This window comes from Pseudomonas sp. NS1(2017), assembly GCF_002269425.1.
Lineage (GTDB): Bacteria > Pseudomonadota > Gammaproteobacteria > Pseudomonadales > Pseudomonadaceae > Aquipseudomonas > Aquipseudomonas reactans.
Map to the genome: position 1 here is coordinate 6,377,668 of NZ_CP022960.1, position 56,353 is coordinate 6,434,020.

The window sequence follows — 56,353 nt, forward strand, 5'->3', positions numbered from 1 at the left end:
CGAGCAGGCTTGCCCTGCGTTGGGCTGCGCAGCGGCCCCGGTAAACTCACTGCGGTTCGCCAGGTAAAACGGGGTGCTTGGTTTTAGGGCCGCTTCGCAGCCCAACGCAGGGCAAGCCTGCTCGCCACAACAAGCTCATCAGCCGCAAAGATCAGCGCTGCTTCATGCGGTCGATGATGACGGCCAGCAACAGGATCGAACCCCGGATCACATACTGGTAAAAGGTGTCGATGTTCTTCAGGTTCATCGCATTCTCGATGATCGCCAAAATCAGCACCCCGGCAATCACGTGACGGATCATGCCAATGCCGCCACTCAACGACACCCCGCCCAATACACACGCCGAGATCACGGTCAGCTCAAACCCCTGGCCAATCATCGGCTGGCCCGAGGTCATGCGCGAGGCGAGGATCACCCCGGCCAACGCACCGATCAAGCCGTGCACGGCAAAGATGATGATCTTGGTGCGATCGACGTTCACCCCGGCCAGCAACGCCGCTTCCTGGTTACCGCCGATGGCCATGGTGTTGCGCCCGTAGGTGGTGTAGTTGAGCAGCCAGCCAAAGAACACAAAGCACAGCACGGTGATGATGATCGGCACCGGCACACCCATCAGCTGGCCGTTGCCGAACACGAAGAAACCTTCGTCCATCACGCCGACGGCCTTGCCGTTGGAAAAGATGTACGCCAGTCCACGCACGATCTGCATGGTCGCCAAGGTCGCGATCAATGCGTTGATACGCAGCTTGGCGATGACGATGCCGTTGATCAGCCCCACCACCAGGCCCATGGCCAACGCAGCGGACACGCCGAGCACCACGCTATCGGTGTCGCGGATCACAATGCCCGCGACCACACCGGCACAGGCAATCACCGAGCCCACCGACAAGTCGAAGTGCCCCGACGCCAGGCAGAACAGCATGGTGCACGCCGCAATACCCACGGTAGAAATCGCCAGGCCGAGCCCGCGCATGTTCAGCGGCGAAAGAAAGTTATCGATAAACAACGCACTGAGCACAAAGATGCTCAACGCGGCGAGCAACATCACCCAGTCATCGAGGAACTTGCGCTGGTTGAAACCCGGCCAGAAGCCCTTTGCAGTTTTTACCTCAGACATATTCACCTCGAATTCTTCAAGCCCGCGAACGCGGGAGAGCCAGTTGCAACAGCCGTGCTTCGTCCGCCTGGTCGCGGGTGAGTTCGCCGGTCAGGGCGCCTTCGCTCATCACCAGGATGCGGTCGCTGATGCCCATCACTTCCATCAGGTCGCTGGACACCACGATCACCGCAATACCGCTGGCGGCGAGGTTGTGGATGATCTGGTAGATCTCCGACTTGGCGCCGATGTCGATGCCACGGGTCGGCTCGTCCAACAGCAGCACCTTCATCGGCATCGACAGCCAGCGACCGAGAATGGCCTTCTGCTGGTTGCCGCCGGAGAGGTACATGATTTTCTGTTCGGCGTTGGGCGTCTTGACCTTCATCGCCTTGATCTGCCGGTCGGCGTTGGCCGTTTCCCAGCCGTCGCGCAGTAGCCAGCCGAAGGTGGAATGGGCACCACGCGCGCTGATGTTGATGTTCTCGGCCACACTGGACAGCGGAATGATGCCCTCCTTCTTGCGGTCTTCCGGGCACAGCAGCACGCCGGCAGCAATCGCGTCGCGGGGTGAACGCAATTGCAGTGTTTGCCCGCAGAGTTCAAGGCTACCGGCGGTGCTGCGCGTCAAACCGCTCAGCAGCCGAAACAGCTCCGTGCGCCCTGCCCCGACCAATCCGAACAGGCCAAGAATCTCGCCCTTGTGCACCTGCAGGCTGACCGGCTCACGCAGGCCTGGGCCAAGCAAGCCGTCGACCTTCAGCGCGACGTCGCCCTGTTCCCGTGGCCGGTAATCGTAGATGTCCTGGATATCGCGACCGACCATGCACGTCACCAACTGGTCGTGGGTCAGCGCGTTCATATCGTCGAAAGTGCGCACATAACGGCCGTCCTTGAACACCGTCACCGCGTTGCAGATGCGGAACACCTCTTCCATACGGTGCGACACGTAAAGCACGACTTTGCCCTCATCGCGCAGGCGGGCAATGATCGCCATCAAGCGGTCGATCTCCCGCGCCGACAAGCTGCTGGTGGGTTCGTCGAAGGCAATCACATGGGCGCCACGGGACAACGCCTTGGCGATTTCCACCAGCTGGCGCTGGCCAAGGGACAGGCGTCCGAGCTTTTCGTCCGGATCTATTTCATCGGCCAGGCCTTTGAGACAGGCCAACGCTTGCTTGCGCAATTGACTGCGGTTGACCACCCCAAAGCGCGTCGGCAAATGCCCAAGGAACAGGTTTTCGGCGACGGTCATTTCCGGCACCAGGTGCAGCTCCTGGTGAATCACCGCCACGCCGTTGGCAATGCTGTCGGCGGCGGACTTGAAGTCCATGGTCTGCTCGCCGATCTGCAGTGTTCCGCTGCTCGGCAGGTAGGCGCCGCCGAGAATCTTCAGCAGCGTCGACTTGCCCGCGCCGTTCTCGCCCATCAACGCGTGCACCTCGCGCGGCCGCGCTTCAAAGCTGATCTGCGCCAGGGCTTTCACACCGGGAAACTCTTTGCCGATGCCGTTGAAGCGCAAGGCCGCGCCGGTCATTTCCACAGCCCGATTTTGCTCAGCTCTTCCTTGAAGTTGGCGCGGGTGATCAGGGTCACGTTGTCCAATGCGGTGAACTTGGCCGGCTCCGTGCCCTTGGTGACCCACTCGAACATGGCGCTGGCGGTTTTGTAGCCGGAGGCGTCAGGGCTCAGCAGCATCGAGCCGTAAAAACCGGTGTCGGTTTTCTTCAGCTCTTCAATCGCATCGGTACCGTTGATGCCGACGCCGATCACGTTCGCCGCCTTGAAACCGGCGCTTTCGGTGGCGCGCACGCCGCCCAGTACGGTGCTGTCGTTCATGCCGCCGATGATCAGGTTTTTCGCGCCGCTGGGCAGTTTCACCAAGGCCGAGTTGGTGGAATCCATGCTGCCGGGTACGTCGAGGGTTTTCTGCGCGCTGAACAGGATATGGTCGGCGGGCAGGCCGGCAGCCTTGAGGCCTTCGACCGAACCGTCGGTGCGTTTCTTGCCGGTTTCCAACTCGTCGAATGTGTTGATGACAGCGTAGGTTTCCTTCCAATCCCAGTTGCGATGCTTGGCTTCGGCGGCCATGGCTTCGCCTTGTTTCTGACCGATCTTGTAGGCATCCAGGCCGACGTAAGGCACGTCTTCCATGGGTTTGCCCTTGGCATCGACAAAACGGTCATCCACCGCCAGCACCTTGAGGTTATTGAGCTTGGCCTTGGCCATGATTGCCGGGCCGAGGGACACATCCGGCGGGCAGATCACGAAGCCCTTGGCGCCATTGGCGGCCAGGGTGTCGATGGCCGACAAGGTTTTTTCACCGTCCGGCACGGCAATCTTGATCACGGTGAAACCCTGGTCCTTGCCGGCTTTTTCGGCGAAGGCCCATTCGGTCTGGAACCAGGGTTCTTCGGCCTGCTTGACCAGGAAGCCGATCTTCACTTCTTCGGCGAGCGCCACGCTGCTGAACGCCATTGCCAGCGCCAGGGTGCCTAGAGTCTTCTTGAACATGGACCACCTCCTTCTTGTTATTGGAAAACGCTTTAGTCGTGGTACATCACAGAACGCCCGCCATCGATCATCAGGCAGGTTGCATTGATAAAGGGCGCCTCGTCGGTCGCCAGGAACAGTGCCGACATCGCCACCTCGACCGGCTGGCCGATGCGCTTGGGCGGGTGCAGGTCGAACGCGCGCTGACGCTCGGCGGGAGGGTCGGGGAAACCGTTCCAGTAGTCGACGTTGAGCTGGGTTTCGATGTAACCCGGCGCGATGGCATTCACACGGATGCCTTTGGGCGCATATTCGATGCCGAGGGCGCGGGTCAGGCCGAGCAGGCCGTGCTTGGCCACGGGATAGGGAAAGCAGCCGGGGATGATGTGGCTGGAATGGGTGGACGCAATGTTGATGATGTTGCCAATGCCCTGCTCGATCATGTGCGGCAACACCGCGCGGCAGCCGAACCAGGCACCGTCGAGGTCGATGGCGAAGCAGCGGCGCCAGTCTTCGTCGGTCATTTCCAGCGGGTCGCGGAACACGTTGACGCCGGCGCAGTTGACCAGCACATCCACGCGACCGAAGCGCTCGATGGCCAGGTTGACCAGCGCTTGCCATTGGTCTTTTGAGGTGATGTCGACGGCTTGCGCGTATATCTCGGCGCCGCGTTCGCGCCAGTGGGCGGCGACCTTCTCGACTTTTTCGCCCTGGATATCCGCGATGATCAGGCGCGCCTGCTGCGCCTGAAAACACGCGACGATCGCCTCGCCAATGCCCTGGGCGGCGCCGGTGATGATGACCACTTTGCCTTTGAGCCGTTCGCCATAGGTTGGCTCGGGCACGGCGGGGAGTGACAAGGGTTGTGCCTGCATCGCTTCACCTGTTTTATTTTTGGTAGTGAGTGCTGATGCAGCCGACTATAAACCCATCATTTGAAATATCTCAATATATAAATTTGCATCCCACATAGTGAACATAAAAACAAAAAAACCGGCGAATCGTCGCCGGTATTTGTAGGGCCTTCTCCGTCAGCCGAGGGCGAAGTCACGCAGTGCGTCGCCTTCCATGCGATAGCGCACCCACTCTTCCTGGGGCTGGGCGCCGATGGATTTGTAGAAGGCAATCGCCGGTTCGTTCCAGTCCAGCACGCTCCACTCAAAGCGCCCGCAGCCGTTATCGAAAGCGATCTTCGCCAGGTGGCGCAGCAGCTTCTTGCCCGCCCCGCCGCCGCGCTGTTCCGGGTTGATGTAGAGGTCCTCCAGGTACAGGCAGTTGCTGCCGAGCCAGGTGGAATAGCTGAAAAAGAACACCGCAAAGCCAATCGGCAAGCCGTCGCGCAGGCAGATCAGGCCATGGGCGGTGGCGCCTTCGCTGAACAGGCTACGCTCGATGTCCACCACACTGGCGATCACTTCGTGCCGGGCCTTCTCGTACTCGGCCAGCTCGGTGATAAACGTCAGGATTTGCGCAGCATCGCTGGGCACGGCGGGGCGAATCTCGATGGTCATGGGCGAGCCTTGGCAATTTCAAAGCACACATACTAAGACGCTTTCGTGACGGATTGCAGTGCAATTTCACTGCATACCCTTACTCCGTCCACGGCTAACGCTGGCACCATCAACCACACAACAATCGGCAAAGCGGTGCATGGTAAAAAGTCCGGCATAACTCCAATGACTTCCAGGCCATCTTATGCATTCCAAGTCTGCGGTGAGCACACCGCTGTTCGCCCTGTTTTGCCTTGCCAGTTTTCTGTTGTCGCTGTCTTACGGCTCGACCTTTCTGTTGTCGTTGCTGATTCATACGCGCGGCGGTAACGAGCACGATGCAGGCAGTGTGATCTCCATGGCGATGCTCAGCACCTTCGTGGCGGTGGTGGTCTCCGGGCATTTGGCTGATGTGCTGGGCGCGGCGCGGGCGATTGCGGGATTGGGCCTGTTGTTGGTGGTGGCATGCCTGGGTTTTGCACTGATGCCAGGTTTCGGCCTGGGCTTGATGGGGTTTGGCCTGGCCCTGGGACTCGGTTGGGGGGTGTTCTATACCTTGGGACCGATCATCGTGGCCATGCTGGTGGAACCGCAGCAGCGGGCCAAGTACTTTGCGTTATTGTCCGGCAGCATGATGAGCGGGATCGGGGCCGGCCCCTTGCTCGGGCGTGCGGCGAGCGCATTGGAGCTGCCGCTGACCAGCGCGTTTTACATCGCCGCCTTCGCCAGCCTGATGGGCGTGGTGATGTTCTGGCGACTGGGCGCCCATCTCAAACAAGACGCGGTTGTGGCAAAAATTTCCTGGCGTGCCACCCGCCAGGTGCTGTCATCGCGGGCCGTGTTCGCAATCATCATGGTCGGCCTGGGCGGTTGTGTGTTCGGCGGGTTGTCCTCATTCCAGACCAGCTACGCAGCGGCGCATTCCCTGGACTATTCGCTGTTTTTCGTGGGTTTCCTGAGCGCGGCGATTACCAGCCGCTTGTTGATTGCAGGGCTTGTCGTCAAGCGTGATGCCTATCGCTCGGCGTGCGTACTGTCGGGGTTGATGCTGGTGTCGGTGTTGATGTTCGGCTTCACGGTGTCGGGGACCTTCAGCTACCTGCTCGCCGCCATCACTCTAGGCGTGGGTTATGGGCTGACGTACTCGGTGATCAACGGGCTGGTGGCCAATGAAGCCCCCGCTGGCACCACGTCCCAAGCGTTGCTGCTGTTCAGCCTCGGGTACTTCGTCGGGGTGTTCGGGTTCCCGATGCTGGCGGGGCGGATCATCGTCGAATATGGCCTGCAATCGCTGCTGCTGAGTGTGACGGCTGTGGCGTTGCTCAATTGGTTGATCAGCCTCGCGAGACTGATCTGGCGGCGGGCCTCGGCACACAAAATCTTACAAGTGAGCTAAGACCGTTCGTCGCCATCAAGGCACGAACGCCAAGGCCTGGCTGACCAATAGAGGGTAAGGACATTAATCATATGGAGACACCCTCATGAAAAATTCCAAGTTTGCTGCCCTCGCCCTCACAGGCCTGTTGTCTGCTGCGTCGCTGAGCGCCTTTGCCGCCAGCTCGACCACCGGGCCCACCGATCCAACGCCGAACGCCACCACCGAGTCGCAGAAATCCATGGGTACCGGCATGGACACCAATGGTGGCGCGGTCATTGAGCCCGGTGCTGACCCGCGCACCCAGGGCAACGATACCCAGCGTCAAGCGCCTGCTGCCGTCGGTAACGGCAAAATGGGTCCGGCGATCAACCAGCCCAACATCAACAAGGGCGATGATTCCAACGTGCCAGGTGCGCCGAAACAACCTGCGCCCTGACCCATCGAACGCAAGACGAACACCCGATCATTTCCCAGTGAAGAGGTACGCATGAACGTCGATAGAAACCTTGAAAAAGAAGTCCTCACCCGTCTGCTGCACGCCCATCCGCAAGGCCTGGGCAAGGAGGTGCTGGATAACTACCGCGGCGAAAAAGAGGTGGCCAGTGTCTTGGCGTTCCTGCAGGACCGTGGGTTGATCAAGGATGGGCATGTGACCACTGACGCTGCCGGTGAGTATGCGTTGAATCTGCCGATCAAGCTGACGGCGTCTGGGGTGGATGAGGCGCGTAAGTTGGAATCTGAAACGCTCTAGCAGCCCTCATACAAAACTAAATGTGGGAGCGGGCTTGCTCGCGAATGCGGTGGATCAGTGGCAAATCTTTGCCTGACACTCCGCCTTCGCGAGCAAGCCCGCTCCCACAGTTTTGTCCGCATTCAGCCAGCGAGTAGAGCATCTACCTCGGCAGTGCCGGGTGAGGTTGCTGGCCCCCATCGAGTTACCGCCAACGCCGCTGCCGCATTCGCCCGCCGTGCCGCTTCAGCGGGTTCAAGGCCATTCGCCAACCCCGCGATAAACACACCCGCATGGGCATCCCCCGCCCCATTGCTGTCCACCGCCTTTACCTTGAACCCCGGCACATGCTCCGCCTGGCCATTGCGGCTGACCCAGCAACCATTCGGTCCATCCCGCACCACCAGCAAGGCATCCACGGGCAGGTGACGATTGAGATCGACCAGCGCATCCGCCACCGTACCCGCCCCAGTAAAGGCCAGGGCTTCCGGGCCATTACTGGTCCAGATATCGATACGCGGCAGCAACGCCACCATCAGCTTGGAGTCAGGCGCCTTGACCAACGGGCCCGGATCGAACACCACGGTGATCGCTCGCGGTAGCGTCAGCAGCCAGTCGAGCAATGCCTGCGCCTTGCCTTCCAATAAAAGGCTGTAGCCGCTGACATACACGTAATCGTCCGCTTGCGGGACCATTCGCGCCAAGTCATCGGCACTCAAGTCACCTTCAGCGCCGATATGGGAAATGAAGGTGCGCTCGGTGGTGGCTTCGGTCAGCGAGACACACAAACCGGTGTCTTTATCGGTGCTGGCCGCCTGGGCCATTTCGACCCCTTCGGCCTGCATCGCCGCACGGGCCAGGTCACCAAAGCGCCCATTGCCATGACGGCCGAGGTAAACCACCGGCAACCCATTGCGCCGCGCGGCCGCCATCACATTGAAGCCCCCTCCGGCCTCAAAGCTGGCCGATTGCGCCAGCACATCGCCGCCGGTGGCGGGCAAGGTATCGAGGGCCATGACCAGATCGACGATGACCTGGCCGGTGTGCAGCAATCTAGACATTAGGACGCTCTACCAAAGCCGGGCGACGGTCAGCTGCGCCACCCAGTACTGCATAAATCCCGCCGGCAACCACGAAGGTGACAATCCAGCCCAGACCATTGTGGCCCAGCCAGGAGTCGGACAAAGGCCCGGCGAACCAGATGTTTTCGGCGGTGGTGCCGATGGTGGTGAAGCTGAAGCCCAGCACAATTGCCACCGCCCAGGCGCCGAACGCACGCCATTCCACACCGCCGCGATACCAGTAGGCGCTGCTTGGGCTCACGTCCAGCAGGTCCTTGGGGCTGTAGTAGTGACGGTGGATCAGGTCAACCACGAAGATGCCGACCCACGCCGTGATCGGCACCGCCAGCAACGAGATGAAGGTGATGAACGGCCCGTAGAAGCTGTCGGCGATCAACATGAAGTAGATCGAGCCGGCGAAGATCGCCACGATGTCGACGATCACCGCATGCACGCGCTTGACCTTCAAGCCGAGGGTCAGGGTGGTGAGGCCCGCCGAGTACACCGACAGGTTGTTGGACAGCAGCAGGCCACCAAACGCGGTGATCAGGTACGGCACCGCCATCCAGGTCGGCAGCATGTCGCGGATCGCGACGATCGGGTCAGTGGCCGAGGCCAGGTCGTTGTTGCCCACCGACAGCAAGCCGCCAAGGGTGATCAGCAACACCAGCGGAATGCCCGCGCCAAACGCGGCCGATGCCACCAGGCGCACGGCGGTCACGCTACGATGTTGGTAGCGCGACATGTCGGCGCCGGCATTCGCCCAGCCAATACCGGTACCGGCAGCCATGGTGCCGACGCCGATGATCATCGCGCTCAGCGGCGCCGGGGTGGCGTTGAACACTGCGCTCCAATCGATGGTGGCGCAGAGGAAGCCGCCGACCAGAATGTTCAGGGCGCCGAATACATACGTGGCCCACTTCTGAATCACCAGCAACGTGGCATGGCCCAGGCCGGAAACCGACAAGGTCAGCAACACGAAGATGGCGATAAAGATCAGGGTCAGCACCGGCGCGCTTTTCGCCTCCACCGGCGAACCAAACAGGATCGAGCACAACGACAGCAGCACAAAGGCGGCCGTGGTGGTGTTGACCGTTTCCCAACCCAGGCGCGACATCAGCGACACAAGCGTCGGCCCGATATTGCCGCGCACACCGAAGATGGCGCGGGACAGCGTCAGGCTCGGCGCACGCCCACGACGGCCAGCGATGGAGATGATGCCCACCACCGCGAACGAACCGGCAGCGCCGAGGATCGCGACGATAATCGCCTGCCAGATCGCCAGGCCGCGAAACGCCACCAGCGTGGCGCCGAGCGGCAAGCCGAGGATGCTGATGTTGGCGGCGAACCACACCCAGAACAGTTGCAGCGGGTGCCCGTTGCACTCCCCTTCAGGGACCGGTTCGATGCCACGTGTTTCCAATTGCCCGGCACTTTGGCCGGAAGAGGTGCTGCTCATGAGGGGGTGCTCCTGGTGCCTGTATTGTTGTGGTTGTGGCAGGGGTACAAAGCGAATCGTGTTTCCGGTCGTCCTGACTCAGCGCATTTTCAACAGCTCTTGAACCAGCGGCTGCAAATCCAGGCCATTGACCTGCTTGACCTGTTCGATCATCGCGCCAGGCCAGCACTGCATGCCCAGGCACGCACCCAGCATGGCGCCGAGAATGGCGGCAATCGTGTCTGTGTCACCGCCAAGGCTGGCGGCCAGGCACAAGGCCTCCAACGCACTCATCTCACCCACTGCCACTTGCTGGGCCAGGGCAAACGACACCACCACCGACTCCTGGGATGCGACGGAAGTACCGATCAATTCGTACAGCAGGTCGGCGAACAGGGCCTTGTCGCCACTGCCGACGCTCAAGGTGCGCGCCCAACTGATGCGCGTGGAAATACGCCCGCCGGCAATCCAGTGACCATGGCCTTCAGCCTGCTGGGCAATCTGGGTGCCGATGTTCAGTGCTTCGCCCAGGTCCACGCCGTTGATGCCGGCCGACACCACCGCCGCCACCGCCGCCGCACTGGAAATCCCCAGGGTGGTGTTATGGGTAACCTGGCAGGCCTGGATCACCGCCTGGATAAACCGCGCCGGGTCGCTGACGTCGGCGGCGATCCCTACCGGGGTGATGCGCATCGCAGCGCCGTTGGTGGTGCCATACCGGCCGGACTCTGCCGGCGTGTGACCGGCGAGGATCATGTCGATGGCGCGCTTGGTGGAGGGGCCGAGCAAATCCTGCGAGCCCTTGGCGCGCATCACGGCTTCCCAATCGATCAAACGCTGGGCGAGCACCGTCGGTTCGATGACGCCCTGCCCCTCCACCAGCAACTCACCCACCAGGATCGCCTGCTCGGTGTCATCGGTGATGGAACCGGCAGGCATGTTCGGCGCAATCGGCTGGTCGGCGTCGGCATCTTCCAGGCCAGTGATGGCGCCGAAACGGGCCCGGACCTGCTCGCGGCTCAAAGACTGGGTCGGCATGCCCAGGGCGTCGCCCAATGCCAGGCCGTAAAAAGCGCCGAGGGCGCGAATGTGCGGGGTCATTTCGAGTTTCCAAACTGGAGGTGCAGGCGAAAGTGCAGCGGGTCGAGCAAGCTTTCGACATGCTCCATGAAACGTTCGCGACGGTCGTAGGTGGTCCGTGAGGCCTTGAGAAACACCGTGCCTGCAGGACGGCCGAGCAACTCGGCGTCTTCGTCGCTGAGGGGTTCGGCGCCGATCCATTGGTCACCTTCGGCGCCGACGTAACCGTAGGCGGCCAGGGTGATGGTCAGGGAGTTATCGATCAGGCCGACTTTAGGCAGGCTTTCCAGGGCGCCGGACGCCGGCATCAGCGAGCGCTCCAGGGACACTGCCGTACCGTCGAGGGTACGGCGACAGCGATCAAGGGCGATGAACTGGTCGCTGCCGAACCGGCTGAGCAGGTCCGGGCGGTTCACCGCTTCCAGGCGCAGGATGTCGGTGTTCACCCGCGCGCCGGTGTCGGCCAGGGCCTGGGCCCAACCGCTGCGTTGGTCGAGCACCATACCGTCAAACGTGACGATGGAGCCGACGCCGCTCTGGGTCGCGATGTAATTGCGCCGCTTGAGTTCAGCCAAGGCCTCGCGCAGGGTCCCGCGGCTGACCGCAAACTCTTCGGCCAACTGATGCTCGCCCGGCAACAGGAAGCCATCGACCATCACCCCACCCTCGATACGGCGGATGAGCTCGTCGACGACGCGTTTTTTCTTATCAAATCGAACATGTCTAATCATGTACAAATTGATAACCGAAAGCGCCCGTTTGCAGCAAGCGAATTATTTCAGGGAAATGAAAAAACCAGCGTCAGGGTTCCAGGCCGATACGGAAAAACTCCCCGCCGCTCCAGACGCCCAGCCAGTTCTGACCGTTGATCGGACGGCTCACCGCCAGCTCCACCAATTGGTAGAACGCGTTGCGATGCACCAGGGCTTCGAGGTTGGTGCGCACCCGCAGATAGGGCGCAGGTTCCTGGGTGACCGGGTCGATCACCACCCGCAAGGGGTGTTCAAGGCCCGCTTCGATCTGATCGTCCACGTTGGTGGTAAAGCGCAGCAACTGGCCTTCGCCCTGCCCTTCGACCTCCAGCGTTACCGCCACGAACGGCGCATCATCGACGCTGATGCCGACCTTTTCCACGGGAGTGACCAGGAAGTAATCATCACCATCGCGGCGAATGATGTTGGAGAACAGTTTGACCATCGGCTTACGTCCGATCGGCGTGCCCTGGTAAAACCAGGTACCGTCGCGGGCAATGCGCATGTCGATGTTGCCGCAGAAGTCCGGGTTCCACAGGTGTACCGGCGCCGGTCCCTTGCCCTTGGGCAGTTGGGCCAACAGATCGTTGGCTTTGGCGGAATCGGTCATGGGGTTCTCCTGGTGCTTATTGATCACTCATGCCCAGCAGACTGCGGGCGTACTGGCGCAGCGGACGGGCAATCAGATCTTGTGGCTTGTTGTCGTGGAACGTCAGCAAACCGCCACGACTGCGAATACGTGCAGTATCGATCAAATACTGGGTGCTGGTCTCGATCAACATGATCTGGATGACGCCGCTGTCCAGCCCGACGCGGTCGAGGGCTTCCTGGTCGGCCCACTCATCGGCGTTGCCGATCCGGTCATCCGCCTTGGCGAAACGGCAGTACAGCAGGTAGTGAGCGCCAGCCGCGCGGGCTTCGGACATTGCCTGCTCCAAGCCTTCCGGCTGACGGGCGCGGCGCACCATGGGGAAATATTCGATAAAGCCGTTGAAGGCTTCCTCGGCCACCACGTTTGGACGCGGATAAGCGCTGCCCGGAGGCACAAAGGCGCCCTGGGCGATAAACACGAAAGAATCCGGCTGTATGCGAACCGAGGCAGTGCGACGGGTATCGCTGTGATCCAGCAAGCCGGCATCGCTCATCTGATAGCGGGTGCCTTCGGCCATATCGCTGACGGTCATGCAACCACTCAGCGTCAACGACGCCAGCAACAAAACCAGACTACGCATCCTAATCCTCCAGAAGCCGGTGACGGAAAACCGGCGAATGGGCGTGAGATGCAGGTTCTGCGCCAGCTTGGAACACTAGCCGCCGATGATCTTCATGATGGTCGCACCACCGGAGAAGGCGACTTCCTGCTTGTCGCCCAAGGCCTTCATCAACAAGCCTTGCAACGCTGGCAGTGCTTGATGGCGGGGTTTATCCAGCAGGTCGCCGACATAATGGCGGTTACTCGACGACAGGCAACCATGCAACCAACCCGTGGACGACAACCGCAACCGCGAGCAGGTCCGGCAGAACGGCACGCTTTCGTTGGCAATGACGCCGAAATAGCCCTTGCCGGGTATTTCATAACGCACCGCCGTCGCGTCAATGGGCGCACTGGCTTGCAGGTACTCATGCTGTTCGCCGATCAGGCCGAGCAGTTGTTGCAGGCTGACAAATTGCTGCAGGAACGCGTTGGAGTCCTTGGCCAGATGGCCCATGCGCATCAGCTCGATAAAGCGCAGTTCATACCCACGCTCCAGGCAGTAATCGAGCAGCGGCATCACCTGGTCGAGGTTCTGGCCGCGCAATGGCACCATGTTGACCTTGATCTTGATCCCGGCGGCGCGAGCCTGGTCCATGCCGTCGAGCACAGTGGCCAAGTCGCCGCCACGCGCGATGCTGCGGAAGGCATCCGCATCCAGCGTGTCGAGGGAGACGTTGATGCGCTTGATCCCAGCGTCCACCAGCAGCGGCAGTTTGCGCGCCAGCAGTTGGCCATTGGTGGTCAGGCTGATGTCACTGAGGCCCATCTGCCCGACGGCACCCATGAAGGCTTCCAGCTTGGGGCTGACCAGCGGCTCACCGCCGGTGATGCGCAGGCGGTCGATGCCGGCGGCCTCGATCAGGTAAGCCACGCCACGGGCCATGGCCTCGGCCGAGAGTTCGTCCTGGGCAGCCACCAGCCGCTTGCCGTTGGGCACGCAGTAGGTACACGCGTAATTGCAGGCTGAGGTCAGGCTGATCCGCAAATTGCGAAAACGCCTGCCTTGACGATCAACGATCATGGATCACTCCGGCAGAGGATGATTCGGGCGCGCTAAAAGCTGACTGATAAATCAGCTTTTAGCAAGAGTCCTTGCCTGAGTATATTCCTGGGGTACTACGCGTGGCAGCAAATCATTACGTGGAAGGCGATTCCAGCGGCGGCTGCTCGGTGCTGTGCTTGCGCTTGTTGCCCATGCGCACCCCGATGTCCATCAGGAACTGGAAGAACCCTTCCTGATCTTCCAGCACATTGCTCCAGAACGGCGAGTGATACAGCGCCACGGCGCCATGCACCAAGGCCCAGGCGGCGCAGTAGTGGAAATACGGCGGTACGTCTTCAAGCTTGCCTTCGCTGATGCGGCCCTTGATCAACAGGGTCAGGCGTTCGAAGTTCGATGCACGGATCTTGTGCAGCTCCTCGACCATCTCCGGCACCTGATGGCCCTTGACCACCTTCTCTTCCAGGCGGTCGAACAGGCGATAGCGCTGCGGGTCACGCATGCGGAACTCGAAGTAGGCACGGGACAGGGCTTCCTTGTCCTTGTCCACGTCGGCCGAATGCAGCAGTTCGTTCAGGTCGCGCTCGTAGTCGAGCATCAGGCGCAGATAGATCTCGGCCTTGGACTTGAAGTGCTTGTAGATCGTGCCTTTGCCGATACCCACGGCATCCGCGATCATCTCGACGGTGACGCTGTCTTCACCCTGTTCGAGGAACAGCTTGAGTGCGGTGTCGAGAATTTCCTGCTCACGGCGGCGAAACTCACGGACCTTACGGGGTTCTTTGTGCATGAGGAAGAGGTCTGCAAAGGTCAAAATAGGGAGGGTGACGCAGGGCCACGGATACGCGGCGATACGATTTACCCGGTGCGAGGGATTATCCCGACTGAACGGTCGCTGGGCAATGCCTATGTGAACCACAAACGCACTTTACTTTCAGCGCGCCAACGTTTTCATGAATCTCAGTCAGAAATAATACGCAACAACTGCCGCCGTACGCCTACCCAATGAGAACTCAAGCGAAGCGCGCGTATTCCAAATCTGTTTAAAAAACGACCAGCCGCGACTGGACTGAATCGGATACTGATCAATACTTGAACTGTCGGCGTGACATCTCCCCCAAGTGACGCGCCGACCTGGGTACCAACGGACCGCGTACCCTTGTTTTACTCCTAATGGTCTTAGCCCGGATTCACCCCCCAGAACCCGGGTTTTTTTTGCCTGCGTTTTGGCCGCGTCAGCCAGCGACGTGAGCCAGCGGGAACAGGCGTTTGAAGTTCTCGGTGGTCTGCTCGGCAAAGCGCTCATAGGACTCACCCCGCAGCATCGCCAGGTAATCCGCCACATCACGCACGTACTCGGGCAGGTTCGGCTTGCCGCGATGAGGAATGGGCGCGAGGTACGGCGAGTCGGTTTCCACCAGCAAGCGGTCCACCGGCACCTGGCGTGCAACATCGCGCAGGGCGTCGGCGTTGCGGAAGGTGACGATGCCCGACAAGGAAATGTAGAACCCCAGGTCCAGGGCCGCCTTGGCCATGTCCCAGTCTTCGGTGAAGCAATGCAACACGCCGGCTTGGGGCAGCGCGGCTTCGCGCAGCAGGGTCAGGGTGTCGGCACGGGCGCCACGGGTGTGGACGATCACCGGTTTGCCGGTCTGCTGGGCGGCTTGCAGGTGCAGGCGAAACGACGCCTGCTGCAGCTCGGCGGCTTCGGGCTCGTAGTGGTAATCCAGGCCGGTTTCGCCGATGGCCACCACGCGCGGGTGATTGAGCTCAGTCAGCAGCCAGTCGAGGGCAGGGACTTCGCCAGGCTTCAGGTCCAGCGGGTGAATGCCCACCGAGCAATCCACATCGGCGTAGCGATCAGCCAGGGCTTTGACATCAGCCGCGTTTTCGGCGCTGACGCCGATGCACAGGAAGTGCCCTACTCCGCGCTGGCGTGCGGCTTCAAGGGCAACATCAAGTGAACCGCCGTGCTGGGTCAGGTCAAGGCGATCGAGGTGGCAATGGGAATCTACGAGCATAGGGATCTACAACTTCAGTCACGAAAAGTGTCTGGCCGACGATACACCTGTCGGCCACATAATTTAACGGCGGCCGAGCAAGCCAACCCACTGCACCAGCAGCGCCTCAAGCAACAGCACGCGGTTAAGGTTGGCCTTGCCGAGTACCTTCTGGCGCTGGGCGAGGATCCAGTCCTGGATCGTCAGCACCTTGTCCTGGGCACTTTTCTGCGCCAGGTACTGCACCACTTTGCGCATATCCGGCAGGCCCAGGCCGTTTTCATCCTGGGTCAGCTGGTAGCGCAGGATCAGGCTCGACCAGTCGCAGAACCAATCGAACAGCAGCAGCAGGGGAATGTCCTTCCAGGCACTTTCCGCCAGTTGAGTGGCGGAGACTTCCTGCTTGATGAGTTTCTTGACGCCTTCCACCACCAGCGCGCGTTGCTCACGCACGCCCTGGGCTTGCAGCTTCACTGCCGCCAAGGGTGAGCCGGCCGCCAGGGTCAGCAGTTCGACCCGTTCGTCCTGGCTGCACTCCGGCAACGCCTGCGCCAGCCATTCGAGGCTCATGGCCTCGCTCGGCAGCGGGCACGCTTGCTGTACACAACGGCTGCGGATGGTCGGCAACAAACGGCTGGACTGGTGGCTGACCAGCAGCAACACGGTATCGCCGGACGGCTCTTCGAGGCTCTTGAGCAAGGCGTTGGCGGCGTTGATGTTCATCGCCTCCACCGGCTCGATCAGCACAACCTTGCGCCCGCCCATCTGCGCGGTCTGCACCACGAAGCTGACGAGGTCGCGCACCTGGTCGACCTTGATCGCCTTGTCGGCTTCCTCGGGTTCCAACAGGTAGTTATCCGGATGACTGCCGGCCTTGAGCAGCAGGCAGGACTTGCACTCGCCGCAAGCTTCCAGGCTGACCGGGCGCTGGCACAGCAGGCTGGCCATGAGGCGCTCGGCCAGGTCACGCTTGCCGATCCCGACCGGCCCATGCAACAGGTAGGCGTGGGCGTGCTGCGCGCGGCCGGCCAGTTGTTGCCACAGGCTGTCCTGCCACGGGTAGGCTTCAGCCACGGGCGCGCTCCAGCAGTGTCGGCAACAAGGCGTCGATGGCGTGTTGCACCTGGGCCAGCGGTTGGGCGGCGTCCAGCAGGTAGTAGCGCGCAGGCTCGGCGGCGGCGCGCTTGAGGAAGGCGGTGCGTACCGCATCGAAGAAGGCCTGGCCTTCCAGCTCGAAACGGTCCAGGCGACCTCGGGCGCTGGCCCGGGCCAGGCCGACTTCCACCGGCAGGTCGAAGACCAGGGTCAGGTCAGGGCGCAGGTCGCCTTGAACGAAGGTCTCCAGGGTGGCGATGCGTTCCAGGGACAGGCCCCGACCACCACCCTGGTAGGCATAGGTAGAGTCGGTGAACCGGTCACAGATCACCACGGCACCGCGCGCCAGGGCTGGGCGAATCACTTCGGCCAGGTGCTGGGCACGGGCGGCGAACACCAACAGCAACTCGGTGTCCGGGTTCATCTGCTCTTCACCCGGCGCCAGCAGCACTTCGCGGATACGCTCGGCCAGTGGCGTGCCGCCGGGCTCGCGCGTCAGCACCACTTCGATACCTTCGGCGCGCAAGCGCTCAGCCAGGTAATCGCGGTTGGTGCTTTTGCCAGCGCCTTCGGGGCCTTCCAGGGTAATAAACAAGCCAGTCACAGGCAGTCCTTAGTCAGAATTATTGCGGGCTTTGCGGTGCGGTGGTGTCCGGCGCAACTTCGGCCGGTTTATCAGCAGACGCATCGGGCGATGGCGCGACGTCTTCCGCAGGTTTCACCGCTGGCGCCGGGCTGGAGCGGTAATCGGCGCGGCGCTTGAGCTGGAACTCCCGCACGGCGGCATTATGCGCATCCAGGTTATCGGAGAAAATATGGCTGCCATCGCCTCGGGCAACGAAATACAGGCTGCTGCCCGGCACCGGGTTCAGCGCGGCATGGATCGCCTCGCGGCCGACTATGGCAATAGGCGTCGGCGGCAGGCCGGCAATCATATAGGTGTTGTAAGGGTTGGCTTCCTTGAGGTGCGCACGGGTCAACTTGCCGTTGTAGCGCTCGCCCAGGCCGTAGATCACCGTCGGGTCGGTCTGCAACAGCATGCCGACCTTCAGGCGGCGCACAAAGACGCCGGCGATCTGCCCACGTTCTTCAGGCACGCCAGTCTCTTTCTCCACCAGGGAGGCCATGATCAACGCTTGATAAGGGTCGGTGTACGGCGCATCGGGAGCGCGCTTGCTCCACTCCTGGGCGAGGACATCATCCAGGCGGTTGTAGGCTTTTTTCAGGAAGTCGACGTCGGTCATGCCACGTACGAAGCGGTAGGTATCAGGAAAGAACCGCCCTTCGGGAAACACGCCAGGGTGGCCAAGCTTGTCCATCACTTCCGTGTCGCTCAGACCTGCGAGGCTCTGCACGATTTTTTCATGCTTGGCCAACGCTGAGCGCACCTGGCGGAAGTTCCAGCCTTCCACCAGCGTCAGGCTGTATTGCACCACTTCGCCACGCTGCCACAGGCCGATCAGGCCTTGCGCCGTCATGCCAGGGGTCATGCGGTATTCGCCGCTGTGCAGCGGCTGGCCGTCGAGGTTGAAGCGCCAGTACAGGCGCAACCAGAAGGCGTCATCCAGCACGCCGTCGGCTTCCAGGCGATTGAACGTGCCAGTCGGGGTCGCCCCAGCCGGTACGTCGAGCAATTGCTCCTGGGTCAGGTTCAAGGGCTGCTTCAGGGCGGCGTCGTATTTCCACGCGCCATAACCCAACAGCAACCCCGCGGAGAACAGACCGATCAGCAGCAGTACAACCAGTTTTCGTATCAACTCAAATTTCCAATAGCGCGCGAACAATGGCCTGCAGTTTACGGGTGAGCGGCCCAACCGGCCAGCTCATCCCAGCGCAACCACGCACCGGCCAAATGCCATAAACGCTGTTGCACACGAAGACTTCGTCGGCCTGCTGCAACTGCTCTAGATCGATGTCGGCCACGGCCACCGGGATTCCCAGGGTATGTGCCTGTGCCAGAATCTCGGCACGCATCACGCCGGCAACGCCGCAACGGGTCAGATCAGCGGTTAGTAACAAGCCGTTGCGCACCAGGAACAGGTTGCTGAATACGCCCTCGATGACACGCCCGGACATATCCAGCATCAAGCCTTCAGCGTGCTCGGCGTCTTGCCATTCGGCGCGGGCGATCACCTGCTCCAGGCGATTGAGGTGCTTGAGACCGGCCAGCAACGGCTGTTCGGCCAAGCGGGTCGCACATGCAAACAGACGGATACCGTCGACTGCATGGGCGTGGGGATAGGTAGCGGGCGGGTTGCCCTGCAAGATACGGCGCACCGGCGCGCCAGGGTTGATGCCATAACCGCGCAGGCTGTCGCCACGGGTGAGGATCAACTTGAGGACACCGTCGCCGAGGGCGGCGGCATAGGCCAGCACTTCGCTGCGAATCAACCCATGATCCGCAACCAAGGCGAGGCGCCTGCAACCCTCAGCGAGGCGTTGCAGGTGACGGTCGAGCAGCACCGGCTGCCCAGCCCTGACGGCGATGGTCTCGAACAACCCATCACCATACGCCAGGCCGCGATCTTTCAGGGGCACGCTGTCCGCTGGCTGACCGTCGACCCAGCTATGCATCACTCGGCGAACCGGCGAAACACCAGGGAGCCGTTGGTGCCGCCAAAACCGAACGAGTTGGAGATCACCACGTCGATCGGCATCGGCTGCGCTTCGTGAGGCACGAAGTTCAGGTCGCAGCCTTCGTCCGGCTCATCCAGGTTGATGGTCGGCGGAGCGACCTGATCCTTGATGGCCATGACACTGAAGATCGCTTCGACCGCACCCGCCGCACCCAACAAGTGGCCGGTCATGGACTTGGTGGAACTGACCGCCAGGTTGTAGGCGTGCGCGCCGAACACCGACTTGATGGCTTCGGCTTCCGCCAAGTCGCCAGTCGGAGTCGACGTGCCGTGGGCGTTGATGTACTGCACCTGGTCCGCATTGACCTTCGCATCGCGCAGGGCATTGGTGATGCAACGCGCAGCACCGGCACCGTCGGACGGTGGCGAAGTCATGTGGTAAGCATCGCCGCTCATGCCGAAGCCGATCAGCTCGGCGTAGATGGTGGCGCCACGCGCCTTGGCGTGTTCCAACTCTTCCAGCACCAGGGCACCGGCTCCGTCGGACAGTACAAAACCGTCACGGCCTTTGTCCCATGGACGGCTGGCGCGGGTCGGCTCGTCGTTGCGCGTCGACAGCGCACGGGAAGCGCCGAAGCCGCCCATGCCGAGACCGCAGGCCGCCATCTCGGCGCCACCAGCGATCATCACGTCGGCTTCGTCATAAGCGATGTTGCGCGCTGCCATGCCGATGCAGTGCGTGCCGGTGGTGCACGCCGTGGCGATGGCGTAGTTAGGCCCCTGTGCGCCCAAGTGGATCGACAGGAAGCCGGAAATCATGTTGATGATCGAGCCCGGAACGAAGAACGGTGAAATTCGACGGGGGCCGGAATCGTGCAACGTGCGGCTGGTTTCTTCGATATTGGTCAAACCGCCAATACCCGAACCCATGGCCACGCCGATGCGATCACGGTTGGCGTCGGTGACTTCCAGGCCGGCATTACGCACTGCCTGAAAACCGGCTGCCAGGCCGTATTGAATGAACAGGTCGAGTTTGCGGGATTCTTTGACCGAGAGATATTCCTCGACATTGAAACCCTTTACCGAGCCGCCAAAACGGGTGGAATAGGCAGAAAGGTCCGTGTGTTCGATCAGACCAATACCACTGTGGCCAGCCAGAATGCCCTGCCAACTGCTCGGCACATCCGTGCCCAGTGGCGACAACATACCCATACCGGTGACTACGACGCGTCTACGCGACACAGCACTCTCCTTTTTCTAATGACGACACTTTTGCTTCAGCGCTTGTTTTTCATCAGGGCTAAAGAAAAAACCGCACGCCGTTACAGCAGTGCGGTTTTTCCCTGAAAGCAAGCGACGACTACAAACTATTACGCCTGGTGGCTAGTAACGTAGTCGATAGCAGCTTGAACAGTAGTGATTTTTTCAGCTTCTTCGTCCGGGATTTCGGTCTCGAATTCCTCTTCCAGAGCCATCACCAGCTCAACGGTGTCAAGGGAATCGGCACCCAGGTCTTCTACGAAGGAAGCAGTGTTGACCACTTCTTCTTCTTTAACGCCCAGTTGCTCGGCGACGATTTTCTTGACGCGCTCTTCGATGGTGCTCATACCTTGTTTAACTCCTAATGGACAAATTCAGGCAGCTGGCCGGTGGGTAAGTGTATAGAAAGCCATTTCAGCTTTTCAACTGAAAGCTTCACCCTGTACCCGGTCGGCCACCTGCCTATAAATTAAGTTGCAGCTTTATAACGGATTTTAGACAGCTCGTATGACATTTTTTTGAAGCGATCCGTCACAATTTAACTCATGTACATCCCGCCGTTCACCGGGATTGTAGCCCCAGTCACGTATGCCGCACCGTCGGATGCCAGGAAAGTGACCACATTCGCGATCTCTTGAGCCTGGCCCAGACGGCCCAGCGGAATCTGCGTCAGCAAGGCTTCACGCTGTGCTTCCGGCAGTTCGCGGGTCATATCGGTGTCGATGAACCCTGGGGCCACCGAGTTGACCGTAATCGACCGCGAGCCGACTTCACGTGCCAATGCACGGCTGAAACCTTCCAGACCGGCCTTGGCGGAGGCGTAGTTTACTTGGCCTGCGTTGCCCATGGCACCCACTACGGAGCCAATATTGATAATTCGACCCCAACGCGCCTTGGTCATACCGCGCAAAACGCCCTTGGACAGGCGAAACAGACTGTTCAAGTTGGTGTCGACCACGTCGTACCACTCGTCGTCTTTCATGCGCATCATCAGGTTGTCGCGGGTGATACCGGCGTTGTTCACCAGAATCGCCGGTGCACCGAACTGTGCAGTGATCTCGGCCAGTACCGCAGCCACGGACTCATCACTGGTCACGTTCAGCTCAAGGCCGGTGCCTTGTACGCCATTTTCCTTCAGGGTCGCAGCGATACGCTCGGCACCCGAAGCGGACGTGGCGGTGCCGATCACAACGGCGCCCTGACGGCCCAGTTCCAGGGCGATCGCCTGGCCAATGCCACGGCTTGCGCCGGTAACCAGTGCAACTTTACCTTGCAGACTCATGCAGGCTTCTCCTTAGTTCGGGGATTAGGCCAGTGCCGCGCGAGCGGCAGCGAAGGCATCCGGGGTATTGAGGTTGGCAGTCGACACGCCGTCGGCGCAACGCTTGTTCAGGCCGGCCAGGACTTTGCCCGGACCGCACTCGACCAGCTCGGTGGCGCCATTGGCGGCCAGGGTCTGGACCGATTCAACCCAGCGTACGGGCTTGTAGAGTTGCTCCAGCAGGTCGCGCTTGAGGGTGTCGAGGTCGGCAGCCACGGCTGCGCTGACGTTTTGCACCAACGGGATCTGCGGCGCCTGCCAGTTGATGGCGGCGATGGACTCGGCAAAACGCTCGGCCGCCGGACGCATCAGCTCGCAGTGCGACGGCACGCTCACCGGCAATGGCAGCGCACGCTTGGCGCCACGGGCCTTGCAGCCTTCAATGGCACGCTCGACCGCAGCCTTGGCACCGGCGATCACCACTTGGCCAGGGGAATTGAAGTTCACCGCGCTGACCACTTCGCCCTGGGCCGCTTCGGCGCAGGATTCGATCACCACGGCGTCGTCCAGGCCCAGGATAGCGGCCATGCCGCCCTGCCCGGCCGGAACGGCTTCTTGCATCAGTTGACCACGGCGCTCGACCAGCTTGACCGCCTCACCGAGGGTCAGGCTGCCCGCAGCCACCAGCGCGCTGTATTCGCCCAGGCTGTGACCGGCCACGAATGCAGGACGCGCGCCGCCTTCCGCCAGCCACAAGCGCCACAGGGCGATCGAAGCGGTCAGGATGGCCGGCTGGGTTTTATCGGTTTGATTGAGTTGCTCTTCCGGCCCTTGCTGGGTGAGTGCCCACAGGTCGTAACCGAGGGCGTCGGAAGCTTCTTTAAAGGTGTCCAGGATCAGCGGGTACTGCGCGCCCAGCTCGGCCAACATGCCGAGGGACTGCGAACCCTGCCCTGGAAAGACGAATGCGAGGGATGTAGACATGTAACAAGCCCCTAATGATCTGGTCGTCAAAAATGCGCACTCCTACGGTGGGAGCGCACGAAACTGACAGATTGGATGGTCAATTGAACTGGCCGGTCACATTTAAGCACTCTCGGGCCGATTCGCCTAAGGCAACAGGTCCTCAAGACGGCCGTGCAAGCGTTGCGGCAGGTTTTCCTGAATCTCGATCAGGGCCCGCGCAATCGCGCTTTGAAAGCCTTCTACACCTGCAGAACCATGGCTTTTCACCACAATGCCCTGCAAACCCAGGAAACTCGCACCATTGTGCCGCGCCGGCGCCAGGTCGGCCTGCAGCCGGCGCATCAACGGCAGCGCCAGGGCGCCAACCAGGCGCGACGCCAGGTTCTGCTTGAATAAGGCCTCGATGCGCGTGGCAATCATGGTCGCCAGGCCTTCGCTGGACTTGAGCAGGATATTGCCGACGAACCCGTCGCACACCACTACATCCGCCTCACCGCGATACAAGCCGTCACCCTCGACAAAACCGATGTAGTTCAAGCCACGCGCACCTTGCAGCAAGGTGGCGGCCAGCTTGACCTGCTGGTTACCCTTGATGTCTTCGGTACCGATATTCAGCAACGCCACACGAGGCCGGGCCACGCCCAGTGCCTCGGCGGCCACCGAGCCCATCACGGCAAACTGGAACAAGTGCTCGGCACTGCAATCAACGTTCGCGCCCAGGTCCAGCAGTTGGCAATAGCCTTTCTGCGTCGGAATCGCCGCCACCATCGCCGGCCGGTCAATGCCAGGCAACGTCTTGAGCACAAACCGCGACAAGGCCATCAGGGCCCCGGTATTACCGGCGCTGACACAGGCTTGCACCTTGCCATCACGCAGCAACTCCAGCGCCACCCGCATCGAAGAGTCGGGCTTGCCACGCAGGGCCGCCGCTGGCTTTTCATCCATGGTGATGGTTTCGCTGGCTGGCGTAATCGTCAGGCGCGCGCGATCCACCGCCGGATGGCTGGCAATCAGTTCTTCAAGTAGGGAGGGTTGACCGACGAGGGTCAGGTGCAGCGAGGGTGTTGCAGTCAGGCTGGCAACGCAGGCCTGAACAATGCTGCGGGGACCGAAGTCCCCGCCCATTGCGTCTATCGCGATGACTAGAGCAGACAAGTGATTACTCGTCAGCGCCCTTGTCGATCACTTTACGACCACGGTATACGCCTTCTGGCGATACGTGGTGACGCAGGTGAATTTCACCGGTGGTTTTTTCTACAGACAGAGTGCTCGCCGTCAGGGCGTCGTGCGAACGACGCATGTCACGGGCAGAGCGGGATTTTTTGTTCTGCTGAACAGCCATAATTGATTAACTCCTAAACGTTTGGGTCACGCTTTAACTGCGCCAATACACTGAACGGGTTGGACCGCGTTACCTCGTCCTCGCTCGGTTCGGGCTCGTCATCGAGACCCGCCGGCTGCTGGCATTCTTCCGGATGATGAGCAGGCACAATGGGCAAGGCGAGCAGAAGCTCCTCCTCGATCAGTGCATGCAGATCCAAAGGATCTTCGCCCAGTTCCAGCACGTCATAACCTTTCGGCAACGACTGGGTATTCGCACCCTCCTTCACCACAGCATAACTGCACTCGCTGTGGATCGGCAGGGTGACCAGCTCAAGACAACGCTGGCAAACCATTTTGACCTCGGTGTCGATAAAGCTGTGGATTACCACAGACTTACGTTCATCTCGTTCAAAAACGAATTTGGCCTGCACCGTACCGACAGTGTCGGAAAGCGGGTCGCAGAGTCTCTCCAAATCGGCCAGCAGCAACTCACCTTGAAGGGAAGTGCCACGATCAGCCAATTTGCGCGGGTCAACGTGAGGTGGAATCGGGTCATTCAACATAGGCGCAGCATTATAGGGATGCACCCAGCCATGTCAAAGGAAATTCAGCCCTGTGCGTCAGCCGGTCGCCCCGCTAGAATCCCCGGCTGCCCTGAGGAGACGCCCATGCTGCCTTTATTACTCGCATCCAGCTCGGTTTATCGCCGGGAATTGCTGAGCCGCCTGCACCTGCCGTTCATCTGCAGCTCGCCGGATATCGACGAAAGCCACCATGAAAATGAGCCCGCCGTAGAACTGGTCAAGCGCCTGGCCGAACAGAAAGCCCGCGCCCTCGCCGCCAGCCATCCTGGGCACCTGATTATAGGCTCGGACCAGGTCGCGGCGCTCGATGGCCGGATCATCGGCAAACCGCACACCTTCGAGAACGCTCGCGAGCAATTGCTGGCGGCCAGCGGCAAGCACGTCAGCTTCCTCACCGGGCTGGCACTGCTGAACAGCGAGACGGGGCACTGCCAGGTCGACTGCGTACCCTTTACCGTGCACATGCGCGAACTGGACGCTGAACGCATCGAGCGTTATCTGCGGATTGAGCAGCCGTATGACTGCGCAGGTAGCTTCAAGGCAGAAGGATTGGGTGTGAGCCTGTTCCAGAGCACCGAAGGGCCGGACGCGACCAGCTTAGTGGGCCTGCCACTGATACGACTGGTCGACATGCTGCTCGCCGAAGGCGTGCAAATTCCCTGAGAACACCACAAAACCACTGTAGGAGCTGGCTTGCCAGCGATAACAGTGGATCAGCCACCGCCAATGCCGGCTGACCCATCGCTATCGCCGGCAAGCCGGCTCCTACAGGGTATTTCAGCGCAGGGATGGGCCTTGGAAGCCCATGTAAAAGGCCAGCTTCTCCGCCACGCTGGCACCGAGCCGCTTAGAGAAACGATCAAACGGCGATTCTTCAACCGTGAAGTCCACAAGCTCCTTCTCGCCAATCACATCCCGCGCCACCGAACTGGCACTGCCCAGGCCGTCGATCAGGCCCAGCGGCAACGCTTGTTCGCCCGACCACACCAGGCCGGAGAACAACTCCGGATGATCTTTGTCCTTCAGACGATCGCCACGCCCCTGCTTCACGCTGGCGATGAACTGACGATGGGTGGTGTCGAGCACGCCCTGCCAGAACTGAGTCTCGTCAGCCTTCTGCGGCTGGAACGGATCCAGGAACGACTTGTGCTCACCCGACGTATAGGTGCGGCGCTCCACACCGAGCTTCTCCATGGTGCCGACAAACCCATAACCGGCCGCCGTCACACCGATGGAACCCACCAGACTGGCCTTGTCAGCGTAGATCTGGTCAGCAGCACTGGCGATGTAATAGGCACCCGAAGCCCCCAGGTCGGAAATCACCGCATACAGCTTGGTATCCGGGTGCAGGCCACGCAGGCGGCGAATCTCGTCGTACACATAGCCGGACTGCACTGGGCTGCCGCCTGGGCTGTTGATGCGCAGGATCACACCCTTGACCTTGGGGTCTTCAAATGCGGCACGCAGGCTGCTGACGATGTTGTCGGCGCTGGCGGACTCCTTGTCGGCAATCACGCCGCGCACTTCGATCAGGGCGGTGTAGTTGGCACCACGGGTTGCGCTTTTTTCCATGTCCATCAGCGGGCTGAACAATGCGAGCATGGCGATAAGCCAGACGAACGTCAGCAGCTTGAAGAAAATCCCCCAACGCCGCGCACGGCGCTGCTCCTGAACGCTGGCCAGGAGGGTTTTTTCCAGCAGCTTCCAGCTTTTGTCATCACTGCTTTCAGCCTTTTCGGGCGCTTTCCACTCGTCACTCATGCCATCCACCCCAGCAAAGACTTATCGGGCCCGGCTGAGCCAGGCCTGCAATTCGGAAAAATGATCGATCGTCAGACGCGGCTCGTATTGCTGCAAGGCCTCGGCAGCCTGGGCGCCGTAGCTGACCGCCACGCTATCCATGCCCGCATTGCGCGCCATCATCAGGTCGAAGGAAGCATCCCCCACCATCAAGGCCTGGCGTGGCGACACGCCGCAATGGGCCAGGATCTGCTCCAGCATCAGAGGGTGAGGCTTGCTGGCAGTTTCATCGGCGGCGCGAGTGATATCGAAATAATCTTCCCAGCCATGAGCCTTGAGCACCCGATCCAGCCCGCGACGCGCCTTACCGGTGGCGACCGCCAGCTGATAACCCTCGGCGCGAAACGCCTCCAGAGACTGCACCACACCGTCGAACAACGGCGAAGGCGTGGCCTCCAGGGCGATGTAGTGATCGGCGTAGTGGTCACGGAAGGTGACCAGCTCGGCGTCACTGATCTCGGGGTACAAGGTACGAATCGCCTCAGGCAGGCCCAGGCCGATAATGCCCTTGACCGCATGGTCGGTGCACAGCGCGTAGCCCGAGCGGGTCGACGCCGCGTGCATCGACTCGACAATCCGGCCAATGGAGTTGGCCAGGGTGCCGTCCCAATCGAAAATCAGCAGTTTGTAATCAAGGTGCGACACTCAAGCGCTCCACGGTCTTGGCCCACATTTCATCGACCGGCGCCTGCAGCTTCAGCTCGCCACCATCGGGCAGCGGCACGGTGAGCATGTAAGCGTGCAGGAACAGGCGCTTGCCGCCCAGGTCGCGGATCTCCTTGGAGAAATCCTCGTCACCGTATTTGGTATCGCCAGCGATGCAGTGGCCCGCATGCAGGGTATGCACGCGAATCTGGTGGGTGCGGCCGGTCACCGGCTTGGCCTCAACCATAGTGGCGAAGTCACCGAAGCGGCGCAGCACCTTGAACAGGGTCAGGGCCTCTTTGCCCTCCTCGTCCACTTCCACCATGCGCTCGCCGGAACGCAGGTTGCTCTTCTGCAACGGCGCACGGACGCTCTTGATGGAACTGGCCCAGTTGCCGCGCACCAGCGCCATGTAGCGCTTGTCCACACCATCGCCACGCAGGGCGGTGTGCAGGTGGCGCAACATGCTGCGCTTCTTGGCGATCATCAGCAGGCCAGAGGTGTCGCGGTCGAGGCGATGGACCAGCTCCAGCTCCTTGGCGTCCGGGCGCAACTGACGAAAGGCTTCGATCACACCGAAATTCAGCCCACTGCCGCCGTGAACCGCAATACCGCAAGGCTTGTTGATCACGATCAGCTTGTTGTCTTCGAAGACAATCGAGGCTTCCAGGCGTTGCAACAACCCTTGCGCCAAGGGCACAGGCTCGTCACGCTCCGGCACGCGAACCGGCGGCACACGGACGATATCGCCCGCCTGCAACTTGTACTCGGGCTTGATCCGACCCTTGTTCACCCGCACTTCACCTTTACGCAAGATGCGGTAAATCAAGGTCTTGGGCACGCCTTTGAGCCTGGCCAGGAGAAAATTGTCGATGCGTTGGCCGGCATATTCCGGCGAGACCTCGAGCAGCTGGACGCTGGGGGTCTGGGGGGCGGTAGTCGTCATGGCGGCGATGATAACAATTTTTTATGGAATTGAAGCACTTAATCATTGCTGCTATAGTCGCGAACGCCGCCAAAAGCGGCCTGGACAGAGGACTTGCGGCAAACTGCCGGCCCTGACCATCGCAATTCATCAGGACGCGAGGCCGTCCTACGGGGCTTTTGCCACCCTGGAAGGCTCAAGATTGTAACAAGCGCAGGTGACATGAGGCCTGAAGCGAGTGCAGAAAGCAGAGTGAATACTCGCGTTCTGCGCCGATATTTACGGCCAGTTCACAAAGTGCAGTCAGTCTTGGACCAGACCACGGCGAATGCTTCGGAAACAACGCCTGTTAAGAGCTGAGTGAGAGCGCAACCGCCCACACCTAGTCTTGTTTAGCCATGAGCGTGGACTCCCCATTGGAGAACACGGTAAATGCCAACCCGCTGCGGATTCTGCGCGCGGCAGCACCCGAATTATCAGGGATACGTGTAGGGTGGAGATGCACAACCGTCGGACTGTGTAGCACTAGGCTTATATTTAGACGCTTCATCTCGTCCACAGTCGCCGGTTGATTCCTCCTCCTGACCTTAGCTTTTGTTGAAGTGGTGCCTTTGTCACCACCGCTAACAAGCAGGACGCGTCCGTCGCGATACCGGCCCAATTGGCTGGTTTTTGCTGGACACTGGAGTGGCCAACCACTCTTGACGCACCTGACACCGACCGTGAGAAGTCGTGTGTGCCGAACGCCGTTTCCGGCAGCCCGGAAACCGACGGTACAACATGAAAAGAATGCTGATTAACGCAACTCAACCCGAAGAGTTGCGTGTTGCACTGGTAGATGGCCAACGCCTCTACGACCTGGACATCGAATCCGGTGCACGCGAGCAAAAGAAGGCCAACATCTATAAAGGCCGTATTACTCGCATCGAACCAAGCCTTGAGGCTGCCTTTGTCGATTTCGGCTCCGAGCGCCACGGCTTCCTGCCACTCAAAGAAATCTCCCGCGAATACTTCAAGAAAGCTCCTGAAGGCCGCGTGAACATCAAGGACGTCCTGAGCGAAGGCCAGGAAGTCATCGTCCAGGTAGAAAAAGAAGAACGTGGCAACAAGGGCGCAGCCCTGACCACCTTCATCAGCCTGGCCGGCCGTTACCTGGTCCTGATGCCAAACAACCCACGTGCCGGCGGCATTTCCCGTCGTATCGAAGGCGAAGAGCGCAACGAACTGCGTGAAGCGCTGAACGGCCTGATCGCACCAGCCGACATGGGCCTGATCGTTCGCACTGCAGGCCTGGGCCGCAGCAGCGAAGAAATGCAGTGGGACCTCGACTACCTGCTGCAACTGTGGACCGCGATTAAAGAAGCGTCCCTGGATCGTTCCGCGCCGTTCCTGATCTATCAGGAAAGCAACGTGATCATCCGCGCCATCCGCGATTACCTGCGCCAGGACATCGGCGAAGTGCTGATCGACAGCGTTGAAGCCCAGGACGAAGCCCTGACCTTCATCCGTCAGGTGATGCCGCAGTACGCCAGCAAGATCAAGCTGTACGAAGACAGCGTTCCGCTGTTCAACCGTTTCCAGATCGAAAGCCAGATCGAGACCGCCTTCCAGCGCGTGGTCGAACTGCCTTCCGGTGGCTCCATCGTGATCGACCCGACCGAAGCCCTGGTGTCTATCGACATCAACTCGGCGCGTGCGACCAAAGGCAGCGACATCGAAGAAACCGCCCTGCAGACCAACCTGGAAGCGGCTGAAGAAATCGCCCGCCAGTTGCGCCTGCGTGACATCGGCGGCCTGATCGTGATCGACTTCATCGACATGACCCCGGCCAAGAACCAGCGCGCCGTGGAAGAGAAAGTCCGCGAATGCCTGGAAGCTGACCGTGCCCGTGTACAGGTCGGCCGCATTTCGCGCTTCGGCCTGCTGGAAATGTCCCGTCAGCGCCTGCGTCCGTCCCTGGGCGAGAGCAGCGGCATCGTCTGCCCGCGTTGCAACGGCACCGGCATCATCCGTGACGTTGAATCGCTGTCCCTGGCGATCCTGCGCCTGATCGAAGAAGAAGCCCTGAAAGACCGCACCGCCGAAGTCCGCGCACAAGTGCCGATCCCCGTTGCAGCGTTCCTGCTCAACGAAAAACGCAACTCGATCACCAAGATCGAACTGCGCACCCGTGCCCGTATCGTCATCCTGCCGAACGATCACCTCGAAACCCCGCACTTCGAAGTGCAACGCCTGCGTGACGACAGCCCGGAAGCCCACAGCGGCCAGTCCAGCTACGAAATCGCCGCTGCCGCTGCCGAAGTGGAAGAAGTCCAGCCTGCCGCCGCGACCCGCACCCTGGTTCGCCAGGAAGCCGCAGTCAAGACCGCGCCGGCCCGCGCCAACGCACCGGTTCCGACCGAAGTCGCCGCGCCAGTTGCCGCACCGGCCGCCCTGCCTGAGCCAAGCCTGTTCAAAGGCCTGGTGAAGTCGCTGGTCAGCCTGTTCGCCACCAAGGAAGAGCCAGCTGCTCCGGTTGTGGTTGAGAAACCTGCTGCCGAGCGCCCTGCGCGCAACGAAGAACGTCGCAACGGTCGCCAGCAAAGCCGTAACCGCAATGGTCGTCGTGACGAAGAGCGCAAGCCGCGCGAAGAACGTGCACCGCGTGAAGAACGCGCTCCACGTGAAGAACGTGCCCCTCGCGAAGCCCGTGAAGAAACCCCGACCGTAGAACGCGCACCACGCGAAGAGCGCGCACCGCGCACTCCACGTGCCCCACGTGAAGACCGCAAGCCACGTGGCGAGCGTGAAGAACGTGTGCGCGAACTGCGTGAGCCGCTGGACGCAGCCCCTGCTGTAGCCGGTGCCGCCGCTGCTGCTACCGAAGAGCGTCCAGCTCGCCAGCCGCGTGAAGAGCGTGTGCCACGTGAAGAACGCCAACCTCGCGCCCCGCGTGAAGAGCGTCAACCGCGTGCCGAGCAAGCCGCTGCCGCCAGCGAAGAAGAAGTGCTGACCGGCGAAGAGCAACTGCAGGAAGACGGTCAGGAAGGCGCCGAAGGCGATCGTCCACGCCGCCGCTCCCGTGGCCAGCGTCGTCGCAGCAACCGTCGCGAGCGTCAACGTGATGCCAACGGCAACGTGATCGAAGGCTCGGAAGAGACCGGCGAGAACGCAGAAGCCGCTACCGGCGAACCGACTGGCGCCGAACTGGCTGCCGGCCTGGCCGTTACCGCTGCGGTTGCCAGCTCGGTCATTAGCGCACCGGCTGAAGCCCAGGCTCACGAACAGGCTGAACGTGCCACTGCTGCTGTTGAAGAAACCGTAGCGGTTGAAGCACCTGCTGCCGAGACCCCAGTGGTTGAAGCGCCGGTTGTTGAAGCGCCTGCAGTTGAAGCGCCAGTTGTAGAGGCACCGGTTGTCGAAGCCACTACCCCAATCGAAGCGCCGGTTGTTCCGGAAGTGGAAGTTGCCCAGGCACCTGAAACCCAACCAGAAGTTGAAGTGACGGTTGTTGAGCCGGCACCTGTGGTTGAGCCTGAGGCCGTTGTTGAAGCACCGGTTGTCGAAGCCGTTCCAGAAGTGCGTGATGCTCGCGAAGAAAAGCGCGAAGAACAAACCGCCTTCCAATGGACCGCCGAACCAGCCGCTCCGGTTGAAGCGCCAGAACCTGCCCCAGCGGTAGAAGAAGCGCCAGCACCGGTTGCCGAAGTCGTGGTTGCCGAGCCAGCCCCAGTGGTTGAGCCTGCTCCGGTCGCAGAACCTGCACCCGCAGTTGAAGCGCCGGTAGCTGCCGAAGTGGCAGCGCCAGTGGTTGAAGCCGCCCCGGCCAGCGCCCTGACCGAGAACGGCCGTGCGCCGAACGACCCACGTGAAGTGCGTCGTCGTCGCAAGGAAGCTGAAGCCGCAGCAGCTGCTGCCGCGGCACAGGAAGCAGAACACGAGAGCAAACCTCTCGCCTGATTCCAGCAGCCACTAAAAAGCCCCGCCTGAGTGATCAGGCGGGGCTTTTTTATTGATTACTGGTTTCTGGCTTGGAACCCATTCAACTGTAGGAGCCGGCTTGCCGGCGATAGCGGTATACCCGCCAACTCACCTTTAACTGACACACCGCAATCGCTGGCAAGCCAGCGCCTACAATTAGCGTGCAGAGAAATTCAAAGATTGCGGCAGGTCGACGTCCCAGAGTACGCCGGGGTCATCTACTGGCACCTCCCGCACCGTCGCCAGAGCAAACAACGGCTTGGCGCCACGATCACCCGTCAAGGCCATCAGCTCAGGCCCCAATGCCTGGCCAAACGCCACAGGATGCCCATAGCACCCATCCTGCACCGGCACGCTGATACCGCCCTCCTCCAGCCCATCGATCACCCGCTCAATACTCGACGACTGGATAAACGGCATATCCCCCAGCACCACCAGCCAGCCCTCCGCCACACCACTGGCCGCAACCGCCGCCGCAATACTGTCGCCCATACCGGCCGAACGCAGCAGCAGCACTTCGCAGCCATAGGTTTCAGCCAACCGAATGACATCCGTACGATCAGGTGCCGTCACCACCCAACGCTTCACGACGCACTCCGGCAGGTTCAGCAGCACCTGCTCGATCACCGGCCGCACCACGCCGTCCAGGCCAACGCAATCCGCCAACAACTTGTCCTGGTTCGCCCCGGCTTCGGCGCGGAAACGACTGCCCTGCCCCGCCGCCAGCACAATCGCCGTAACTGTCACTCTGCGACCACCGGTAACGGCTTCTTCTGCATCGGCGCCACGCCGTTCTTGATGGCGACAATTTCCGCCATCAACGACAACGCGATTTCAGCGGGCGTATGGCTGCCGATATGCAAGCCGATCGGCCCGTGCAGGCGCGCAATCGCCTCGGTCGACAACCCCAGCGCCGCGAGGTTTTCCCGACGTTTCTGCGTGTTGACCCGCGAACCCAGCGCGCCAATGTAGAACGCCGAGGAATTCAGCGCCGTGAGCAACGCCATATCATCCAGGCGCGGATCATGGGTGAGGCAGACGATGGCCGTGCGCTCATCGGTCTGTATGTTCAGCACCGCTTCATCGGGCATGCCCGGTACAAAGCGGCCGTGCTGCTCTTCCCAGCCGTAGACGAATTCGTCGCGCGGGTCGCAGATCAGCACTTCGAAATCCAGCAAGCGCGCCATTTCCGCCACATAACGCGACAACTGGCCGGCGCCGATCAGCAGCAGGCGCCAGCGCGGGCCATAGATGGCGCGCAAGCGTTCGCCATCGAAGGTCACGACATCCGTCTTGCTCGCACCGCTCAAGGTGACCTTGCCGGTGCCCAGGTCAAGCTCGCGTGCGACGATCTGGTGATCTTCACACCGCGCCAGCAGCTCAGACACCCACTCCCACTCGTCCACGCGCTCCTCGGTCAGGCGCAAGGTGCCACCGCATGGCAGACCAAAGCGCGCGGCTTCATCGCGGGTAACGCCATAGGTCACCAACTGCACCGGCGGCCCGTCTTCAGGCAAGCGACCATCCTGCAGGCGTGCAATCAAGTCATCCTCGATGCAACCGCCCGACACCGAGCCGATCACCACGCCATCGCCGCGCAGCGCCAGCATTGCCCCTGGCGGACGCGGTGCGCTGCCCCAGGTCTGGACCACGCTGTACAACACTACTCGCAGCCCGGCGCGGCGCCATTCGAGCACGCTGCGCAGGACATTCAAATCAACACTGTCCACAAAACCTCCTGCAAGCGTCACAACCGATTCACTTACTGTAAAACAAAAGCAGCCAGAGTAATGCGCCAGAAACGCAAACGCCCCGAACCAGTCGGGGCGTTTGTGGGTTGCTGTGGCGTCAGGTCACGCCGGCAGCGGCTTACTTGACGGCAGGTGCAGGGCCTTCGGCCACGCCCAGGTCGTCCAGCTCGCGGGTTTCCGAGATACCGGTACCGCCAGACGCCAGCTCGCTTTGCAGCTTGTCGGTGTCCAGTTCCTTGACCCACTTGGCCACAACGATGGTGGCAACGGCGTTACCCACCAGATTGGTCAGCGCGCGGGCTTCGGACATGAAGCGGTCGATACCCAGGATCAGCGCCAGGCCGGCAACCGGCAGGTGGCCTACGGCCGACAGGGTGGCAGCCAGTACGATGAAGCCCGAACCGGTCACGCCAGCAGCGCCTTTGGAGGACAGCAGCAGCACCAGCAGCAGGGTGATCTGGTGGGTGATGTCCATGTGGGTGTCAGTCGCCTGGGCGATGAACACGGCAGCCATGGTCAGGTAGATCGAAGTACCGTCGAGGTTGAAGGAGTAGCCGGTTGGAATCACCAGGCCTACTACGGATTTCTTCGCGCCCAGACGCTCCATCTTGATCAGCATGCGTGGCAGTGCGGATTCCGAGGAGGAAGTACCCAGTACGATCAACAGCTCTTCACGGATGTAGCGGATCAGTTTGATCACGCTGAAACCGTGAGCGCGGCAGATACCGCCCAGCACTATCAGTACGAACAGGATGCAAGTGATGTAGAAGCAGATCATCAACTGGCCCAGCTGCACCAGCGAACCTACGCCGTAGGCACCGATGGTGAACGCCATGGCGCCCAGGGCACCGATTGGCGCGAGCTTCATGATCATGTTGATGATGTTGAACATCACGTGGGCGAAGCGATCGATGAAGTCCAGGACCGGCTTGCCGTAGGCACCCAGGCGATGCAAGGCGAAACCGAAGATCACCGAGAACATCAGCACTTGCAGGATGTCGCCGTTGGCGAAGGCGCCGACGATGGTGTTAGGGATCACGTTGAGGATAAAGCCGACGATGCTCTGGTCTTTACCGGCAGTGACGTAGGCCGCTACTTTGGAGGCGTCCAGGGTCGCTACGTCGATGTGCATGCCGGCGCCCGGTTGCACAACGTTGACCACAATCAGGCCGATCAGCAGCGCGATGGTAGAAACGATTTCGAAGTACAGCAGCGCGTAGCCGCCGGTTTTGCCGACCGATTTCATGCTCTGCATGCCAGCGATGCCGCTGACAACGGTGCAGAAGATGATCGGGGCGATGACCATTTTGATCAGTTTGATGAACCCGTCACCCAGCGGCTTGAGGGCCACACCGGTCTGCGGGTAGAAGTGACCGAGCAAAATACCGATAACGATTGCAACGATCACCTGGAAGTACAGGGATTTGTAGATTGGCTGACGAGTCGTCATTGCAAAGTTCCTCAATCGTCCCGTGTGGCAAAGATCCGCCATTGCCCACGACACTTGAATTGCGAACCCTCCTGCACTGGAGGGATTTGTTGTTTGCGAGCCCTGTAGGAACAAGCCTGCGCTGTAATCCTTATCGCAAACGCCGTGCCACTTTGCTTAAAAACCCTGAAGGCCTTTAGACATCAGGCCTTCGGGTTTCAACGCGCCCCTCCACGCGGCAAAACAGGTGGCGGATTTCCGCCCACTCGTCCGATCCCGTCCTACAATTTGGCGGATATCCGCCTTGTGACTGCATTCGGGGCTGACTACCATCAGCCCCTCCATGGACGAGGCCTTCGCATGCGTGAACGTACCATCGCCAGTCACTACGCCAGGGCGGCCCTCGGCGGGGCGCGTCGAGCCGGATATGACTATTCGGGCTTGCTGCAGCAGGTGGGCATCACCCCGGAACTGCTGACCGAACCCCGCGCCCGCATCGCGCCGGAGCAGTTTACCCGCCTGCTGCAAATGCTGTGGCTGGCACTGGACGACGAATACCTGGGGTTCGCCGACGGCCCGAGTAAACGCGGCACCTTCGCCATGATGTGCCATGCATTGATCCACTGCCGCACCCTGGAGAAGGCCCTGGAACGCGGTTTATTATTTTATAGCCTATTCCCACAAGGCCCGCGCTGGCAGCTGACACGCGAAGGCGAAATGGCCCGCTTGAGCCTGGACGACTCGCAATTGTGGGACCCGGATCATTTCTTGAGTGAATGCCTGCTGGTGATCTGGCATCGCTTGGGCAGTTGGCTGATCGGCCAACGTATCCGGCTGCATCAAGCCTCCTTCAGCTACCCAATGCCGGCGCACGCCGGTGAATATGACCTGCTGTTTCCCTGTGCCCAGGTATTCGGTGCACCGAACAGCAGTCTGGTGTTTCCCGCGCGCTATTTGAACCTGCCGTTGTTGCAGGATGAACGCACGCTCAAGCACTTCCTCGAGCGCTCACCCGCCGACTTGCTCTCTCGGCCGGATGAAGGCGACAGCTTGAGCAGCCAGCTACGCCGCTTGCTCAGCCGCGATCGCACGCCCTGGCCGGACCTGGAAGCCGTCGCCCAGCACTTGCATATCAGTCCGCAGACCTTGCGCAGGCATTTGCGTGAAGAAGGCACCAGCTTTCAGGCGCTCAAGGATGAGTTGCGGCGGGACATCGCCATCTATCATTTGGGCCGAGCGGATTTGTCGTTGCAGGAGATTGCCGAACAGCTCGGGTTTTCGGAACCGTCGGCGTTTCATCGGGCGTTCAAGAAGTGGACGGGGCTGACGCCGGGGGCGTATCGCGCGCAGGAGAGTTAGAGGTGTGTTGTCTGGGCTTGCCTGCGAAGAGGCCGGCATAGCAGATAGATATCACAAGGCCGGGAAGTGAATCTTGAAGGCCGCGCCACCCAACGGTGAATCGCCCAAGGTCAGCCGAGCACCGTAGCTTTCAATGATGTCCTTGACCACCGCCAAGCCGATCCCCTGCCCCGGATGCTGGCGGTCCAGCCGCTCGCCCCGCTGCAGAATCCTTGCACGCTGATCCGGCGGTACGCCTGGGCCATCATCCTCAATACACAGCTCACTGCCTTCCAGATTCTCCACGAAGCTGATGCGCACTTCGCTCAAACACAGGCGGTAGGCGTTTTCCAGCAGGTTGCCGAGCAACTCCAACAAGGCGCCCTTCTCGATCGGCACGTCGCACTCTTCCGGCAGTTCAAAGGACACGGTGACACGCTTGTCGCGGTAGACCTTGTCCAGCGTATCGCACAGGCTTTGCAGCACCGGCTCCAGCCGCACCTGATGGCGCACCAGGCCGCTTTTGCGCAGGCTGGCGCGCTGCAACTGGTAGCTGATCTGCTGGCTCATGCGCTCGATCTGCGATTGCAGCACCCAGGCCTGGTCGCGGTCTTCCGGGCGCTGGGCCATGTCTTCGCTCACACCTTGCAGTACGGCGAGCGGGGTTTTCAGGCTGTGGGCCAGGTCGTCGAGGGAATCACGGTAACGCGCTCGTTGCTCACGCTCGCTGTGCAGCAAACGGTTGAGGGAGCCGGTGAGGCGCAACAGTTCGCGGGGGTGTTGTTCGGACAGGCTCTCGCGGGTGCCGCCTTCGATCTGGTCAAGTTCCTGGCTCAGCCGTCGCAGCGCCTGCAAACCCCAAGTCAGGCCCAACCAGAGCAAAGTCAGCAGCACCAGCAACGCAGCGCCAAAGCCCAGGTAGAGGTTTTCGCGCAGGCCTTCGAGGGTCAGTTGGTATTCGCGCACCGGTTGCAGGGCAACGATACTGAACGCCGCGCTCTTGCCGCCCAGCAGCCTGACCTCGACGTCGTAGACGAAGAATTCCTGGCCGTTGGCCTCACGGATCCGCGCAAATTCATTACCGCGCCCGTCGTAGCGCGGCTTGTAGTTGATGTTTTCTTCCTTGGTCGCCCGCGAACGCCACACCAAGTGGCCTTCACGGTCGTAGATATAGCCGAGCAAGCGGCTGTCGGTGAGGTTGAAGCGTTCATCCGGCAACTGCGCCGGCATCAACAGGCGGTTGTTTTCCACCCGCGCGGCCGAGATCAACGTCGTGACGTCCGACGCCAGGCGCTGCTCGATGGAATCCTGCAACGCCAGGCTGAACGCCCCCTGCATCGCCGGCAACAAGCCCAGCATGAACAGCACGGCCAAGGTGGCGGCCGCCAACATCAAGCGTACGCGAAGCGAGCGAATCAACGGCAGCGCTCATTGAACAGGTAACCCAGGCCACGCACGGTGTCGATCGGCTTGAACCCGGCCGGGCCTTCCAGCTTGCGGCGCAGGCGACCGACCAGCACTTCAATCACGTTCGGATCACGCTCGTCATCATCGGGGTAGAGTTGTTCCATCAAGCGGTCCTTGGCCACCACTTGCTGGTGATGGCGCATCAGGTACTCAAGGATTCGGTATTCGTAGGCCGTCAGCGCCAAGGGCTGTTCGTCGAGGGACGCCTGCTTGCGGTTGAGGTCCAGCAACAGCGGACCCGCAACAATCGTCGACTGGGTGAAGCCACTGGAGCGGCGCAGCAAGGCGTTCATCCGCGCCTCGAGCTCTTCGAACTGGAACGGCTTGACCACATAGTCGTCAGCGCCGGCCGCCAGGCCTTCGACCTTGTCCTGCCAGTTGCCACGGGCGGTGAGGATCAGGATCGGGAAGGTCTTGGCCTGGGTGCGTAGTTGGCGGATCAGATCCAGGCCGCCCATGCCGGGCAGGCCCAGGTCGATGATCGCCAGGTCATGGTTGAACTGGCCGGTCTGGTACAGGGCCTCTTCGGCATTGGCCACGGCCTCGACCACGTGCCCGCTGTCGGTCAGGCGGGTCAACAGGTGATGACGCAGCAGCGCCTCATCTTCCACCACCAGCAATTTCATAAGGCTCTCCAAAGCAAATCAACTGTCCGACAGAGGGATATCATAGCGGCCCTGCAAGTCTTGCGGGCGCAGTTTAATGCCATTGAACTGGCCGGTCAGGTGTTCATAGCCAGCGCGATAGGCTGGCTGCGGGGTTGCCAGGCCCAGGGATTGGCCCCAGGGCGTGGGTTGGCTGGCAGATTCTTCGAAACTGACACGCTGGATCAAGGTGCTGGATTTCTTGGTTTTCTCACTGCCAAATGCGGCAAATGCCCCGTCAGACGCTTGGGCCCCAGCGGTGGCACTGAGCATGGTTAACGCCAACATCAACTTCTTGATCGCAGTCATGGTGTGTACCTCTACGCGTTTGGCTGTTGAAACCAGACTACGCAGGCGCCCCTGAACTCCCCCTGAACAGCGGGCTATCCTCTGACGCAGCAACTCGGCAAAATACCGCCCATGAATCCCCTACCCGCTTGCTGCACCCCACTCGACGCCCATTGGCCGCTGCCCGAATCCTTGCCCGGCACGGTGTTTCTCAGCACGCGCTTTGACCCGGCCTTGTTAACGGCCGGCGATTTCCAACGCAGCGCCGTGCCACCACCGGCCAGCATCCAGCGCTCAGTGGCCAAGCGTCAGGCCGAATTCCTGGCCGGCCGGCTGTGCGCCCGCGCCGCGCTGCAACAACTCGATCATCTCAATTACATTCCAGCGATCGGTGAAGACCGCGCGCCGGTGTGGCCTGCGCATATCTGTGGTTCCATCACCCACAGCACCGGGCATGCGGCCGCGATTGTCGCGCACAAGGCGCAATGGCGTGGGCTGGGGATGGACCTGGAGAATGTGCTGAGCCTGGAGCGCGCGGAGCGCCTGGCCGGGGAGATCCTGACGGCGGATGAACTGCAGCGTATGGCCACCCTGCCGAGGGAGCAGATTGCACAATTAGTGACATTGACGTTTTCGGCCAAGGAGAGCCTGTTCAAGGCGCTCTATCCGATTGTGCAGAAGCGTTTCTATTTTGAGCATGCCGAAATGCTGGAATGGTCTGACTCGGGCCAGTTGCGGCTGCGGTTGCTGACGGATCTGTCCAGCGAGTGGTGCGATGGCAAAGAGCTGATGGCGCAGTTTTCGGTGAATGATGGGCAGTTATTGAGCCTGGTAGCCATCCAGGCTTAGGACTTTTCCTGATCCCTGGGCCAACTGAGACTGAAGCACGCGCCACCCAGGTTGTTGCTCTTGCTGATCAACGCCCGCCCGCCGTGCCAGTAGATAATCCGCCGCACGATCGACAAGCCCAACCCATGCCCGCCAGACGCACGGGTGCGGCTGTCGTCCAGGCGCAGGAACGGAGTGAAGATGCGCTCCCAGGCACTCTCGGGCACACCGGGGCCATCATCTTCGACATCGATGCGGCAGCGCACTTGGCCCACCTGATAACTGATCAACACCTGGCCCTGGGCATGACGCATCGCATTGCTCACCAGATTCTGCAGCGCACGGTGCAGGTAACGCGGCTCGGCGTCGACCCAGGCATCGTCCCAGTGCGCCGACGACAGGCAAATACCCCTGCTCACGTTGACTTGCGGACGCAGTGGCGATAATTCGCCTATCACCTGATCGAGCAGCGCATCGAGGTCGACCCGCTGGAAATTCAGCTCCGGCGAGCCTTGTTCCAGGCGCGCATACGTGAGCATTTCATCGACCAGGCCATCGAGGTCCTGGATATCGCTGTCCATGCCCTCCAGGTATTTACGCCGCGCCTCGGCCGTGGTGGCATCGCCGACCATTTCCAGGCCGAAACGCAAGCGCGCCACCGGCGTGCGCAGTTCGTGGGACACCGCGCGCACCAGCTCACGCTGGATCGCCAGCAACTGCTGCAAGTGCTCAGCCATGCCATTGAAGGCTGCGGCCAGGCGCCCCACCGAGTCAGCGCCGCGGGCCGGCACACGCACTTCCAGGTTGCCCTTGGCGATGCGGGTGGCGGCGGCTTCCAGGCCGCGCAGCCGCCGTTCAAGCTGACGCACCAATAGATAGACGATCAAACCGATCAGGGTCAGGCCAATCAAAGCGATCAGGATCAGCCATTGCGGCGGGTAAGGGTTCATCTGATACAGCGGCCCGAGTTCCAGCACCCATGGTGTACCGACCATGCCGGCAAACACGCGGATCGAGTCGCCACCCTTGCCCAAGGCCATCACCGTGTCGCCTTCCGAGACGCGGCGGCGCTGGTCTTCGTCCATATCCGCCTGGTCAAGGGTCATCAGGTGCATGTCAAAGCCAAACCCCTTGGCTTCCTTTAAATCCGCCAGGCGTTGCGGCTGCTCGGCCACCGGGAAGCGCACCAGTTCGTCGGCGAGCAGGTAGATAGTTGCGCGCGCCAGCTGTTCGCTGATCTGCTGCACTTCGCCCGTGAGTACCAATTGCGACTGATCACTGACCAGGCGCAGCACCCGCGCGGCGTGAGGCCCGGTCTGCTCCACCAGCACCTGGCCGCGCTGCAGGCGATTGCGCTGGCTCAAGTCCAGTTGCGCATCGGCCAGGGGGCGCAGTTCCAAGGGAATGCCGAGCAAGCGCTCCCACACGGCCAGGGCGCGCTGGCGTTCGATGGGGCTCATGGGTTGCAGGTTGTCGCCCATCAAGGCGAAGGTGCCGTGGGCCAGGCGTTCGCGGTATTGGCCGCTGCGCACCTCATTGAGCAGGTGCAAGGCCAGCACGCCGAGCAGTGCGACCAGGATCAGCGCTGCGCACATGCCGCCGTAGATGCGCAGAAAGATCGAGTTCACAGCGGCATGTCGGCGGCGGCTTCGGGGACGAACAGGTAGCCCTTGCTGCGGATCGTCTTGATCAGGCGCGGATGAATCGGATCGTCACCTATCTTGGGGCGGATGCGTGAGATACGCACGTCGATGGAGCGGTCCTGGCCGTCGTAGCCGATGCCGCGCAGGGCGATGAAGATCTCTTCGCGGGACAAGATGCGCCCAGCATTGGCCACCAGCAGCCACAACAGGTCGAACTCGGCGCTGGTCAGCTCGATACCGGCATTATTCAGCCAGGCTTCGCGCAGGGCGTTGTCCACCACCAAGGGGCCGAATTGCAGGCGACGCTGGTTCTCCACGACAGTCGGTTCCGCCGGTTCGCTGCGCCGCAGCAAGGCCTGGATGCGTGCCAGCAACAGGCGCGGGCGCACAGGCTTGCACACGTAGTCGTCGGCGCCCATGTCCAGGCCCAGCACCTGGTCCATGTCATCGGTCCGCGCGGTGAGCATCAGGATCACGCCGTCATAGCGCTCGCGCACCTTGCGGCAGATGCTCAAGCCGTCTTCGCCGGGCAGCATCAGGTCGAGGATCACCAGATCCGGCTGCTCGTCGATGATGCGCCCCGCTGCCAGGGCGCCATCGCCTTCCACGGACACCTGCAGGCCATTGCTCTCCAGATACTCACGGGTCAATTCGGCCAATCGCTGGTCGTCTTCGACTATCAATACCTGCCACGCTTCTTGCTCCACGGGTGACCTCAATGTCTGTCATAAAAGGCGGGCATTATCTGGTAACGGCGTTGCCCGATACGGCCGATTGTAGCCATGGGCCAACCCTCAAACACAAGCCGGGAAATCCATTCGGTGATCACGTTTTTTGTGATAGGGTTCGCGCCCTTCGAAAATGGGCAGGTTGTTTTAAGCCCGAAACATTTAATGACAAACGGCGTAATCCAGCAGCAGTGCGGCCTACACACCCATTCAACCTTTCTTACACATTTTACCCACAGCGTTATCCACAGGTTACTGCGTTGCTAACCCCTCGAAAACGCATTATCTTGTACCTCGGCACTGGAGAAGACCCTACATGTGGGGTTTTTGAAGAAAGCGCCCAACCACACAAGTGGCAAGAAATTCAAGCGTTTTATTGCTAGCGCAGCATGGAACCAACCGATTTTCAGTAGACCAAACCGCTCACGCGGATGGCAGCTGTTTCCCATCCCCGATATGGAAAACGGTACGGGTGTTGCAGGAAGAGCCTGGCACTCGCAATCAAATATAGAACGTGGAGACAACCCCCCATGCAAACCGACACAACTCGCGAGAACCCGCAAGGCTCCGTGCCGCAGGCCGCTGATTCGAACCTGGATCTGTCCGCCACTGCACCCGGCCAACTGCGTGTGATCAAGCGTAACGGCACTGTCGTTCCTTACACCGATGACAAAATCACCGTCGCCATCACCAAAGCGTTTCTTGCAGTTGAAGGCGGCACCGCTGCTGCCTCGTCGCGCATCCACGACACCGTTGCCCGCCTGACCGAACAAGTCACCGCGACCTTCAAGCGTCGCATGCCTTCGGGCGGCACCATCCACATCGAAGAAATCCAGGACCAGGTCGAACTGGCCCTGATGCGTGCCGGCGAGCAGAAAGTGGCTCGCGACTACGTGATCTACCGTGATGCCCGCTCCAAGGAGCGCGCTGTGCGCTCCCCGGCGGAAGAAGCCACCGTACAGGCTCACCCATCGATCCGCATCACCCTGGCCGACGGTACGTTTGCACCGCTGGACCTGGGCCGCCTGAACACCATCATCACCGAGGCCTGCGAAGGCCTGGAAGAAGTCGATGGTGACCTGATCCAGCGCGAAACCCTGAAGAACCTGTACGACGGCGTGGCCCTGACCGACGTCAACACCGCCCTGGTGATGACCGCCCGTACCCTGGTTGAACGTGAGCCGAACTACTCGTTCGTGACCGCGCGCCTGCTGATGGACACCCTGCGTGCCGAAGGCCTGGGCTTCCTGAAAGTCGCCGACAGCGCCACTCACCATGAAATGGCCGACCTGTACGCCAAGGCCCTGCCTGCCTACATCGCCAAGGGTATCGAATTCGAATTGCTGAACCCGGTCCTGGCCACCTTCGACCTGGAAAAACTCGGCAAGGCGATCAACCACGAGCGTGACCAGCAGTTCACCTACCTGGGCCTGCAAACCCTGTACGACCGTTACTTCATCCACAAGGACGGTATCCGCTTCGAACTGCCGCAAGTGTTCTTCATGCGCGTGGCCATGGGCCTGGCAATCGAAGAGAAGCAGAAAGAAGACCGTGCCATCGAGTTCTACAACCTGCTGTCGTCCTTCGACTACATGTCGTCGACCCCGACCCTGTTCAACGCCGGCACCCTGCGTCCACAGCTGTCCAGCTGCTACCTGACCACCGTGCCGGACGACCTGTCGGGCATCTACCACGCGATCCACGACAATGCCATGTTGTCCAAATTCGCTGGCGGCCTGGGTAACGACTGGACCCCGGTGCGCGCACTGGGTTCGTACATCAAGGGCACCAACGGCAAGTCCCAGGGCGTTGTTCCGTTCCTGAAAGTGGTGAACGACACCGCTGTAGCCGTAAACCAGGGTGGCAAGCGCAAAGGCGCTGTGTGTGCCTACCTGGAAACCTGGCACATGGACATCGAAGAGTTCATCGAGCTGCGCAAGAACACCGGTGATGACCGCCGTCGTACCCACGACATGAACACCGCCAACTGGATCCCTGACCTGTTCATGAAGCGTGTCTTCGATGACGGCAAGTGGACCCTGTTCTCGCCCTCCGAAGTGCCGGACCTGCACGACCTGACCGGTAAAGCCTTCGAAGAGCGCTACGAGTACTACGAAGCCCTCACCGAATACCCAGGCAAGGTCAAGCTGTTCAAGACCATCCAGGCCAAAGACCTGTGGCGTAAAATGCTGTCCATGCTGTTTGAAACCGGCCACCCATGGCTGACCTTCAAAGACCCGTGCAACCTGCGCAGCCCGCAGCAGCACGTGGGCGTGGTCCACAGCTCGAACCTGTGCACCGAGATCACCTTGAACACCAACAAGGACGAGATCGCCGTTTGCAACCTGGGCTCGATCAACCTGCCGAACCACATCGTCAACGGCAAGCTGGACACCGCCAAGCTGGAGCGTACCGTCAACACCGCCGTGCGCATGCTCGATAACGTGATCGACATCAACTACTACTCGGTGCCACAGGCGCAGAACTCCAACTTCAAGCACCGTCCGGTTGGCCTGGGCATCATGGGCTTCCAGGACGCGCTGTACCTGCAGCACATTCCTTACGGTTCGGACGCTGCGGTCGAGTTCGCCGACAAGTCCATGGAAGCGGTCAGCTACTATGCGATCCAGGCTTCCTGCGACCTGGCCGACGAACGCGGCGCCTACGAGACGTTCCAGGGTTCGCTGTGGTCCAAAGGCATCCTGCCGCTGGATTCGCAACAGATCCTGATCGAAGCCCGTGGTCAGAAGTACATCGACGTTGACCTGAACGAAACCCTGGACTGGGCGCCGGTACGTGCCCGTGTGCAGAAAGGTATTCGTAACTCCAACATCATGGCCATCGCACCGACCGCGACCATCGCCAACATCACTGGCGTATCGCAGTCGATCGAACCGACCTACCAGAACCTGTATGTGAAATCGAACCTGTCGGGCGAATTCACCGTGATCAACCCGTACCTGGTTCGCGACCTGAAAGCCCGCGGCCTGTGGGACTCGGTCATGATCAACGACCTGAAGTACTACGACGGTTCGGTGCAGCAGATCGAGCGCATCCCGCAAGAACTCAAAGAGCTCTATGCGACAGCTTTCGAAGTGGATACCAAGTGGATCGTTGACGCCGCCAGCCGTCGTCAGAAATGGATCGACCAAGCCCAGTCGCTGAACCTGTACATCGCTGGCGCTTCGGGCAAGAAGCTCGACGTGACCTACCGCATGGCGTGGTACCGTGGCCTGAAAACCACTTACTACCTCCGTGCCCTGGCCGCGACCAGCACCGAGAAGTCGACCATCAACACCGGCAAGCTGAACGCGGTTTCCAGCGGCGGCAACCACGGTGATGATTCGGTGCTTGCAGCGCCAGCCGGCCCGGCGCCAGTGCCAAAAGCCTGCGCGATCGATGAACCGGATTGCGAAGCTTGCCAATAAGCTGAGCCGGTAAGCGCCCAACAGCGCTTATCTGAAACCCCCGCCAAGCCCCCTGGGTTTGGCGGGGGTTTTCTTTTGCCCACGAATTGACACTGTAGTGAGCGGGCTTGCCCCGCTCACTACAAAGACCGTCAATCAATGCCCACAAAAAAGCCCCTCGTGTGAGGGGCTTCTTGTAGACCGCTACCGCATCACGTCATCTGAATGATGGTCTGCATGATGGTGCTCTGGGTGGAGATGGTCTTGGCGTTCGCCTGGTAGTTGCTCTGTGCCTTGATCAGGTCCACCAGCTCGTTGGTCAGGTTGACGTTGGAGTTCTCCAACGAGTTGGCCACGATCGAACCCAGGGTACCGGCTTGCGGGGTGTCATAACCTGGCTGACCCGAGGCGAAGGTCTCTTTCCAGGTGGTACCGCCGGCAGGCTGCAGGCCCTGTTCGTTGTTGAAGCTGGCCAAGGAGATCTGGCCGATGGCCTTGCTCTGCTGGTTGCTGAACGTGGCGAACAGGACGCCGCTGCCGTCGATTTTCAGGCCGGTGATCTGGCCGGTGGCGTAGCCATCGGTGACCGGTGGGTTGCGGTAAGTGGCCGAGTTGTACTGGGTGATGTTGGCCATGTTGACCGCGATCCCGGTTGGGTTCGCCGTCGCACCGTTTGCCTTCCACACGCCATTGGTCACAGTGCCAGGGACCCAACCGCTGATGGTCAAGGTCTTGTTGGACACGGCGCCCGTCACGACGCTGGTGAGTTTGCCGGCACCGTCAAAGGTCAAGGTGGATGGCACAGGCGCCTTCACGTCCGCACCGGTACCGAAAGGTGGCGAACCGTCAGGGTTGCGCCCGTCAATCAGGGTATAGGCGTTCCACTTGTTGCCGTCGGTTTTCACCAGGTACTGCACCATCGGGTGCGCGTTGCCCTGAGAGTCATACAGGGTGGTGCTGTACTGAGTGGTGAAGGTGCTGGTGTCGTTCGGGTTGAATGGCTTCGCGACCTGGTCGATCACCGGCTCCGAGGAGTTCAGGTTACTGGTCGAATCCACTTTGGTGGACGCCTTGGGCGGGAGGTTCGACAGGTTCAGTTGCAGGTCGGTCAGGCCACCCTTGATGATCTTGCCGTCTGCGTCCGCCGCATAACCTTGCAGGCGCGAGGTACCGGTGTTGTTGGTGATGTAGCCGTCTTTGTCGGCACGGAAGGCACCGCTACGGGTGTATTCCAACGAACCATCACTGCCCTTCTGCACGAAGAAACCGCCGCCCTGAATCGCCATGTCCAGGATACCGCCACTGCCGTTCACGTCACCCTGGGTGAACTGCTGGGACACAGCCGCCAGGTTCACACCGTTGCCGATGCTGTTCTGGCCGGTGCCCAGCTTGGAGGCCGCGTAGATATCCGCGAATTCCGCACGGGACGACTTGAAGCCAGTGGTCGCGACGTTGGCGATGTTGTTGCCGGTCACGTCCAGTTGTTTGTTGGCCGCATAGAGGCCGCTAAGGCCGATGTTAAAAGACATGTTTCTCTCCCTCTGCCGTATTAAGCCGGCTCTATGTACCGATAGTCTGAATTTGCGACAGCTTGACGCTGCCCATGCCGCCAGCCAGGTTCAGCAGCATCTCGCCGCCGGTCTTGCTCAGGGTTACGCTCGTTACCGTTGCGGGCAGCGAAGTATTCAGGGCAACGGCGTCGCCCTTGTCATTCTTGGTGGTGGCGTTGAAGGTGTAGGTGCCCGCAGGAGCAACCTCGCCCTTGTCGTTCTTGCCATCCCAGATAAAGTTCTGGCTACCGACAGCCTGGGCACCCATTTCGATGGTGCGCACCAGGTTGCCGTCTTTGTCGGTGATCTTGACCGTGACGTTGCCGGTCGCCGTCTTGACGTCCACCGAGCCGGTCATGCTCTTGCTGGTATCCACCATGGCCTTGTCGGTCTGGATGATGATCGAGCGACCGACCAGCGACGACGCCTGCAGCGCTTGCGACGAGCTGAAATTACTGGAAATCGCATTCACCGAGTCGTTCAGCGTGTTGATGCCTTCCAGGCTGCTGAACTGCGCCAACTGAGCTACGAACGCGCCGTTGTCTTGCGGCGACAGCGGGTTCTGGTTTTTCAGCTGGGTGACCAGCAACTGCAGGAACGCATCCTTGCCCAGCGACTGCTTGCCTGTCGCCTTATTGGCAGCGTCATTGATGCTGCTGTTGTCCTGGGCATTCTTGACCTTGGAATTGAAAAGGTCCTGGACTGGCGTGTTCTTTGACGTATCAACGATGGCCATTATTTGGCGCCCCTTATCACTGACCCAGGGTCAGAACCTTTTGCATCATGGTTTTGGCGGTATTCATCATTTCCGCGTTGGTCTGGAACGAACGACTGGCAGAGATCATGTCGGCCATTTCTTCGACCACGTTGACGTTCGGGTAGTAGACATAGCCCTTTTCGTTCGCGGCGGGATGATTGGGTTCGTAGCGGGCTTCAAGGTTGCTCTGATCTTCGACCACGCCGAGCACCTGCACGCCGGAGCCTGCGGCCCCCTGGTCCTGGAACAACGAATCGCTGCCGCCTGCCTGGCCGCCCTGGAACATGGTGGCGAACACCGGGTGACGAGCGCGGTAGGTCTGATCAATGCTCGAAGACACGGTCTCGGCGTTGGCGATGTTACTGGCGACGGTGTTCAAACGCGTGGTCTGCGCGCTCATGCCACTGCCGGCAATATTGAAAACACTGGACAGGGACATGGCTTACTCTCCACGCAGGGCTGACATCAGCCCTTTGAATTTGCTGTTAAGCAGGGTGAAGCTGGCTTGAAAGTTCACCGAGTTCTCGGCGTAAGCCGATTGCTCCAGCTGCGCGTCGACAGTGTTCTGGTCGATCGACGGCTGCATCGGCGTGCGATACAGCAACGACTCGTCACCATTGCTCAGGCCTTGCGCTTCGATATGACGACTGTTGGTCATGTTCAAGGCGAAGGTGCCGTTCTTGGTCTTGTCCTGCTGTGCGGCGAGCACGGCGGAAAAGTCCAGGTCCCGAGCCTTGTAGTTCGGGGTGTCGGCGTTGGCAATGTTGTTGGCCAGGACTTCGGCACGCTGGGCGCGGAAGCCCAGGGCTTGTTCGTGGATACCGAGCGCTTTATCGAAGCTGATGCTCATGGTGGAAACCTTTAAGGGCTGACCTGCTTTTCGTTAACTGGGTTATAGCAAGGTGCATGCCAATCTTGCACAGGCCCGTATATCAAGGGTTTCGGAGGTGCTTGCCAGCAGCAATGCCAGAAAAGCGGCAAGCGGTTTCCGCGTGGCGCCAGTAAAGCGGCAATGGTGTTTGCCGCTTTGCGGCCAAAAAAAATGGAAGGCCTTTGTGGGGCCTCCCATTGTGTGTTCACGCGTGCATTACTTGGCCTGGTAGATGATCCCCGGGCTGCACTGCACCATCTGATAGTGATCCGGCAGGCCGTTCAGCGCTTCCGAAGCACCGAGGAACAGGTAGCCGCCACGCTTGAGCGTGCCATGGATGCGCAGCAGGATGTCTTTCTTCACTTCGGCCGAGAAGTAGATCAGCACGTTGCGGCAGAACACCATGTCGAACTTGCCCAGGCTGGCGTAGCTGTCGAGCAGGTTGAACGAGCGGAATTCCACGCGGCTCTTGATCGGCGCCTTGACCGCCCAACGCCCCGCCCCTTTCGGGTCGAAGTAACGTTGCAGGCGCTCCTGGGACAAACCACGACCCAAGGCCAGGCTGTCGTACTCGCCAGTCTTGCAGTTGGTGAGCATGGTGCCGGACAGGTCGGTGGCGACGATTTGCGCACCGGCCTTCAACTGGCCCATGTTGGTCCGCTCGAACTCATCGATGGACATCGAAATCGAGTACGGTTCCTGCCCCGAAGAGCAAGCGGCCGACCAGATGCGCAGGCGCTGGCCAGGGCTGGCCTTGATGGCCTCCGGCAACACTTTGCTCTTGAGCACTTCAAACGGGTAGGTGTCGCGAAACCACAGGGTTTCGTTGGTGGTCATGGCATCGACCACCATCTCCTTGAGCCCGCTGCGCGGCTGCCCCTGGATGCGCTGGACCAGCTCGCCCAACGACTTGATGCCCTGCTGCTCCATCAGTTTGTTGAGACGGCTGGATACCAGGTACTGCTTGTTTTCACCGAGCAATATGCCACAGGCCTTTTCCAGGAAGACCCGGAACTGTTCGAAATCCAAATTACCCGTAGACAATGATACCGCCTCTTAAATCGTGTGACCGCCAGGGGAAATCCCCTAGCTGTTATCTGCTGCCTTGATCCGGTCGACTACCCGGGATGCCAGGTCATCAGGACGGAATTTGGCCAGGAAGTCATCGGCACCGACCTTCTTGACCATCGCCTGATTGAATACACCCGACAACGAAGTATGCAGGATGATATGCAATTTTTGCATGCGTGGATCGTTGCGTATCTCGGCCGTGAGGGTGTAGCCGTCCATTTCCGGCATCTCGATGTCGGAGATCATCATCAAGAATTCTTCTTCCGGCTTCTTGCCGTCGTCCACCAGCTTGCGCAGGTAATCCAGCGCCTGGCGACCATCGTTGAGGGCCACCACTTCCACGCCGACCGTCTGCAGGCAACGGGTCACCTGTTTGCGCGCTACCGAGGAATCGTCCACGGTCAGCACACGCAGGGAAACGGCCTTGTGCGCAGTTTCGGCGTCCACCACACCCACGGAAATCGATTCAGAGGTGGGGGCCACTTCAGCGAGGATCTTCTCCACGTCGATGATTTCCACCAACTGATTATCTACCCGCGTCACCGCCGTGAGGTAGTGATCACGACCAGTGCCCTTGGGCGGCGGATGGATCTCTTCCCAGTTCATGTTGACGATGCGCTCCACCGAGCGCACCAGGAAACCCTGGGTCTTGGTGTTGTACTCGGTAATGATGACGAACGGGTTCTCGCGGTCCTGTAAACCCGCCGAACCGGTGGCCAGGGCCAGGTCAAGAATCGGGATCGTCGCGCCACGGATGTTGGCGACGCCACACACCACCGGGCTGGACTTGGGCATGATCGTCAGCTTGGGGCATTGCAGCACTTCCCGCACTTTGAACACGTTGATGCCATACAACTGCTTGCCATCCAGGCGAAAAAGCAACAACTCCAGGCGATTCTGCCCTACCAGCTGTGTGCGCTGGTTTACTGAATCCATTACTCCTGCCATGCCTTGACTCCCACGCTAAAACCTTTGGCCATACCTATAAGGGCAGTGACGCGCACCCGACGCTAAACGGCACGGCCTTTGCTATTTATTGGTCATGGATATTAAAACGACAGTTTCCCGACGCCCCGTCCTGACACGGTTTCGCAGATCGCTCTGCGCACCGCTGGTGTTGCTTGCCCTGGGCCTGGGCGCCACGGCCCGCGCAGACAACGTCACCTTGCCTGATCTACTTATCGGCGTCACCCAAGGCTTTCTTGAGTTCACTGTAGAAGATTATCTGGCGACCACCCAGACGCCGGGGCGCTATGAAATCCAGGTCAACCAATTGGACCCGCGCTTGCGCATGCCCATGTGCGACAAGGAATTGACAGCCACCCTGGAAAGCCCCGCCCAGCCTATCGGCCGAGTGACGGTCAAGGTCCGCTGCGATGGCGCCTCGCCCTGGACCGTGTTCGTGCCGGCCCAGGTCAAGCTCTTCCGTGATGTGGTGGTGGTTGCCCGCCCGCTCAAACGTACCGGGATCATCGGTTTCGAGGACGTGGTACTTCGCGAACGCGACATCAGCATGATCAGCCAGGGCTACCTGACCTCTCTCGACCAGGCGGTCGGACAGAAGTTGACCCGACCAGTGGTCACCGACCAAGTCATCACCCTGGTGCATCTGGAGCAAGCCGAGGTGATTCGCAAGGGCGACCAAGTGGTGATTTCCGCCAGCAGCGGTGCGCTGCAGGTGAAAATGCCGGGGGAAGCGCTGTCCAACGGCGGCATGAGCGAACAGATACGCGTGAAGAACCTTAATTCCAACCGGGTGATCAAGGCGCGAGTCACCGCACCGGGTCAGGTAGAGGTAGCTCTATAGATTACTGGTATCAGGCGCCTGCTTTTCCTACACTGTCGGCTGGATGCCGGCCTGTAGGTTTTATTGTCAATCGAGCCTAAAGTTTGTCCGGGTATGGCCGAAAACATGGCAAGCGTCCAAATACCCAGAGGTTTTTTGATCATGGTCATCGATTTCAGTCGTTTAAATAACACCCCGACCCCGTCGGCCCCTACGCGAGCCACTGGCACCAAAGACAGCGTAGAAGCCAAGGCCCAGCCACTGCCCGCCAAGGCAGAACAGGCCAGCGCCAGCCAGAGCGGGGAATCCGTACACCTGAGCAACGAGGCTCAACAGTTGCAGAAGGTCACTGACTCGCTGCGCGATCAACCGGTGGTCAATAAAGCCCGTGTGGCCGAATTGAAACAGGCAATCGCCGATGGCAGCTATAAAGTCGACAGCAACCGTGTAGCCAGCAAGCTGCTTAATTTCGAAGCCGAGCGCTAGGCTAAGGCCTGCGCAGGGCTTTTGGACGCTTAAACCCCAAGGCCAGCCATGCATCACGACGAAAATCTGCTTCAACTGATCATTGATGATCTAGCCCCGACCCAACAGCTGCTTGAGCTGCTTCGGGAAGAAACCCTGGCCCTCTTCGGTCGGGACATGCCCCTGCTCGAAGAAATTCTGGCGCGCAAGCAGTCGCTGATTATCCTGCTGGAACAGCACGGCAAAAAACGCAGCGAGATCCTCATCAGCCTGGGCCTGCCGGCGGACCATGATGGCTTGGCACAATTGGCCAGCCACTCCACGGTCGGCGATCAGTTACTGGCGCAGAGCAAGGAGCTCAATCAATTGCTCAGCCAGTGTCAGGAAACCAACCTGCTCAACGGTCAGTCGATCCAGCTTCAGCAAGCCACGACCGCCAACCAGTTGCGTATACTTCACGGCGGAGAGCCTCCGGCGCTTTACAACGCCCAGGGTTCCACCTCGCGCCTGGTCAAGCCAAGCACCCGCAGCCAAGCCTGACGCCGGTTTACAGCGCGGCCTATCCAAGGCGCGCCACATACTGGCAGAATGCCTGCTCTTGCGTGTAGTCGTATTTTGTCTGGAGATGGAAGAACCGTGTTCAACGCCCTTAATGCGGAAGATGCCCCGCAGCCCCCCAAGGTCCTCACCACGCCTCTGGAAATCGCCAGTACCTTGCGGATGCTGCAAGACAGCCATGACCCGCTGATCATCACCTTCCATGAGCGCAGCCAGCGCTTCCAGAGCTACCTGGTGGACGTCAATCGCGACAGCGGCAGCCTGGCCCTGGATGAAATGATCCCCCGCGACGGCGAACGCTACCTGGAAAACGGCGAGCCCTTCCGCATCGAAGGCTTCCACGAAGGCGTGCGCGTTGCCTGGGAAAGCAACGGCAGCCTTAGCATCAGCGAAAAAGACGGTCACCGCATCTACACCGGCAGCCTCCCCGACGAAGTGGTCTACCATCAGCGCCGCAATGCCTTCCGCGCCGCCTTGAAGCTGGCCCAACTGGTCAACATCGAGCTGGGTGGCGAGAAGCTCAAGGCGCCTATCAGCGGCAAGCTGCTGGATATTTCCGCCACCGGCTGCAAACTGCGTTTTGAAGGGGATATCTCCGAGCGCTTGCAACTGGGCCAGGTCTACGACCGCTTTATCGCTGCCCTGCCCTTTGGCAGCATGACCACCTCGGTCGAACTGCGCTACTTGCACTTCGAAGAGAAGATCAACACCACCTTCGCCGGCGTGCGCTTCCACAACATGAGTGGCTTGGTGCAGCGCCAGGTCGAGCGCTTTGTGTACCAGTTGCAACGCGAAGCACGACGCTTCGACAAAGACGACGATTTTTAAAGCTTAAAGATCGCGGCAAAAAAACGGGCAGATCCTGATGGAATCTGCCCGTTTTGCATTCAGGGGCGCGCCCTGCTCAAGTCGTGAGGGTGCTCGTCCGGCCCAGCGGGCGCAGGCGGCCCTACAAAGGGCGGTTCGTCCGCTTCGGGGCTCAACGCCGCTTCCGGTTCAGGCTCAGGGGCGGCGGTTTGCATTTGTTCCTGCACCACGGCCTCGTCTACCCGCGGATCGAGACAAGCCACCAGCGGCGAACTGGACATGCTGTCGGGCATTGCCACGTGGTGCAACGGTGCATCATCCACCTGATGCAGGTTGGTCACCGCTTTCGGTCGGATGCGCCACACCAGGATCAACGCACACAGGCTGAAAAACGCATACAGCATGTGGCTGCCGAACAGCTTCATCACCACACCGGCGAGCAACGGCCCGACACTGGCGCCGACGCCGTAGGTCACCAACAGCATGGCCGTCAGCGACACGCGTCGATCGCCTTCCACATGGTCGTTGGAGAACGCCACCGCCAGCGGATACAGACAGAACTGCACCAGGGAGCAGACAAAGCCTGCCACGAACAGCACTTCCAGCGGCACCTTGGTCAGTATCGCCAGCGGCAACGCCGCCACGGCCAGGCACAGGGCAAAGCAGCGGATCAGCAGCGCGCGATCATAGCGGTCCGACAGCCAGCCCAATGGCCACTGCACCACCAGCCCGGCAAAAATGCAGCTACCCATGAACAGGCCCACTTGCTCGGTGGTCAAGCCCTGCTGAGAGGCATACAACGGCGCCAGACCGTAGAACGAGCCGACGATCAGCCCCGCGCCAAGCACGGTACTCAGGGACTGTGGCACGCGTTTTATAAAGAAGCGCGGCTCCATCGGGGCAGGATGCAGGGGCGCCGGGTGAATGCGCCGCGTCATGGCCACCGGCACCAGGCACAGCGCAAAACACAGCGCGACCAGCATCAGCAACTCAAGACCCAATTGAGGGTGCATGACCAGAATCAGTTGGCCGAGCACCAGGCCCAGGTAAGACGCAATCATATAGCCGCTGAACACCACGCCACGCTGCTTGGCATCGGCCTGCTCATTGAGCCAGCTCTCGATGACCATGTACTGGCACATCATGCCCAGACCCACGATCATCCGCAGCACGATCCAGGCCGGCAGCCAATCGATCAGGCCGTGGCCCAGTACCGCCGCGCCGACGATCCCAGCGCAGGTCGCATAGGCGCGAATATGCCCGACCCGGGCAATCAGGCGATGCCCGATCTTGCCACCCAGCACCAGGCCAAAATAGTTGGCCGCCATCAACGCGCCGACCCACAGGCTGTCGACATGATCGGCCGCCAGGCGCAGGGCCAGGTAAGTACTGAGCAGGCCGGAGCCGATCAGCATCATCAAGGAGGCGAAATAAAGGGCTCGAAAAGATTTCCAGATCTGGCGCATCGGCGTTCCGAGCGGCTCCTTGCGGTGAGAGACAGGGCTATCGGCATGATAGTCCGGGGTGGCCGGGTCCGGACAGGCGGTATGCGCTGTTTCCGGGGATTATTTTGCTTAAAGGTTCAGACGCTGTCCGGCTGCTCGCGGGATACACGAATCGCTATAAATACACGATGCCAGGGCTGTGAACCCATAACCCCGGCAAGGTTCGACCCATCTTCGGAAAACGCCCACAAAAAAGCCCCGCCAGACGGATCTGTGCGGGGCTTTGGATCTGGTGTCCCAGGGCCGGTTCGAACGGCCAACCTTCCCCTTAGGAGGGGGATGCTCTATCCAATTGAGCTACTGGGACAAATGACAGCCGCTGCGCTAAAGGCGCGGCGACGGACGGCGTGCATGTTAACGGCCGAGGTGGGTTTTGTCATGTCGTCCGTGGGCTTTTTGAGTGTAGGCCGGTACTGACCTTATTTATCCTGCCTTGCCCCCACAAACACAGCCCCCTGAGCCCATCGTGCAAAATGCACTCTCCCAAAACGCCATCATTGCAAATTGCAACCTTCCAGCCATTTAAAATAGACTCAACACGTTGATTTAATTGAATTAATAGGTTGGCACGACACCTGCAATACTTCTCCTACAAACCCAATAAGCCACGGCGTTAAGCGGAGAACATAACCATGAACAGTGCCCTTCTGTTAGCCCTCAACACCGTAGCCTTGGCTGCACTGGTGATGTTTCATTTTCAATCGACCGGCAGCAACGACCCCGCCCAAATCAGCCAGGCCGTGCCACATCACTTGCAACAACGCCCACAACTGGCGGTGATGACCCCCAACGCGCAATCGCCGGTACGCGTGGCCCAAGAGGCTCAGTCCACACCTGCTTCTGAACATTGGGTTTTCTGAGGACATTCTGATGAACAAATTTGCCTGGCTGTTTTTGTGCCTGACCGCATTGGCTGCTGTCCTGGGCATGAGCACCGAATCCTATGACGGCCAGACCACCGCATTTGTTAGCAGCGGCGTGTTCGCATGCCTATTGCTGCTCACGTTGATCGTAGGTCGACGCATCAAATTCGACCCCATCCTGCGCTAATCTCCTCCCCCTACCTTATGTCGCCTCCCCCTCGCTAATCGGCAAATTGCCACTAGTCTTAAACTTAAGGGCAAAAGGCCACTTTGCTATAGGATGTGCGGCCTCAAACCTTGTGGTGGCCTGGACTGACGGGAAGTTCCATCGCGGATTTACGCGTTGAAAAGTTTTCCAACCAGTCCGCAAAAATGCAAATGAGTGCTGGCATAAAGCCTTTAGGCAGTTCAATATTTGTCACAGAATTG

The 56,353-nt window shown here is 60.5% G+C and carries 57 protein-coding genes and 1 tRNA gene; 14 read left to right on the forward strand and 44 right to left on the reverse strand.

All coding sequences use genetic code 11. The annotated features are described in order from the left end of the window. Window positions 1–151: 151 nt before the first annotated feature. From araH to CI807_RS29640, 5 genes are all read right to left on the reverse strand, one after another. Window positions 152–1,117 carry an L-arabinose ABC transporter permease AraH gene (araH, locus tag CI807_RS29620; RefSeq protein WP_028617559.1) on the reverse strand — a complete coding sequence of 322 codons (966 nt, stop codon included), beginning with the start codon at window positions 1,115–1,117 and terminating at the stop codon, window positions 152–154. A gap of 16 nt (window positions 1,118–1,133) precedes the next feature. Continuing rightward, a complete protein-coding gene (gene araG / locus CI807_RS29625; protein ID WP_095017283.1) occupies window positions 1,134–2,633 on the reverse strand; it encodes an L-arabinose ABC transporter ATP-binding protein AraG in 1,500 nt (499 codons plus the stop codon). Then, window positions 2,630–3,610 (reverse strand): substrate-binding domain-containing protein, encoded by a 981-nt coding sequence (locus CI807_RS29630; protein ID WP_095017284.1) that lies wholly within the window; start codon window positions 3,608–3,610, stop codon window positions 2,630–2,632. The genes araG and CI807_RS29630 overlap by 4 nt, the downstream gene beginning before the upstream one ends. A gap of 32 nt (window positions 3,611–3,642) precedes the next feature. Beyond that, complete coding sequence (locus CI807_RS29635) at window positions 3,643–4,464, reverse strand: SDR family oxidoreductase (protein WP_095017285.1); 822 nt, start codon at window positions 4,462–4,464, stop codon at window positions 3,643–3,645. 156 nt (window positions 4,465–4,620) lie between these two features. After that, entirely contained in the window at window positions 4,621–5,100 is a 480-nt protein-coding gene (locus CI807_RS29640) for a GNAT family N-acetyltransferase (RefSeq protein ID WP_010208407.1), read from the reverse strand. Between the two features lie 184 nt (window positions 5,101–5,284). On the opposite strand from CI807_RS29640, the gene CI807_RS29645 reads away from it, so the two are divergent. The 3 genes from CI807_RS29645 (at window position 5,285) to CI807_RS29655 (ending at window position 7,208) form a co-directional block, all read left to right on the forward strand. Next, window positions 5,285–6,475 carry an MFS transporter gene (locus CI807_RS29645; RefSeq protein WP_095017286.1) on the forward strand — a complete coding sequence of 397 codons (1,191 nt, stop codon included), beginning with the start codon at window positions 5,285–5,287 and terminating at the stop codon, window positions 6,473–6,475. 85 nt (window positions 6,476–6,560) lie between these two features. Next, window positions 6,561–6,893 (forward strand): hypothetical protein, encoded by a 333-nt coding sequence (locus CI807_RS29650; RefSeq protein WP_095017287.1) that lies wholly within the window; start codon window positions 6,561–6,563, stop codon window positions 6,891–6,893. A gap of 51 nt (window positions 6,894–6,944) precedes the next feature. Then, on the forward strand, window positions 6,945–7,208 hold the full coding sequence (locus CI807_RS29655; protein WP_033901254.1) for a hypothetical protein: 264 nt from the start codon (window positions 6,945–6,947) through the stop codon (window positions 7,206–7,208). Window positions 7,209–7,330: 122 nt separating this feature from the next. On the opposite strand, the gene CI807_RS29660 is transcribed toward CI807_RS29655, so the two are convergent. The 20 genes from CI807_RS29660 to CI807_RS29755 form a co-directional block, all read right to left on the reverse strand. Continuing rightward, window positions 7,331–8,248 (reverse strand): PfkB family carbohydrate kinase, encoded by a 918-nt coding sequence (locus CI807_RS29660; protein WP_095017288.1) that lies wholly within the window; start codon window positions 8,246–8,248, stop codon window positions 7,331–7,333. Next, window positions 8,241–9,707 (reverse strand): cytosine permease, encoded by a 1,467-nt coding sequence (locus tag CI807_RS29665; RefSeq protein ID WP_033901256.1) that lies wholly within the window; start codon window positions 9,705–9,707, stop codon window positions 8,241–8,243. Before CI807_RS29665 ends, CI807_RS29660 begins: the two co-directional genes overlap by 8 nt. 78 nt (window positions 9,708–9,785) lie before the next feature. Continuing rightward, the gene (locus CI807_RS29670; protein ID WP_095017289.1) at window positions 9,786–10,787 is read right to left on the reverse strand and encodes an ADP-ribosylglycohydrolase family protein; all 1,002 of its coding nucleotides are present in this window, start codon (window positions 10,785–10,787) and stop codon (window positions 9,786–9,788) included. Continuing rightward, window positions 10,784–11,497: a GntR family transcriptional regulator gene (locus tag CI807_RS29675; RefSeq protein ID WP_095017290.1), complete on the reverse strand. Its 714-nt coding sequence runs from the start codon at window positions 11,495–11,497 to the stop codon at window positions 10,784–10,786. The genes CI807_RS29670 and CI807_RS29675 overlap by 4 nt, the downstream gene beginning before the upstream one ends. 70 nt (window positions 11,498–11,567) lie before the next feature. After that, entirely contained in the window at window positions 11,568–12,128 is a 561-nt protein-coding gene (locus tag CI807_RS29680) for a DUF1285 domain-containing protein (protein ID WP_095017291.1), read from the reverse strand. Between the two features lie 16 nt (window positions 12,129–12,144). Next, window positions 12,145–12,750: a DUF4823 domain-containing protein gene (locus CI807_RS29685; protein WP_016979738.1), complete on the reverse strand. Its 606-nt coding sequence runs from the start codon at window positions 12,748–12,750 to the stop codon at window positions 12,145–12,147. Window positions 12,751–12,825: 75 nt separating this feature from the next. Then, a complete protein-coding gene (locus CI807_RS29690; RefSeq protein WP_016979739.1) occupies window positions 12,826–13,794 on the reverse strand; it encodes a GTP 3',8-cyclase MoaA in 969 nt (322 codons plus the stop codon). Between the two features lie 115 nt (window positions 13,795–13,909). Next, the gene (locus CI807_RS29695) at window positions 13,910–14,563 is read right to left on the reverse strand and encodes a TetR/AcrR family transcriptional regulator (protein WP_016979740.1); all 654 of its coding nucleotides are present in this window, start codon (window positions 14,561–14,563) and stop codon (window positions 13,910–13,912) included. Between the two features lie 445 nt (window positions 14,564–15,008). Beyond that, complete coding sequence (locus CI807_RS29700) at window positions 15,009–15,794, reverse strand: TatD family hydrolase (RefSeq protein ID WP_095017292.1); 786 nt, start codon at window positions 15,792–15,794, stop codon at window positions 15,009–15,011. 63 nt (window positions 15,795–15,857) lie between these two features. Continuing rightward, window positions 15,858–16,847 carry a DNA polymerase III subunit delta' gene (locus CI807_RS29705; RefSeq protein WP_016979744.1) on the reverse strand — a complete coding sequence of 330 codons (990 nt, stop codon included), beginning with the start codon at window positions 16,845–16,847 and terminating at the stop codon, window positions 15,858–15,860. Further along, on the reverse strand, window positions 16,840–17,472 hold the full coding sequence (tmk, locus tag CI807_RS29710; protein WP_095017293.1) for a dTMP kinase: 633 nt from the start codon (window positions 17,470–17,472) through the stop codon (window positions 16,840–16,842). The genes CI807_RS29705 and tmk overlap by 8 nt, the downstream gene beginning before the upstream one ends. 19 nt (window positions 17,473–17,491) lie before the next feature. Further along, window positions 17,492–18,625 (reverse strand): endolytic transglycosylase MltG, encoded by a 1,134-nt coding sequence (gene mltG / locus CI807_RS29715; protein ID WP_095017294.1) that lies wholly within the window; start codon window positions 18,623–18,625, stop codon window positions 17,492–17,494. Window position 18,626: 1 nt separating this feature from the next. Next, window positions 18,627–19,442 carry an aminodeoxychorismate lyase gene (gene pabC, locus CI807_RS29720; protein WP_095017295.1) on the reverse strand — a complete coding sequence of 272 codons (816 nt, stop codon included), beginning with the start codon at window positions 19,440–19,442 and terminating at the stop codon, window positions 18,627–18,629. Next, window positions 19,442–20,686: a beta-ketoacyl-ACP synthase II gene (gene fabF, locus CI807_RS29725; RefSeq protein ID WP_016979749.1), complete on the reverse strand. Its 1,245-nt coding sequence runs from the start codon at window positions 20,684–20,686 to the stop codon at window positions 19,442–19,444. Before fabF ends, pabC begins: the two co-directional genes overlap by 1 nt. A 128-nt stretch (window positions 20,687–20,814) precedes the next feature. Then, on the reverse strand, window positions 20,815–21,051 hold the full coding sequence (gene acpP / locus CI807_RS29730) for an acyl carrier protein (protein WP_003175607.1): 237 nt from the start codon (window positions 21,049–21,051) through the stop codon (window positions 20,815–20,817). A 191-nt stretch (window positions 21,052–21,242) separates the two neighbouring features. After that, a complete protein-coding gene (fabG, locus tag CI807_RS29735; protein ID WP_005790544.1) occupies window positions 21,243–21,986 on the reverse strand; it encodes a 3-oxoacyl-ACP reductase FabG in 744 nt (247 codons plus the stop codon). 24 nt (window positions 21,987–22,010) lie between these two features. Beyond that, on the reverse strand, window positions 22,011–22,949 hold the full coding sequence (gene fabD, locus CI807_RS29740; RefSeq protein ID WP_095017296.1) for an ACP S-malonyltransferase: 939 nt from the start codon (window positions 22,947–22,949) through the stop codon (window positions 22,011–22,013). Window positions 22,950–23,075: 126 nt separating this feature from the next. Next, window positions 23,076–24,086 (reverse strand): phosphate acyltransferase PlsX, encoded by a 1,011-nt coding sequence (gene plsX, locus CI807_RS29745; RefSeq protein WP_016979752.1) that lies wholly within the window; start codon window positions 24,084–24,086, stop codon window positions 23,076–23,078. A 4-nt stretch (window positions 24,087–24,090) separates the two neighbouring features. After that, window positions 24,091–24,273 (reverse strand): 50S ribosomal protein L32, encoded by a 183-nt coding sequence (rpmF, locus tag CI807_RS29750; protein WP_008152339.1) that lies wholly within the window; start codon window positions 24,271–24,273, stop codon window positions 24,091–24,093. Window positions 24,274–24,286: 13 nt separating this feature from the next. Then, the gene (locus CI807_RS29755; protein ID WP_010566563.1) at window positions 24,287–24,817 is read right to left on the reverse strand and encodes a YceD family protein; all 531 of its coding nucleotides are present in this window, start codon (window positions 24,815–24,817) and stop codon (window positions 24,287–24,289) included. Between the two features lie 105 nt (window positions 24,818–24,922). Here CI807_RS29755 and CI807_RS29760 point away from each other — a divergent pair, with 105 nt between their 5' ends. Further along, complete coding sequence (locus CI807_RS29760; protein WP_095017297.1) at window positions 24,923–25,501, forward strand: nucleoside triphosphate pyrophosphatase; 579 nt, start codon at window positions 24,923–24,925, stop codon at window positions 25,499–25,501. Window positions 25,502–25,615: 114 nt separating this feature from the next. Here CI807_RS29760 and CI807_RS29765 read toward each other — a convergent pair whose 3' ends face one another. From CI807_RS29765 to rluC, 3 genes are read right to left on the reverse strand one after another with little or no spacing between them, the layout of a single operon-like run. Next, window positions 25,616–26,599, reverse strand: coding sequence for a S49 family peptidase (locus CI807_RS29765; RefSeq protein ID WP_016979756.1), 984 nt, complete (start codon window positions 26,597–26,599; stop codon window positions 25,616–25,618). A gap of 21 nt (window positions 26,600–26,620) precedes the next feature. Beyond that, window positions 26,621–27,283 carry an HAD-IA family hydrolase gene (locus CI807_RS29770; RefSeq protein WP_095017298.1) on the reverse strand — a complete coding sequence of 221 codons (663 nt, stop codon included), beginning with the start codon at window positions 27,281–27,283 and terminating at the stop codon, window positions 26,621–26,623. Next, a complete protein-coding gene (rluC, locus tag CI807_RS29775) occupies window positions 27,270–28,229 on the reverse strand; it encodes a 23S rRNA pseudouridine(955/2504/2580) synthase RluC (RefSeq protein ID WP_033901273.1) in 960 nt (319 codons plus the stop codon). The genes CI807_RS29770 and rluC overlap by 14 nt, the downstream gene beginning before the upstream one ends. Before the next feature lie 768 nt (window positions 28,230–28,997). On the opposite strand from rluC, the gene rne reads away from it, so the two are divergent. Next, window positions 28,998–32,147 carry a ribonuclease E gene (rne, locus tag CI807_RS29780; protein ID WP_177409610.1) on the forward strand — a complete coding sequence of 1,050 codons (3,150 nt, stop codon included), beginning with the start codon at window positions 28,998–29,000 and terminating at the stop codon, window positions 32,145–32,147. A gap of 177 nt (window positions 32,148–32,324) precedes the next feature. Here rne and CI807_RS29785 read toward each other — a convergent pair whose 3' ends face one another. The 3 genes from CI807_RS29785 to CI807_RS29795 form a co-directional block, all read right to left on the reverse strand. Continuing rightward, a complete protein-coding gene (locus tag CI807_RS29785) occupies window positions 32,325–32,915 on the reverse strand; it encodes an NTP transferase domain-containing protein (protein ID WP_095017300.1) in 591 nt (196 codons plus the stop codon). Further along, entirely contained in the window at window positions 32,912–33,898 is a 987-nt protein-coding gene (locus tag CI807_RS29790; protein WP_095017301.1) for an XdhC family protein, read from the reverse strand. Before CI807_RS29790 ends, CI807_RS29785 begins: the two co-directional genes overlap by 4 nt. Before the next feature lie 139 nt (window positions 33,899–34,037). Continuing rightward, window positions 34,038–35,369: a dicarboxylate/amino acid:cation symporter gene (locus tag CI807_RS29795; RefSeq protein WP_016979762.1), complete on the reverse strand. Its 1,332-nt coding sequence runs from the start codon at window positions 35,367–35,369 to the stop codon at window positions 34,038–34,040. Between the two features lie 339 nt (window positions 35,370–35,708). Here CI807_RS29795 and CI807_RS29800 point away from each other — a divergent pair, with 339 nt between their 5' ends. After that, window positions 35,709–36,707 carry an AraC family transcriptional regulator gene (locus CI807_RS29800; protein WP_095017302.1) on the forward strand — a complete coding sequence of 333 codons (999 nt, stop codon included), beginning with the start codon at window positions 35,709–35,711 and terminating at the stop codon, window positions 36,705–36,707. 51 nt (window positions 36,708–36,758) lie between these two features. Here the strand turns inward: CI807_RS29800 and CI807_RS29805 are convergent, their stop codons facing one another. From CI807_RS29805 to CI807_RS29815, 3 genes are read right to left on the reverse strand one after another with little or no spacing between them, the layout of a single operon-like run. Then, a complete protein-coding gene (locus CI807_RS29805) occupies window positions 36,759–38,105 on the reverse strand; it encodes an ATP-binding protein (RefSeq protein ID WP_095017303.1) in 1,347 nt (448 codons plus the stop codon). Beyond that, on the reverse strand, window positions 38,102–38,779 hold the full coding sequence (locus CI807_RS29810) for a response regulator transcription factor (protein ID WP_016973689.1): 678 nt from the start codon (window positions 38,777–38,779) through the stop codon (window positions 38,102–38,104). The genes CI807_RS29805 and CI807_RS29810 overlap by 4 nt, the downstream gene beginning before the upstream one ends. 18 nt (window positions 38,780–38,797) lie before the next feature. Further along, window positions 38,798–39,106 carry a hypothetical protein gene (locus CI807_RS29815; protein WP_095017304.1) on the reverse strand — a complete coding sequence of 103 codons (309 nt, stop codon included), beginning with the start codon at window positions 39,104–39,106 and terminating at the stop codon, window positions 38,798–38,800. A gap of 111 nt (window positions 39,107–39,217) precedes the next feature. Here CI807_RS29815 and CI807_RS29820 point away from each other — a divergent pair, with 111 nt between their 5' ends. After that, a complete protein-coding gene (locus CI807_RS29820) occupies window positions 39,218–39,934 on the forward strand; it encodes a 4'-phosphopantetheinyl transferase (RefSeq protein ID WP_095017305.1) in 717 nt (238 codons plus the stop codon). Here CI807_RS29820 and CI807_RS29825 read toward each other — a convergent pair. Beyond that, window positions 39,931–41,541, reverse strand: coding sequence for an ATP-binding protein (locus tag CI807_RS29825; protein WP_095017306.1), 1,611 nt, complete (start codon window positions 41,539–41,541; stop codon window positions 39,931–39,933). The two genes, CI807_RS29820 and CI807_RS29825, sit on opposite strands and share 4 nt — an antisense overlap. Then, window positions 41,538–42,263, reverse strand: a complete 726-nt coding sequence (locus CI807_RS29830; RefSeq protein ID WP_095017307.1) for a response regulator — start codon at window positions 42,261–42,263, stop codon at window positions 41,538–41,540. Before CI807_RS29830 ends, CI807_RS29825 begins: the two co-directional genes overlap by 4 nt. Before the next feature lie 551 nt (window positions 42,264–42,814). Here CI807_RS29830 and CI807_RS29835 point away from each other — a divergent pair. Then, entirely contained in the window at window positions 42,815–45,712 is a 2,898-nt protein-coding gene (locus CI807_RS29835) for a ribonucleoside-diphosphate reductase subunit alpha (protein ID WP_095017308.1), read from the forward strand. Window positions 45,713–45,903: 191 nt separating this feature from the next. On the opposite strand, the gene flgE is transcribed toward CI807_RS29835, so the two are convergent. The 6 genes from flgE to CI807_RS29865 all read right to left on the reverse strand — a co-directional run bounded on the left by flgE (window position 45,904) and on the right by CI807_RS29865 (window position 50,888). Next, a complete protein-coding gene (gene flgE / locus CI807_RS29840; RefSeq protein WP_095017309.1) occupies window positions 45,904–47,220 on the reverse strand; it encodes a flagellar hook protein FlgE in 1,317 nt (438 codons plus the stop codon). 31 nt (window positions 47,221–47,251) lie between these two features. Further along, on the reverse strand, window positions 47,252–47,977 hold the full coding sequence (gene flgD / locus CI807_RS29845; RefSeq protein WP_016979772.1) for a flagellar hook assembly protein FlgD: 726 nt from the start codon (window positions 47,975–47,977) through the stop codon (window positions 47,252–47,254). Window positions 47,978–47,993: 16 nt separating this feature from the next. After that, the gene (flgC, locus tag CI807_RS29850; protein ID WP_010208347.1) at window positions 47,994–48,437 is read right to left on the reverse strand and encodes a flagellar basal body rod protein FlgC; all 444 of its coding nucleotides are present in this window, start codon (window positions 48,435–48,437) and stop codon (window positions 47,994–47,996) included. 3 nt (window positions 48,438–48,440) lie between these two features. Further along, a complete protein-coding gene (flgB, locus tag CI807_RS29855) occupies window positions 48,441–48,848 on the reverse strand; it encodes a flagellar basal body rod protein FlgB (protein WP_010208346.1) in 408 nt (135 codons plus the stop codon). A 237-nt stretch (window positions 48,849–49,085) separates the two neighbouring features. Further along, window positions 49,086–49,913, reverse strand: a complete 828-nt coding sequence (gene cheR / locus CI807_RS29860; RefSeq protein ID WP_016979774.1) for a protein-glutamate O-methyltransferase CheR — start codon at window positions 49,911–49,913, stop codon at window positions 49,086–49,088. A gap of 42 nt (window positions 49,914–49,955) precedes the next feature. Further along, the gene (locus CI807_RS29865; protein ID WP_016979776.1) at window positions 49,956–50,888 is read right to left on the reverse strand and encodes a chemotaxis protein CheV; all 933 of its coding nucleotides are present in this window, start codon (window positions 50,886–50,888) and stop codon (window positions 49,956–49,958) included. Window positions 50,889–50,982: 94 nt separating this feature from the next. Here CI807_RS29865 and flgA point away from each other — a divergent pair, with 94 nt between their 5' ends. The 4 genes from flgA (at window position 50,983) to CI807_RS29885 (ending at window position 53,577) form a co-directional block, all read left to right on the forward strand. Then, on the forward strand, window positions 50,983–51,747 hold the full coding sequence (gene flgA / locus CI807_RS29870; RefSeq protein ID WP_095017310.1) for a flagellar basal body P-ring formation chaperone FlgA: 765 nt from the start codon (window positions 50,983–50,985) through the stop codon (window positions 51,745–51,747). 141 nt (window positions 51,748–51,888) lie between these two features. Next, on the forward strand, window positions 51,889–52,212 hold the full coding sequence (gene flgM, locus CI807_RS29875; protein WP_095017311.1) for a flagellar biosynthesis anti-sigma factor FlgM: 324 nt from the start codon (window positions 51,889–51,891) through the stop codon (window positions 52,210–52,212). Window positions 52,213–52,260: 48 nt separating this feature from the next. Beyond that, a complete protein-coding gene (locus CI807_RS29880) occupies window positions 52,261–52,731 on the forward strand; it encodes a flagella synthesis protein FlgN (protein ID WP_095017312.1) in 471 nt (156 codons plus the stop codon). Between the two features lie 96 nt (window positions 52,732–52,827). Continuing rightward, on the forward strand, window positions 52,828–53,577 hold the full coding sequence (locus tag CI807_RS29885; RefSeq protein WP_095017313.1) for a flagellar brake protein: 750 nt from the start codon (window positions 52,828–52,830) through the stop codon (window positions 53,575–53,577). A gap of 59 nt (window positions 53,578–53,636) precedes the next feature. Here CI807_RS29885 and CI807_RS29890 read toward each other — a convergent pair whose 3' ends face one another. Then, entirely contained in the window at window positions 53,637–55,022 is a 1,386-nt protein-coding gene (locus tag CI807_RS29890; RefSeq protein WP_095017314.1) for an MFS transporter, read from the reverse strand. A gap of 269 nt (window positions 55,023–55,291) precedes the next feature. Next, window positions 55,292–55,368: transfer RNA gene (locus tag CI807_RS29895), tRNA-Arg, on the reverse strand. 325 nt (window positions 55,369–55,693) lie between these two features. Here CI807_RS29895 and CI807_RS29900 point away from each other — a divergent pair. Further along, window positions 55,694–55,921 (forward strand): hypothetical protein, encoded by a 228-nt coding sequence (locus CI807_RS29900; RefSeq protein WP_095017315.1) that lies wholly within the window; start codon window positions 55,694–55,696, stop codon window positions 55,919–55,921. Window positions 55,922–55,931: 10 nt separating this feature from the next. Beyond that, the gene (locus CI807_RS29905) at window positions 55,932–56,111 is read left to right on the forward strand and encodes a PA3371 family protein (RefSeq protein ID WP_016979785.1); all 180 of its coding nucleotides are present in this window, start codon (window positions 55,932–55,934) and stop codon (window positions 56,109–56,111) included. Window positions 56,112–56,353: the final 242 nt, after the last annotated feature.

Bases quoted from the DNA above. Each gene is read 5' to 3' on its own strand.
- CI807_RS29655 (WP_033901254.1), top strand. From the start codon at position 6,945: ATGAACGTCGATAGAAACCTTGAAAAAGAAGTCCTCACCCGTCTGCTG.
- CI807_RS29760 (WP_095017297.1), top strand. From the start codon at position 24,923: ATGCTGCCTTTATTACTCGCATCCAGCTCGGTTTATCGCCGGGAATTG.
- CI807_RS29680 (WP_095017291.1), bottom strand. From the start codon at position 12,128: ATGACCGATTCCGCCAAAGCCAACGATCTGTTGGCCCAACTGCCCAAG.
- fabD (WP_095017296.1), bottom strand. From the start codon at position 22,949: ATGTCTACATCCCTCGCATTCGTCTTTCCAGGGCAGGGTTCGCAGTCC.
- flgM (WP_095017311.1), top strand. From the start codon at position 51,889: ATGGTCATCGATTTCAGTCGTTTAAATAACACCCCGACCCCGTCGGCC.
- CI807_RS29640 (WP_010208407.1), bottom strand. From the start codon at position 5,100: ATGACCATCGAGATTCGCCCCGCCGTGCCCAGCGATGCTGCGCAAATC.
- CI807_RS29670 (WP_095017289.1), bottom strand. From the start codon at position 10,787: ATGACCCCGCACATTCGCGCCCTCGGCGCTTTTTACGGCCTGGCATTG.
- pabC (WP_095017295.1), bottom strand. From the start codon at position 19,442: ATGCATAGCTGGGTCGACGGTCAGCCAGCGGACAGCGTGCCCCTGAAA.
- araH (WP_028617559.1), bottom strand. From the start codon at position 1,117: ATGTCTGAGGTAAAAACTGCAAAGGGCTTCTGGCCGGGTTTCAACCAG.
- CI807_RS29635 (WP_095017285.1), bottom strand. From the start codon at position 4,464: ATGCAGGCACAACCCTTGTCACTCCCCGCCGTGCCCGAGCCAACCTAT.
- CI807_RS29800 (WP_095017302.1), top strand. From the start codon at position 35,709: ATGCGTGAACGTACCATCGCCAGTCACTACGCCAGGGCGGCCCTCGGC.
- CI807_RS29900 (WP_095017315.1), top strand. From the start codon at position 55,694: ATGAACAGTGCCCTTCTGTTAGCCCTCAACACCGTAGCCTTGGCTGCA.
- CI807_RS29795 (WP_016979762.1), bottom strand. From the start codon at position 35,369: ATGACGACTCGTCAGCCAATCTACAAATCCCTGTACTTCCAGGTGATC.
- acpP (WP_003175607.1), bottom strand. From the start codon at position 21,051: ATGAGCACCATCGAAGAGCGCGTCAAGAAAATCGTCGCCGAGCAACTG.
- rne (WP_177409610.1), top strand. From the start codon at position 28,998: ATGCTGATTAACGCAACTCAACCCGAAGAGTTGCGTGTTGCACTGGTA.
- CI807_RS29880 (WP_095017312.1), top strand. From the start codon at position 52,261: ATGCATCACGACGAAAATCTGCTTCAACTGATCATTGATGATCTAGCC.
- rluC (WP_033901273.1), bottom strand. From the start codon at position 28,229: ATGACGACTACCGCCCCCCAGACCCCCAGCGTCCAGCTGCTCGAGGTC.
- CI807_RS29660 (WP_095017288.1), bottom strand. From the start codon at position 8,248: ATGTCTAGATTGCTGCACACCGGCCAGGTCATCGTCGATCTGGTCATG.
- CI807_RS29685 (WP_016979738.1), bottom strand. From the start codon at position 12,750: ATGCGTAGTCTGGTTTTGTTGCTGGCGTCGTTGACGCTGAGTGGTTGC.
- CI807_RS29755 (WP_010566563.1), bottom strand. From the start codon at position 24,817: ATGTTGAATGACCCGATTCCACCTCACGTTGACCCGCGCAAATTGGCT.
- flgA (WP_095017310.1), top strand. From the start codon at position 50,983: ATGGATATTAAAACGACAGTTTCCCGACGCCCCGTCCTGACACGGTTT.
- flgD (WP_016979772.1), bottom strand. From the start codon at position 47,977: ATGGCCATCGTTGATACGTCAAAGAACACGCCAGTCCAGGACCTTTTC.
- rpmF (WP_008152339.1), bottom strand. From the start codon at position 24,273: ATGGCTGTTCAGCAGAACAAAAAATCCCGCTCTGCCCGTGACATGCGT.
- flgC (WP_010208347.1), bottom strand. From the start codon at position 48,437: ATGTCCCTGTCCAGTGTTTTCAATATTGCCGGCAGTGGCATGAGCGCG.
- CI807_RS29690 (WP_016979739.1), bottom strand. From the start codon at position 13,794: ATGATCGTTGATCGTCAAGGCAGGCGTTTTCGCAATTTGCGGATCAGC.
- CI807_RS29905 (WP_016979785.1), top strand. From the start codon at position 55,932: ATGAACAAATTTGCCTGGCTGTTTTTGTGCCTGACCGCATTGGCTGCT.
- CI807_RS29765 (WP_016979756.1), bottom strand. From the start codon at position 26,599: ATGAGTGACGAGTGGAAAGCGCCCGAAAAGGCTGAAAGCAGTGATGAC.
- CI807_RS29820 (WP_095017305.1), top strand. From the start codon at position 39,218: ATGAATCCCCTACCCGCTTGCTGCACCCCACTCGACGCCCATTGGCCG.
- CI807_RS29890 (WP_095017314.1), bottom strand. From the start codon at position 55,022: ATGCGCCAGATCTGGAAATCTTTTCGAGCCCTTTATTTCGCCTCCTTG.
- fabG (WP_005790544.1), bottom strand. From the start codon at position 21,986: ATGAGTCTGCAAGGTAAAGTTGCACTGGTTACCGGCGCAAGCCGTGGC.
- CI807_RS29645 (WP_095017286.1), top strand. From the start codon at position 5,285: ATGCATTCCAAGTCTGCGGTGAGCACACCGCTGTTCGCCCTGTTTTGC.
- CI807_RS29695 (WP_016979740.1), bottom strand. From the start codon at position 14,563: ATGCACAAAGAACCCCGTAAGGTCCGTGAGTTTCGCCGCCGTGAGCAG.
- CI807_RS29650 (WP_095017287.1), top strand. From the start codon at position 6,561: ATGAAAAATTCCAAGTTTGCTGCCCTCGCCCTCACAGGCCTGTTGTCT.
- CI807_RS29675 (WP_095017290.1), bottom strand. From the start codon at position 11,497: ATGATTAGACATGTTCGATTTGATAAGAAAAAACGCGTCGTCGACGAG.
- flgB (WP_010208346.1), bottom strand. From the start codon at position 48,848: ATGAGCATCAGCTTCGATAAAGCGCTCGGTATCCACGAACAAGCCCTG.
- CI807_RS29700 (WP_095017292.1), bottom strand. From the start codon at position 15,794: ATGCTCGTAGATTCCCATTGCCACCTCGATCGCCTTGACCTGACCCAG.
- CI807_RS29810 (WP_016973689.1), bottom strand. From the start codon at position 38,779: ATGAAATTGCTGGTGGTGGAAGATGAGGCGCTGCTGCGTCATCACCTG.
- CI807_RS29815 (WP_095017304.1), bottom strand. From the start codon at position 39,106: ATGACTGCGATCAAGAAGTTGATGTTGGCGTTAACCATGCTCAGTGCC.
- flgE (WP_095017309.1), bottom strand. From the start codon at position 47,220: ATGTCTTTTAACATCGGCCTTAGCGGCCTCTATGCGGCCAACAAACAA.
- araG (WP_095017283.1), bottom strand. From the start codon at position 2,633: ATGACCGGCGCGGCCTTGCGCTTCAACGGCATCGGCAAAGAGTTTCCC.
- CI807_RS29835 (WP_095017308.1), top strand. From the start codon at position 42,815: ATGCAAACCGACACAACTCGCGAGAACCCGCAAGGCTCCGTGCCGCAG.
- CI807_RS29865 (WP_016979776.1), bottom strand. From the start codon at position 50,888: ATGGCAGGAGTAATGGATTCAGTAAACCAGCGCACACAGCTGGTAGGG.
- CI807_RS29630 (WP_095017284.1), bottom strand. From the start codon at position 3,610: ATGTTCAAGAAGACTCTAGGCACCCTGGCGCTGGCAATGGCGTTCAGC.
- CI807_RS29665 (WP_033901256.1), bottom strand. From the start codon at position 9,707: ATGAGCAGCACCTCTTCCGGCCAAAGTGCCGGGCAATTGGAAACACGT.